Here is a 57,671-nt window from a genome sequence, read left to right as displayed (position 1 = left end):
CATCGGGCTCGGCTACCTGCCGGCGTCGATGGCCAAGGTGGGGACCGCGTTCCAGGTCGACTGCCGCGGGCGCACGGTCGAGGCCGTCGTGGTCAAGACCCCGTTCTACAAGCGGGCCTGACGCGCGGCGCGCGCGGCCCGCCCGAGCGGCCGCGAGACGAGCAGAGATCCAGGTTGGCAAAGGGAGAAGAAGTCCATGGCGAGCGATGATGTCCGAACGGACCGGCGGTACACGAAGGACCACGAGTGGGCCAAGCAGGAGAACGACCACGTCGTCGTCGGGATCACCGCCTTCGCGGTCGATCAGCTCGGCGACATCACGCTGGTCAACCTCGACGTGAGGCCGGGCGACACGATCACGGCGGGCAAGGCGTTCGGCACCATCGAGAGCGTGAAGACGCTGAGCGACCTGTTCGCGCCGCTCAGCGGCAAGGTCGTGCGCGTGAACGGCGACCTCGAGAGCCGCCCCGAGCTCGTCAACGACGACTGCTACGGCAAGGCGTGGATGATCGAGGTCGCGCCCTCGGACCAGGGCGAGCTCGCCGCGCTCATGGACCCCGCCGCCTACGCCGAGCTCTTGAAGACCGCGGCGCACTGAGCGCCGCGCCCCCCGCATCACCCTGCCCGCTGCACAACACCATGCGTTACCTGCCCCACACGCCCGAGGAAATCAGCGAGATGCTGCAGGCCGTCGGCCTGTCGTCGCTCGAGGAGCTCTACAGCGCGATCCCGAAGGAGGCGCGCCTCACGCGCCCGCTCTCGATGGATCCGCCCCTCGACGAGGCCTCGCTCATGCGGCACCTCGAGGAGCTCGCGCAGAAGAACCGCGCCGGGCGCATGCTCTCGTTCCTGGGCGCCGGCGCCTACGAGCACCACTTCCCGCCGGCCGCCGATCAGCTGCTGCTCCGCAGCGAGTTCTACACGGCCTACACGCCGTACCAGCCCGAGGTCTCCCAGGGCACGCTCCAGGTCATCTTCGAGTTCCAGACGATCGTGAGCGAGATCCTCGGGCTGCCGGTCGCCAACGCGTCGATGTACGACGGCGCGAGCGCGCTCGCCGAGGCCGTGCTGATGGCCCGCAGGCTCACCGGGCGCGAGCGCACGGTGCTGTCCGAGGGCGTGCACCCCGACTACGTGGGCACGGTCGAGACGTACGTGCACGGCATCGGCAGCGGCAAGGCGTCGCTCGCCCGCGTCGACGTCGGCCGCGACGGCACGGCGGACGTCGAGGCGCTGACGCGGGCGATCGACGAGACGACCGCGTGCGTGGTGGTCGGCTACCCGAACTTCTTCGGCGTCGTGGGCGACATCCGGAGGGTGGCCGAGGCGTGCCACCAGAAGGGCGCGCTGCTGATCACGGTCACGCTCGATCCGTACGCGCTCGCGCTGCTCGAGTCGCCGGGCGCGCTCGGCGCCGACATCGCGGTGGCGGAGGGCCAGCCGCTCGGGCTGCCGCCGCAGTACGGCGGGCCGAACGTCGGGCTGTTCGCGTGCAGGAACGACCGCAAGTACCTCCAGCAGGTGCCGGGCAGGCTGGTCGGCGAGACGGTCGACAAGCACGGGACCCGGGGGTACGTGCTGACGCTCGCCACGCGCGAGCAGCACATCCGGAGGGAGCGGGCGACGAGCAACATCTGCACGAACAGCGGCCTGTGCGCGACGGCGGTCACGATGCGGATGTGCATGCTCGGCAAGCGCGGCTTCGTCGAGGCGGCGCGGCAGTGCCTCGCGAAGGCGGAGCACCTCAAGCGGGAGATCGCGCGGCTCGACGGGTACGCGCTGCCGCTCTCGGCGCCGACGTTCCACGAGTTCGTCGTGAAGGTCCGCGGCGGCGACGCGGGGAAGCTCACGCGGGCGCTGGCCGAGCAGGGCATCATCCCGGGGCTCGATCTCGGCCGCATCGACGCCCGCCGGCGCGACGAGCTCCTCGTCGCGGTGACCGAGCGGCACAGCCGCGCGGACCTCGATCGGCTCGTGGAGGCGCTCGCGGGCTTCCCGGGCTGACGCCCCGGGCGGGGGCGAAGGGCGCGCGGGGGCGAAAGGTACGGGGCCGCGGCGGGTTGGCCCCCCCGGCGACCTCGTCGCCGCCTGGAGGCCGCGCCGGTCGAGCGCTCCCCGGTGCAAACACGCCTCGAACCGGGCGATACTTTGCCGCCATGCGCGGGGGAGAGGTGATCGCCGGGCGATTCGAGCTTGAGAAGCTCGGCGGCGCCGGCGGAATGGGCGAGGTTTACCAGGCGCGCGATCGAGCGTCCGGCGGGACCGTCGCCGTCAAGGTGCTCTACCAGCTCGACCCGCGGAACGCCGAGCGCCTGATGCGCGAGGCCGCGCTGCTCGCCGAGCTCGATCACCCGGGCATCTGTCGCTATGTGGCGCACGGGTGGACGGCGGAGGGCGCGCCCTACCTCGCCATGGAGTGGCTCGAGGGAGAGGACCTCGGCGCGAGGCTCTCGCGCCGCGATCTCAGCGTGGACGAGGCGATCACGCTCGTGACGCGCGCCGCCGAGGCGCTCGCGGTCGTGCACGCGCGCAGGATCGTCCATCGCGATCTCAAGCCCTCCAACCTGTTCCTCGTGGATCGCGACGTCGCGCGGGTGAAGCTGCTCGACTTCGGGATCGCCCGGTTCTCCGAGGTGACGCGGATGACCCAGTCGGGGATGATCGTGGGGACCCCCGCCTACATCGCTCCCGAGCAGGCCCGGAGCAGGACGGCGATCGACGCGCGCGCCGACGTGTTCGCGCTCGGCTGCGTGCTGTTCGAGTGCCTCACCGGCGTGCAGGCGTTCCGGGGCGACAGCTTCATGGCGACGCTGCTGAAGATCGTGCTGGAGGACGTCCCGCGGGCGAGCGAGCTGCGCGCGGAGGTGCCGCCGTACCTCGACGCGCTCTGCGCCCGGATGCTCGCCAAGAACCCGGCGGAGCGCCCGCGCGACGGCGCGGCGGTGGCCGCGGCGCTCGAGGCGGTCGGCCTGGGCGCGACGCTCTCCATGGCGGCGGCGCCGGCGAGCTTGGCGCCCTCGTCGCCGCTGTCGCTGACCCACAGGGAACGGCGGGTGCAGTGCGTGCTGCTGATGGCCCCCGAGCCGGGCGCGGCCAGCGGCCCGGGGACACCGGCCGCGGAGACCGAGATCGCCTCGGCCCCGGACGAGGTGACCCGCGAGGTCGCCGGGCTCGGGTGTCAGCTCGACCTCCTTTTGGACAGCTCGATCCTTGTCACGTTCACGGGGACGGGCCTGGCCACGGATCAGGCGGTGCGCGCGGCCCGCTGCGCGCTCTCGCTGCGCAAGCACGCCGGCGACCGGCCGATCGCCCTCGCGACGGGCACCGCCGAGCTCGCGGGGAGGCTGCCCGCCAGCAACCTCATGGACCGGGTGGCGCGGACGCTGGCGCAGCCCGCGCCCGCCGCCGCGCACGCCGCCGGGCAGGCGCGGCCGATCGCGATCGACGAGGTGACCGCGGGGCTGCTCGACGCCCGCTTCGATGTGGTCGAGACCGAGGCGGGCCTGTGGCTCCACGGCGAGCAGGCGCTCGCGAAGGGCGCGCGGACGCTGCTCGGCAGGCCGACCGCGTGCGTCGGGCGCGACTGGGTGATCGCGGCGCTCGAGGCGCTCCGCGCCCAGTGCATCGAGGAGTCGAGGGCGCGCGCGGTGCTCGTGACCGGGCCGGCGGGCATGGGCAAGTCGCGCATCGCCTACGAGCTGCTGCTCCGCGCCCGCCAGCGCGAGCCCTCGTTCGCGTTGTGGGTCGGCCGAGGAGACCCGCTGCGCACGGGCGCGGCGCTCGGCCTGCTCGGCCAGGCGCTGCGGCAGGCGTGCGGCGGCATCCAGGACGGGGAGCCGATCGAGGCGCGCCGGGACAAGCTCCGCGCCCACGTCGGCAGGTACTTCGACGGGGCCGACGCGCAGCGCGTGTCGGAGTTCCTCGGAGAGCTCCTGAGCACGCCGTTCCCCGACGAGGAGAGCCTCCAGCTGCGCGCCGCGCGCGGCGACGTCCGGCTCCTCGGCGACCAGATGCAGCGGGCCTGGGTGGATTTCCTCGCGGCGTCGTGCGACGAGCGCCCCTTGCTCCTCGTGCTCGAGGACCTGCACTGGAGCGACACGCCGACGGTCCAGTACATCGACGAGGCGCTGCGCCGCGTCCGCGACAAGCCGTGGATGCTGCTCGCGCTGGCGCGCCCGGACGTGCACGAGCTGTTCCCCCGGCTGTGGGCCGAGCGGGGGCTCCAGGAGATCCGCCTCGAGCCGCTGACCTCCAAGGCGAGCGCGCGGCTCGTGCGGCAGGTGCTCGGCGATCGGGTGAGCGACACGACGCTGCAGCGCATCGTGGCGCAGGCCGAAGGCAACGCGTTCTACCTGGAGGAGCTGATCCGCGCGACCGCCGAAGGCGACGTGCGCGACGCCCCGGAGACGGTGCTGGCGATGGTGCGGTCCAGGCTCGAAGGGCTGGACGACGTGGCGCGCCGGCTGCTGCGCGCGGGGAGCGTGTTCGGGGACGTCTTCTGGCGAGGCGCGCTCGACGCGCTGCTGGGCGGCGCGGGCGGGGCGGAGATCGATGGTCACCTCGCCCGCCTGGAGCGGCTGGAGTGGATCGTCACCCGGTCGGCGTCGAGGTTCCAGGGCGAGCGGGAGATCGCGTTCCGGCACGCGCTCGTGCGCGAGGCGGCCTACGGGATGCTGACCGAGGAGGATCGCGCGCTCGGGCACCGGCTGGCGGGGGCGTGGCTCGAGCGCGCCGCCGAGCCGTCGGCGGCGGTCATCGCCGAGCACCTCGATCGCGGCGGCGATCGCGCGCGCGCCGCGGAGCTCTACCAGAGAGCGGCGGCGCAGGCGTTCGCCGCGAACGACTTCGGCGCGGTGGTCCGGTGGGCCGAGCGAGCGCTCTCGCTCGGGGCGAGCGGCGAGGCCCAGGGGGAGCTGCTCTTGCTGCGGGCCGAGGCGCGGAGGTGGCGCGGGGATCTCGCCGAGTTCGGTCGCTGCGCGCAGGTCGCGCTGCGGGTGCTGCCGAAGGGCACCGGGGCCTGGTACGCCGCGCTGTCCGAGGCCGGGCGCGCGGCGAGGCACCTCGGGCAGCCCGAGGATCTCCTCCAGCTCGACGCGGCGCTCGCCGACGCGTGGCCCGAGGGGCAGCCGTCCGCTCCGGCGGTGACGGCGGCGGCGTCGATCGCGCTGGACCTCTTGCTCGCGGGCCTCCACGACCGGGCCGAGGCGCTCCATCGGCGCATCGAGGCGGTCGCCGAGCGCTTCCGCGACGACCCGAGCGTGAGCGGGCCGATCTACCGGCAGCGCGGGATGCGCGAGCTCTTCGCCGGGCACCTCGACGAGAGCTGCGCGATGGCCGCGCAGGCCCTCCGTTGCTACGAGCAGGTCGGCGATCTGCGGCGGGCGTGCATCGAGCGCTGCAACCTCGGGTTCCGGGAGTCGCTGCTCGGCGCCTATGCGGAGGCGCTGGCGCGGCTGCGCGCCGCGGTCGCGGAGGCCGAGCGGATGGGGCTCGATTACGTGCTCGGCTTCACGCTGCACGATCTGGGTCGTGTCCTCTGGCGCACCGGCGCCCTCGAGGAGGCGCGCGTGGTGCAGGCGCGGGCCGCGGCGCTGTGCGCGGCGCAGGGCAGCCGGCGCGGGGAGGGCTGGTCTCGGACGTACCTCGCGGGGATCCTGCGAGACGCGGGCCGGCTCGACGAGGCGGAGGTCGAGGCCCGCCGCGCGGCGGCGCTGCTGGAGACGGCGCAGCAGGCCCAGGTCGCGGCCCGGGCGACGCTGGCGTCCGTGCTGCTCGCGCGCGGCAGGTCGGCCGAGGCGCTCGCGGAGAGCCGCGAGGCCGTGGCGCAGCTGGCCGCGGTGCAGAGCGTCGAGGAGGGGGAAGCGATGACCCGCCTCGTGTACGCGGAGGCGCTCTTCGCGGCGGGGGATCGCGCTGGGGCGCGCGCGGCGATCGCCGAGGCGCGCGAGCGGCTGCTCGAGGTGGCGATGCGGATCGCGGACTCTGGGATGCGCGAGAGGTTCCTCCGCGACGTCGAGGAGAATGCCCGGACGCTGGAGCTCGCGCGGGCGTGGGTCGACGGCGGTGCGGATCGGGACCCAGCCGGCGAAGGAGGGTAGATCCGAGCGCTTCGGGCCTCTCCGCCGGCGATCGGGTCAGCGCGAGGCGACGTCCCGACCGCGCTGCTGCGCGGGGAACGGGTTCGGCCACACCGGCAGGAGCGCCTGTCGATACACGGTGAGCCGCAGCAGATCGATGCCCGCGATGGCGCCGAACGACACGGCGTCGTCGGTCCCGTAGCTCCCCTGGAGCGACAGGCTGATCCCGAGCGGCGCTCCGAGCGTGAGCGCGCCGGCCACGCCGGTGGAGCCCGCCCCCCAGAAGCGCTGGTAGCCGCCCACGTCGAGGGCGAGGCCGAGCTGGCCGGCCTGGAAGCCGCGCGTCGCGACCCGGGCGAGCAACGCGAGATCGATCCCGCTGTCGAGGAGCGGGGTCGCGCGCACGAGGCCGCCCACGATGACCGGCGCGTCCGGCGTGGTCCCGACGCCGACGTCGAGCGAGAGCGCGCCGTCGAGGACGAGATCGCTGTCCCCCTGCTTCCAGCCGACCGCGCCGGCGCCGACGAAGGTCCACGCGGAGGCGTCCGCGCGCGAGGGCGAGGACCAGGCGAGCGGGGCGAGCAGAGCCCCGAGGGCGAGGAGACAGGCGATCGGCGAGCGCACGCGAGCGAGCTACCACGAAGCGCCGAGCGGCGATAGGTCAGGGCGCGCCGCCCCGCCGCTCGACGATCCGCCGCGCCACGAGCGCGGCCACCTCGGGGTCGAAGAGGAGCGTGTTGTGCCCGCGCGCCTCCATCACGCGCACCTCGAAGCCCGGCAGCGCGTGCGCGATGGGCGAGCGGACCAGCGTGTCGGCCCCCGCGACGATCGACAGGTGCGGGACGCTCGACCGCGACGTCCCGAGGAGGACACGCCGGAGGAGCGGGCTCGAGGCGTCGAGATCGCGGGCGCCCCCGAAGCCGAGCAGCGCGGCGCGCGGGATGCCGCCGAACGGGCTCGCCATCGAGATGGTCTGCACGACCCGCGGGTCGCCGACCTCCTGCGCGAAGAAGCGGCACACGATGCCGCCCATGCTGTGGCCGACGAGGTGCAAGCGCGCCCCGCCCGGCAGCGCCGCGACGAGGGTCGCGAGGCGCGCCGACAGCTCCTCGACGCCGGGCCCCGGGGCGTACGACATCGTCGCGGTGTGCACAGCCCCCGCCGGAGGCTCGGCCGGGACCGGCCGGCCTCTCGCCCGCGACGCGGACGCGTGGCGCTCGATCGCCGTCCGGAGCGGCCGGAGGACGCCGGCCGACGCGAAGAGGCCGTGCAGGATGATCACCACGTCGTCGCCGTCGCGCGTCCCGGCAGGGATCACCGGCGCGAGGGTGTCGTACGGCAGGAGGACCGCCTGCCGCGCGAACGAGGCCACCTCCCTGCCAGCGGTCGCCGCGAAGGCCGACGCTCGGAACCACCTCACCACGTGGTGGCTCTTACCACGGATCCGTCGCGCGACGGCCTCGCGCCCTCCCGACGCGCTGCGTCCCGGCCGATCACGGCCGCAGCAGCCAGACGTGGAAGCTGCGGAAGGTCCCGAGGAGCGAGCGGATCCGGATCCGATCGCCCGGCATCACGTCGCGCAGCGGCACGCGGATCTCGGACCAGCGGCCCGACGGGCGCTCGGACACCTCGACGCGCGCCTCGCCGCCCGCGTCTCGCAGGGCCGCGACGCCGAGCGCGATCGGACCGCCCCCGTCGGTGCGCAGCGCGAGCACGGCAGGCCCCCGGTCGATCGCGGCGGCGGCGTCGATCGTGAACGACTGCTCGCGCCCCTCGGGGATGAGCCTGCCAGCGTCGAACCGCGGCGCGCCGTCGCCGCCCGCGCCGTCGCCGCCGCCCGGCAGCACCGCGCCGATGACCCAGCCGCCGCGCGGCGACGGGAAGGCATAGCCGTGGGCCCGCTCGTCGACGAGATCGGCGATGTCCACCTCGTCGAGGACCCCGGCGCGGCGCTCCCCCGGCGGGGCGAGCGCCGACCAGTCCGCCTCGTAGATCACCTTCTCGTCCGCGGCGCAGATGACGTTGTCGTCGATCTTCACCGCGTCGACGCGCCGGCCGAAGACGTCCGCGAGGCCGCCCCACCAGGAGGGGTACAGGGCGAAGACGTCCGGCCGCTCGGCGGGGTCGAGCCGCTCGATGAGCTCGACCACGGCGGGCACGCCGTGCACCGAGGCCCGCGCGAACGGCATCCCCCGGTACCCGCCGAGGCCGAGCCCGTCGATGGCGGGGATGCCCGACAGGTACGGGATCGCGCCCGCGTCGCCGAGGAGCACCCGCCGCGGCGCTCGGGGCCCACGCGCGCGCGCGGCGAGCCGCCGCGCGACCTCGACGTGCTGGCCGGCGATGTTCGCCGAGGCGCGGGCGAAGTGATCGATCTGCCGCGCGAAGCCCGCGGACGGCGCGGCGAGCGCCGCGACCGCGAGCGCCGCCGCGACCCCCGCCGCGAGCCGGCCCCGCCGCGCGAGCGCCTCGGCCCCGAGCGCGGCGGCGAGGAGCAGCATCGCGAGCGACGGGGCGGCGTAGCGGAGGTTCTGGTAACGCGCCGTCGCGTTGAGCGCGACGAGCAGCAGCGAGCCGTAAGCGCCGAGCAAGAGCGGCACGGCGACGCGCCGCGAGCGGCGATCGAGCGCCGCGACCGCGCCGAGCAGCGGCAGGACGAGGGAGAGCCACGGGCCGCCGAGGGCGCTCTCCAGCGCCTGCACCCGCAGCGCGGCGAGGTTCTTGATCACCTCCACCGCCTTCTCGAGCGGCGTGGGGTACGGGTTCGAGAGGAGGAGCTTGCGCACGGCCCCGGCGGCGCCCCACTCGCCCGTGAAGGCGCGGTTCGCGGCCGCGTGCGCGCCGAGGAGCAGCGCGGTGGGCAGCGACGCGCGCGCGAGCGACGCGGCCGCGCCGAGCGAGCCCGCGGCGTGGGCGACGGCGACGGCGAGCGGCGCCGCCAGGGTGATCGCCTCGGGCCGCGTCGCGACGAGCAGCGCGGCGAGGAGCCCCGCCCGGAGCTGCTCGGCCGGGCGCCGCGCCGGCGGGGCGAGCTCCGCGCGCCGCACCGCGACGAGCGCCCGGCCCAGCACGGCGCCGAGCAGCGCGACCTCCATGCCGGAGAACCAGCTCCAGTCGAGCAGCGGCACGGCGACGACGAAGAGCGGCGCGACCCAGCCGACCCAGCCGACCCAGCGGGACGAGGCGGCGCCGGGGCCGCCGCGCGGCTCGAGGAGCCGCCGGAGCGAGCGGCACAGGTCGAGCAGCGCGGCGCAGGCGAGGAGCGCGGCGAAGAGGCCGAGCCAGGCGCCGCGGAAGCCGAGCAGGTACCCGGGCGCGAGGGCGAGGGGGTACGTCAGGCTGGTCCCGCCCGAGGAGTAGCCGTTGCCGGGGATCCACGAGAACGGGTGGCCGAGGGCCGCGGCGCGGGCGAAGCCGAAGTGGATGTAGACGTCGTCGAGCGGCGCCGGCCAGGCGCCGCCCGTCCTCGCGAGCGCGGGCCCGTAGAACGCCGCGGCCGCGCCGAGGACCGGGATGGCGGCGCTCGCGTGCCACAGGAGCAGCCTGATCCAAGGCGCGCGCCTCACGGCCCGGCCGGTACCACGAAGGGGCCGGGACCGGGCGGCAATTCTGGCTAGACTGCGGGCCATGGTGCTCAGGGCTGTGGTGGATGAATCGGTGGACGCCGCCCACTGGGAGGCGGTCGAGGAGGCGGCCGAGCTCCTTCAGGAGGAGCAGGTCCAGGAGGCGCTCGTCGCGCTGCGCGACGTGATCAAGGCCTCGCCGTCGAACCCGTACGCGTACAACCTGCTCGGGCACGCGCTCTACGAGCTCGGCCAGCTCGAGCCGGCGCGCGACGCCTACCGCGCCGCCGTGCGGCTCGCGCCGAGCTTCCTCGGGGCGCGGGTGGCCCTGTCGCACGCGCTCCGGCGCCTCGGCGACACCGACGGGGCGATCGCGCAGGCGAAGGAGGCGCTCCGCCGGTTCCCGAAGGACGGCGAGGCGATGCACGCGATGGGGCTCGCCTACGCGGCGCGCGGGAACCGTGCGCTCGCTCGCAAGCACCTCCAGGGCTTCCTGGACGCGGGCCCGGAGGTCGAGGCCGCGATGGAGGTGCGCCAGATCCTCGAGATGCTCGGCGTCGGGGACGACGACGAGCCGCTCCAGTTCGAGTAGCCTCTCCCGGGGCGCGCGGCGCGCCTCGGAGGAACGCGATGGCGACCACCCCGCACTTCGATCTCATCATCATCGGAACGGGGCCGGGCGGCGAAGGCGCCGCCATGACGGCCGCGAAGCACGGCAAATCGGTCGCGGCGATCGAGCGCTACACGCGGGTGGGCGGGGGCTGCACCCACTGGGGGACGATCCCGAGCAAGGCGCTGCGCCGCGCGATCTACCACATGAACCTGGTCAACCAGAGCCCCATCTACAAGCGGATGGATGTGGTCCCGGAGTACCCGTTCGCCGAGCTCCTCGCGACGGCGAACCACGTGATCGACGAGCAGGTCGACCTGCGCGAGAGCTTCTACGATCGGAACCGCGTCCAGCTCATCCCGGGGCAAGCCCGCTTCGTCGATCCGCACACGGTCGAGGTCGAGGGCGACGGGGGCCAGCGCCGGCGCTTCACGGCCGACAGCTTCGTCGTCGCGACCGGCTCGCGGCCGTACCGGCCGGACGACATCGACTTCAGCCACCCGCGCATCTTCGACAGCGACACGCTGCTGCGCATGGATCAGACCCCCCGCAGCATCACGATCTTCGGGGCGGGCGTCATCGGCTGCGAGTACGCGTCGATGCTGCGCAACATGCAGATCGCCGTGAACCTGGTGAACACGCGCGCCCATCTCCTGGAGTTCCTCGACGACGAGATCACCGACGCGCTCGGGTACCACTTCTGCGACAAGGGGATCCGCGTCCTCAACGGCGAGGAGCACGAGAAGGTCGAGGCCACCAAGGAGGGCGTCGTGCTCTCCCTGAAGAGCGGGAAGAAGCTCCGGAGCGACGTCTTCCTGTGGGCGAACGGGAGGACGGGCAACACGGCCGATCTCGGCCTGGAGAACCTCGGGATCACGCCGAACAAGCGCGGTCAGCTCGAGGTCAACGAGACCTTCCAGACGAGCCAGCCGCACATCTACGCGGTCGGCGACGTCGTCGGCTTCCCGGCGCTCGCGAGCGCGAGCTACGACCAGGGCCGGTTCGCGGCCAGCCACATCTGCGGCGACGCCGACGAGAAGCTGGTCCGGGACATCCCCACGGGCATCTACACGACGCCGGAGATCTCGTCGCTCGGCAAGAGCGAGCGCGAGCTCACGGCGGCGAAGGTGCCCTACGAGGTGGGGAAATCGACGTTCAAGACGCTCGCCCGCGCGCAGATCACGGGCCAGCAGGTCGGGATGCTGAAGCTGATCTTCCACCGCGAGACGCTCGCGCTGCTCGGGATCCACTGCTTCGGCGAGAACGCCGCGGAGATCATCCACATCGGGCAGGCGATCATGTCGCAGCCGGCGCCCTGCAACACGATCCGGTATTTCGTGAACACGACGTTCAACTACCCCACCATGGCCGAGGCCTACCGGGTGGCGGCGCTCGACGGGCTCGGGCGGGTGTTCTGAGGGAGGCGCTCGGGGTCGGCGGTTGCAAGCGGGCGGCGCCGCGGGGATACTCCCGGTAGGAGCACGCTGTCATGGCCGCCGCTGCACCCCTCCTCGCTCCCCCTGCTGAACGCGCCGAAGCGGTCGCGGCAAGCGGCTCGGAAGACCAGCTCTTCGTCGTCCATGACGTCTCGTGGGAGGAGTACGAGGGCCTCCTCGCGGCCCTCGGCGACCGCGCAGGCGTGCGGGTGACGTACTGCGAGGGAGTGCTGGAGCTGATGAGCCCGGGAGGACCGCACGAAGGGCGGAAGAAGATCCTGGCCCGCCTCGTCGAGGCCTACGCGGAGGAGGCGGAGCTGCCGCTCAGCGGGTACGGCAGCATGACCGTCCGCGAGCGGCTCGTGAAGCGGGGGGTGGAGCCGGACGAGTGCTACGTGCTCGGGACGGTGGAGGACGGGGACATCCCGGAGCTCGCGATCGAGGTCATCGAGAAGAGCGGGACGATCGACAAGCTCTCCGTTTATGCGGGGCTCGGCGTGCCCGAGGTCTGGTTCCTGAAGAAAGGGAAGCTCTCGCTCCACCTCCTCGGCCCGGAGGGCTACGCCGAGGCGGAGCGGAGCCGGTTCTTGCCGGGGCTCGACATCACGGCGCTGACGGAGTTCATGGTGCGCCAGGGAGACCAGACGGCCGTGGTGCGCGCGTGGCGCGCGATGCTCCGGGAGCGCGGCAAGCGGTGAGCGCGGCCCGCTGAGCGGCGACGGGCCAGCTCCTTCGCTACGCCCCGCCCCGCCCCCGCGCCGCGCACGCCGCGGCGATCGCCTCCGCCCCGGCCTCCCGCGCCGCGATCTCGCACGCGCGCCACGCCGCGAGCCGCTCCGGCGCCGCCGCGCCGCGCGGCGCGGCCGCGACCCGCGCCTCGACCGAGCGCGCGAAGGCGCAGAGCGCCGCCTCGTCCCCGCGCTCCGACAGGAGCACGCCCAGCGTGAGCGCCGCGTGCGCGACCTGCCGCTCCGCGCCCGGGTACATCGCCTCCGCGAGCGCCTCGGCGAGCGCCGGCAGGTCGCGGCGCGTCGCGGCCTCGCGCGCCCGCACCTCGGGCGACGCGGCCTCGGCCCCCGCGACGCCGACGCGCCGCTCCAGGTAGCCCACGAGCGAGCGGGCAACGCGCTGGAACGAGGCGAGCCCGTCGGTCGGCACCTCCAGCACACCGCCCCCGGCGCGCGCGCCCGCCGCGTCGAGGTCGAGCACGATCACGAGATCCTCCCGCTCCCCGACGACCAAGAGGTCGCGCTCCCAGTCGAGCGAGCGCTCCTCCGTGAGCCACGCCGTCGCCCGCGCGAGCTCGCCGCGCGGCAGGATCCGCGTGCCGTCCGGGAGCGCGAGGCCGTCCGCCGCCGCGTAGAGCGCCGCGACGTCCGGCGGCTCGGCCAGATCGAGCGGCCACGCGCCCGCGGCCGCCTGGGGCCGCGCCTCCACGCCGGGGTGCGCGAGCAGCGCGGCGACGCGCGACGCGAGATCCGAGGCCGCGCTCACGGCGCCGGCACCCGCCCGCGCGGCGCGTCCGCGAGGCTCTGGAGGAAGCCGTGCGCCTGGGCGGCCGCCGCGGGCACGTCGAAGACCACGAAGTGACCGTCGCTCCCCTCGGGGACCGGCCACTGCGCGAGCACCCCCGAGGCGCGGCCGCCGGCGAGGTTCCCCGCGAGACCCTCGGGCGGCACCTCGACCGGCGCCGGGCCGCCGAAGCCGTACTCGCGGATCCAACGCTGCGCGGGCGACTGCAGCGGCAAGCCCATCGCCAGCGCGTGCATCTCGATGCCGCGCGGCGGCGCGTACGTGTCGCCGCTGCCGTCCGGGTTGATGCCTTCCGTCATGTAGATGCTCTTCGGCGCGAAGCCGTCGCGGGGCGCGACGAACAGCCGCGCAGCGTAGTGGATCGGATCGACCACGTCGACGATCGACTGCGCGAGCGAGATCGCGGGGTGGAGCTCGTTCACCTCCCCCTCCTCGTCGCCCATGAGCCCGAGGAAGACCGCCTTGACGAGCGCCGCGATGCTCGGCGGCGGGTTCGTCTTCTCGAGCAGGGTGATCGACATGACCGCCGACGCCCCGGAGAGCACCCCGCCCCGCGCCGAGTCGTCGGCCGCGAGGTAGAGCGGGCCGTTCAGCCCGCCCTGGGAGTGCCCGAAGAACAGGATCTTCGACGGGTCGAACCGGATCTCCTCCCCCGTGCTGGACACGCCGGCGGGCACGGTCATGCGCGACTCGGTGAAGAGGCGCGCCCGCTGCACCTCGTCGAGCGCCGACTGGCGCGCGTTCGTGCGCGCCGCGTACACGTTCTGCACGTTGTAGAACAGCGGCCCGGCCTGCGCCGCGTCCTGGGGCGCCTCCGGGCGCGCGCCGTGGAAGATCTGGTCGACGCCCATGACCGCGAGGCACCGCTCGGCGAGCGCGACGCCGGTGTGGCTGCGGACGTAGGAGCGGTAGTCGCCGCCCGTGCCGTGGGCGTAGAGCACGACGGGGTAGCCGGCCTCCGGCATCGGGCAGCGGCCCGCGGCGGGGACCGTGATCGAGAAGCGCAGGTCGAAATAGCCGGCGATCACCGGCTCGCCGGCCTTGCTCGCGAAGCCGCCGCCGTCGGCGTGGGTCGCGTACGGGGCCCGGCCGATCTGGTAGCTCGGGGACGGCCCGTACACGCCGGCGTACTCGTCCCACGACGGCGCGCGCTTCACGAGCCGCCACAGCGCGGGCCGCGCCTCCGGCGGCGGGACGCTCGCGAGCAGGTGATCGCGCAGCGCGAAGAGCTCCGCCGTCGGGTCGGCGGTGGTGAAGACCGCGAGGTGGGCGATCCGCGCGCGCTCGACGCCGGCCGCCTCGATCTCGTCGACCGCCGGCGCGAGGGCCGCCCGCGCGGCCTCGACGTCGGCGCCGGCCGGGTCGATCCCGAGCGCCTGCCGCAGCTCGGGGCTCGCCTCGACGCGGCCGCCGCCCTCGCCGCGCAGCGCGTCCGTCACGACGAGCGCGTACCGGGTCCGCGGCCGCAGCGGGAAGCCCATCACGGGCATGAAGGCGAGGGTGTTCTCCGGCCAGTAGACGCCGGCCTCGCGCCGGAAATGGACCGAGATCGGGCGCCGCTCTCCGCGCGCGGGCGAGCCCGGATCGACGTCGATGAGCTGCACCGACGCGACGGGGCTCAGGGCGAACGCGGGCGTCTCGGGGAGCGAGGAGACGTCGATCGGCCCGGCGAAGCGCAGGTACCCCGCCGCCGCCGGCGAGAACCCGTCGAGGACCGAGTCCATCTCGCCGACGTACTCGTCGAGGAGCCTGAGCCGCCGCGGGTTGGGGTAGCCGTCGAGCCGCACCGCGCCGCCCTCGCGGCGCAGATCGCTCGGCCACGGCGCGTCGAAGAACCGCGCCCCGCGGAGCTCGACGAGGTGCGCCGGCGAGACCCAGATCGACGAGACGCTCGGGCGCGCGTCGCCGCAGCCGAGCGCTGCGACGAGCGACGATGCCGCGATCGTCGCCGCGACGGAGGAGGCACGCATCCGGAGATAGTGGCGCACGCGCTCGTCGAGATCGACGGCCGGAACGCGGGCGGAGCAGCCGGACAGGCGGAGCGCGACGCGCTGATCGGCTCGCTTCGTCGCGGACGCGCTCGCCTGCGCCGCGGCCGCGCTCGCCTGCGTCTCGGACGCGATCGTCGCGGAGCGCACTGCACGCCCGCGACGTCCGCGTTTCAGGCGCGCCGCGGCGAGGGTGACTTCGGCCTGTGCTTCATATATATATGATTTAGGTGCTCCACATGTCCCTGGAAGGTAGGATCGCGCTCGTCACGGGTGGGGGTCGCGGCATCGGCCGCGCGATCGCCGAGCGGCTCGCGCGGGACGGCGCGCGCGTCGCCGTCGCGGGCCGCACGCAGGCCGAGATCGACGAGACGGCCGCGGCCGTCGGCGGCGTCGCCGTCCGGCTCGACGTGGGCGATCGCGAGGGCGCGCTCGCCGCGCTCGCCGCGCTCGAGGCCGAGGTCGGTCGCGTCGACGTGCTCGTCAACAACGCGGGCGCGGCCGAGAGCGCGCCGTTCGACAGGACCACCGACGCGCTCTGGGACCGCATGCTCGCGGTCAACGTGACCGGCGCCTTCGCGCTGTGCCGCGCCCTGATCCCGAAGATGATCGCGCGCGGGTTCGGGCGCGTCGTCAACGTCGCCTCCACCGCGGGGCTCGCCGGCTGCGCCTACTCGACCGCGTACTGCGCGTCGAAGCACGCCATGGTCGGGATGACCCGCGCCATCGCGCTGGAGATCGCCCGGACCCCGGTCACCATCAACTGCGTCTGCCCCGGGTGGGCGAACACGAGGATGGCGGACGAGGCGATCGCCCGCATCGCCGAGAAGACCGGGCGGGGCGAGGACGCGGCGCGACGGGCGCTCGAGGCGATGTCGCCCCAGGGCCGGATGGTCGAGCCCGAGGAGGTCGCGCTCGTCGTGGCGATGCTCTGCAGCGACGAGGCGCGCAGCATCCACGGCCAGGCGATCCCGGTCGACGGCGGGCAGGTGATGCGGTGAAGGGCGGCCTCGAGATCGTGCAGCCGGCCGGGTGGCCCGCGCCGCGCGGGTACGCGAACGGCGTCGTGACGCGCGGCCCGACGCTGCACGTCGCGGGGCAGATCGGGTGGGACGCCGCGTCCGGGCAGATCCCGAGCGACGACCTGGCCGAGCAGTTCGCGCTCGCGCTCGACAACGTGCTCGCCGTCGTCGCGGCCGCCGGCGGCGCGCCGGGCGACGTCGCGCGGATGACCGTCTACGTGACCGACCTCGAGGCGTACCGGCGCTCGCGCGCCGCGATCGGCGCCGCGTGGCGAGCGCGGTTCGGCAAGCACTTCCCGGCGATGGCCCTCGTCGGCGTCGCGGGGCTCGTCGAGCCGCGGGCGCTCGTCGAGATCGAGGCCGTCGCGGGCCTCGTCGAGCCGCGCGCGCGCGGCGAGGCCGCGGCCGCCCCCGCGCCCGGCGGGGGCGAGGGCGGCCCGTGAGGCGCGGGGCGCCGGCGAGGCGCCCGCTCGCCGCGGCGCCCCCGCCCGAGAGCGCGCGCGGCGATCAGGCCGCCGTGCGCGCCTGGGTGCGCATCCTCGCGGTCCACAAGCGCGCGCTCGCGGCCATCCGCGAGGACCTGGAGCACGAGATGACCCTCCCGCGCTTCGACCTCCTCGCGAACCTCGTGCGCAGCGACGGGCAGACGCTCGCGTCGCTCTCCCGCAGCATGCTGGTCACGGCGGGCAACCTCACCGGGCTCGTCGACCGCGCGGCGCGCGACGGCATGGTCGAGCGGCGGGCCGACCCGAGCGACCGCCGCGCCTGGCGGGTGCACCTCACCCCCAAGGGGCAGCGCGCGTTCCGCGACGCCGAGCGGCGCCACGCCGCGCGCGTCGCGAAGGTGTTCTCCGGGCTGAGCCCGGCCGAGCTCTCGACCTTGACGCGGCTGCTCGACAAGCTGCGCACCACGCTCCGCGAGCCGGACCTGCCCGTCCCGTCGCGCCCCGGCAGCGCCCGCGCGCACCCAGAGCGCAGCGCCCGCAGCCCGCCGCGGCGCACGCGGACCAAGCCCTGACCGCGAGACCTCGTCCCAGCGCAGCGCACCCGAACCCGAGAGGCCCCGATGACCCTCACCCCCCGCTCCTTCCAGCTCGAGATCGCCCACGGCGTCGCGGAGATCACGCTGAGCCGCCCCGACCGGCTGAACGCCCTCACCTTCGAGATCTACGGCGAGCTCACGGCCACGCTCCGCTCGCTCGAGCGGTCGGCCGCGCGCGCGGTCGTGCTCACCGGCGAGGGGCGCGGCTTCTGCTCGGGCGGCGACGTCGAGGGGATCATCGCCGAGCTGTTCGCGCGCGACGCGCGGGGGCTGCTCGAGTTCACCCGCGTCACCGGCGCGCTCATCCAGAGCATCTGCGAGCTCCGGCGCCCGGTCATCGCGGCGGTGAACGGCGTCGCCGTCGGCGCGGGCGCGGTGATCGCCGCCGCCTGCGACCTGCGCATCGCCGCGGCGAGCGCCCGCTTCGGGTTCATCTTCCCCAAGGTCGGCCTGTCCGGCGCCGACATGGGCGCCTCCTACCTCCTGCCGCGCATCGTCGGCCACGGGCGCGCCGCCGAGCTGCTCTTCTTCGGCGATCTCATCGGCGCCGACGAGGCGCTCCGCATCGGCCTCGTGAACCGCGTCGTCCCCGACGGCGACGCGCTCCCGCTCTCGCGCGAGTGGGCCGAGCGCCTCGCGCGCGGGCCGGCGTTCGCGCACGCGATCACCAAGCAGATGCTGGAGAGCGAGCGCACGATGCCCCTCGCCGCCGCGATCGAGGCCGAGGCGCAGGCGCAGGCGCTCTGCATGGCGCACCCCGATTTCCGCGAGGCGTACGAGGCGAACAAGGCGAAGCGCCCGCCGCGCTTCGAGGGCGCCGCCCTGGGCGACGCCGCGGCGGCGCCCGCCGAGGACGACGCGGCCCCCACCCCCCGGGCCACCGGCCCGTCGGCGCCCCGCCCATGACGAGGCTCGCGCTCTCCTCGGCCGATCTCCCGGTCTTCTTCGAGGAGCGCCACGCGGCCCTCGCCGCGCGGCTCACCCCCGAGGCGCTCGCCCCGCTCGCGGGCGCGCAGGGCCCCGCCGCCGTGGCGCGCTGCATGGGCGAGCCGCTCGGGCTCTACGCGCACCTCATCCCCGAGGCGCTCGGCGGCGCGCCCGCGGGCGGCGGCCCCGCCGCGGACCCCGCGGCCGTCGACGTGCGCTCGCTCGTGCTCATCCGCGAGGCGCTCGGCCAGGTCTCTCCGCTCGCCGACGCGATCTTCGCGGTGCAGGGGCTCGGCTCGTACCCGATCGTGCTGGCCGGCAGCGACGCGCAGCGCCGCGCGATCCTGCCCGACGTGCTCTCGGGGCGCCGCATCGGCGCCTTCGCCCTGACCGAGCCCGAGGCGGGCAGCGACGTCGCCTCGCTCCGGACCGAGGCCCGGCGCGAGGGCGACGGGTGGGTCCTCGACGGCGAGAAGGTGCTGATCTCGAACGTCCCGCTCGCGCACCACCTGGTCGTCTTCGCGCGCACGGGCGAGGGCCGCGCCGGGATCACGGCGTTCCTCGTCGACAGCGGCGCGCCGGGCGTCGCCGCGGAGCCGCTCCCGATGTCGGTCCCGCACCCGATCGGCCGGCTCCGCTTCGACGGCTGCCGCGTGCCGGACGGCGCGCGCCTCGGCGAGGTGGGCGGCGGCTACAAGCTCGCGATGCGGACGCTCGACGCCTTCCGCATCTCGGTCGGCGCGGCGGCGAACGGCATGGCGGCGCGCGCGCTCCGCGAGGCGATCGCGCACGTCACGCGCCGCAGGCAGTTCGGCGCGCCGCTGTCCGAGCAGCAGATGGTGCGCGCCTACCTCGCCGAGATGGCGACCGAGCTCGACGCGGCGCGCCTGCTCGTGGCCCGCGCCGCCCACAAGCGCGACACCGGCGGCGCGGCGGCGCGCGTCTCGACCGAGGCGGCCATGGCCAAGATGTTCGCCACCGAGGCGGCGCAGCGGATCATCGATCGCGCGGTCCAGCTCCACGGGGGCCTCGGGGTCGTCGAGGGGACCGAGGTCGAGCGGCTGTACCGCGAGATCCGGCCGCTGCGCATCTACGAGGGGACGACCGAGATCCAGAAGCTCATCATCGCGAAGGGGATCCTCGATCGCGCCGCCGCGGAGCTCGCGGCGGGCGAGTCCGCCCGCGGCGAGGCGCGGTAGCGATGTGGAAGCCGCCGGAGCGGATCCGCCACGCCCTGCCCCGCGACGAGCCCCCGACCGCGGGCGAGGCGGCGCGCGCGCGCCTCTTCTCGCCGCTCCGGCTCGCCTCGGGCCTCGAGCTCGCGGAGCGCTCGTGGGTGCCGGCGATGGTCCCCTGGCGGGCGACGGAGGACGGGCTCGTCACGCGGGACGTGCTCGACTGGTACGGCCGCTTCGCCGACGGCCAGCCCGGCGCCCTCGTGGTCGAGGCGACCGGCATCCGCGACGTGCCGAGCGGGCCGCTGCTCCGCGCCGGCCACGATCGGTTCATCCCGGGGCTCGCGGAGCTCGTCCGTACGGTGCGCGCCCGGAGCGCGGGCCGAACGCGCGTGCTCCTCCAGCTCATCGATTTTCTCCGCATCCGCAGGCGCCCGACCAGGGAGAGGTTCCTGCGGCAGTTCCTGGAGATCACCGGCGCGCACCGGCGCGCCCTCGCCGACGCGCTCGTCGAGCCGGGGCTCGAGGGCGCCCCGGAGCCGGAGGTGCGCGAGCGGCTGCTCGCGCTCGACGACGCGCGGCTCGAGGCCGTGCTCGCGCCGCGCGAGCTCGAGGCGCTGCGCTTCGGCGAGCGGGAGCGCGTGACCGACGTCGCGCTCCCCCACATCCGCGACCTGCCGCGCGCGCTGCCCGGCCTCTTCGCCGCGGCCGCGGCGCGGGCGCGCGAGGCGGGCTTCGACGGGGTGGAGCTCCACTACGCCCACGCCTACACGATGGCCTCGTTCCTCTCCGCGCTGAACACCCGGACGGACGGCTACGGCGGCGACCGCGAGCGCCGCGCGCGCCTCCCGCTCGAGGTCTACGCGGCCGTGCGCGCCGCCGTGTCCTCCCGCTTCGCGGTGGGCTGCCGCTTCCTCTGCGACGACGTCATCGCCGGCGGCAACCGGGTCGACGACGCGGCGTTCTTCGCGATCGCCTTCGCGCGCGCCGGCATGGACTTCCTCTCGCTCTCGACCGGCGGCAAGTTCGAGGACGCGAAGCAGCCCAAGGTCGGCGAGGCCGCGTATCCCTACACCGGCCCGAGCGGGTACGAGTGCATGCCGACGGCGCTCTCGGACGCGGCCGGCCCGTTCGGGCGGCAGGTGCCGAAGCAGGCGCGGGTCCGGCGGGCCGTGCGCGAGGCCGGCTTCGGCACGCCGGTCGTCGTCGCGGGCGGGATCTGCACGTTCGCGCAGGCCGAGGCGATCCTCGCGGCCGGCGACGCCGACCTCATCGGCGCCGCCCGGCAGACGCTGGCCGACCCCGACTGGTTCCTGAAGCTGCGCCTCGGCCGCGGCGGCGAGGTGCGCCGCTGCATCTACTCCAACTACTGCGAGGCGCTCGATCAGCGGCACCGGCCCGTCACGTGCCAGCTCTGGGATCGCGAGGGGCTCGACGAGCCCGGCGTCGCGACGACGGACGGGGGGAAGCGGCGGCTCACGGCGCCGCGGTGGAGGCGAGAGGAGGCGTGACCATGAGCGCACCGACATTTCCCGAAGAGTTCAACCTCGCCGACTACTATCTGTTCGACCGGCTGCGCGAGGGGCTCGGCGACAAAGTCGCCCTGCTCTTCGGCGATCAGCGGCACACCTACGCCGACGTCGCCGAGCAGGTCCGCCGGCTCCGCGGGCACCTCGCGGTCGAGGACGTGGCGCGCGAGCAGCGGGTGCTCATCGTCCTGCACGACTCGCCCGCGTTCGTCTGGGCCTTCTTCGCGGCGCTGCACCACGGCGCCGTCGTGGCGATGGGCAACCCCGAGGCGCCGGCCGCCGACCTCGCGTACCTCGTCGAGTACACGCGGGCCGCGGCGGTCGTCACGATCCCGCGCGTCGCCGAGGCGATCCAGGGCGCGCTCGCGGCGGCGGACCTCCGGACGCTCGTCCTCGTGCCGGAGGTCCCGACCGGCGGCGACCTCGAGGCCGACCTCGCCGTCTCGCCGGCCCTCGGTCAGCTGCGGGGCATCTCGCTCCGCGACGCCCTCGCGCAGGGGCGCGCCGCCCTCGTGCCGCGGAGCGCGCCGGTCGTCCCCCGCCCCACGCGGCGCGACGACGTCGCCATCTGGCTGTTCACGTCCGGCTCGACCGGCAGGAGCAAGGCGGCGATCCACACGCACCGCGATTTCGCCTTCAACACCGAGCGCTACGCCAAGGCGACCGTGGGCTACCGCAGCGACGACGTCACCGTCTCGGTGCCGCGCCTCTTCTTCGGCTACGCCACGGGCACCAACCTGATGTTCCCGTTCGCGGTCGGCGCGACCGCCGGCCTCTTCGTCGAGCGCCCGACGCCCGATTCGCTCGCCCGGTACATCGAGCGCTACCGCCCCACCGTGGTGACGAACGTGCCGACGATGATGGGCAAGCTGCTCGACGACGACGACGCCCGCGCCGCGCGCGGCGAGCCGCGCCTCGACCTCTCCAGCGTCCGCTTCCACCTCTCCGCGGGCGAGGCGCTGCCGCCCGCGCTCCTCGAGCGCTTCCGCGCGCGGTTCCAGGCCGACGTCTACGACGGCATCGGCTCCGCGGAGATGTTCCACATCTACTGCACGAACCGCCCCGGCGACGTGCGCCCCGGGTCGCTCGGCCGCGCCGTGGAGGGGTACACGATCAAGATCCTCGCCTCGGACGCGGTCGGCCCGGGCGCGCCGGAGCTCCCGCCGGGCGAGACCGGCGTCATGTGGGTGAAGGGCGACTCGGTCGCGCTCGGCTACTTCCAGGATCGCGACAAGAGCTGGAGCACCTTCCACGGCCACTGGTGCCGCACCGGGGATCTCTTCCGCATGGACGCCGAGGGCTACCTCTGGTTCAGCGGCCGCGCCGACGAGCTGCTCAAGGTGGGCGGCGTCTGGGTCGCGCCGACCGAGGTGGAAGAGTGCCTGACCGAGCACCCCGCCGTCAGCCTCGCCGCCGTGATCGGCGCCGAGGAGGCGGGCCTCGTGAAGCCGAAGGCGTTCATCGTGGTCCGCGACGACGCGCGCGGCCGCGTCGCCACCGAGCGGGGGCGGGCCGAGCTCGCCGCGGAGCTCAAGGCGTTCGTGAAGGACCGGCTGAGCAAGCACAAGTACCCGCGGTGGGTCGTCTTCATCGACGACGTCCCCAGGAACGACCGCGGCAAGGTCGATCGCAAGGCGCTCCGGCAGCGCGAGGCCGCCGGCGAGAACCCGGCGGGCCTGTAGGCGTGCAGGCCGCGCCGCGCCTCGCCGAGCTCACGACGTCCGAGCTCGCCGCGCTCCTGTCGGGCGGCGCGCCGTGCGTCGCGCTCGTGCCGGTCGGGTCGGTGGAGCCGCACGGCCCGCACCTGCCGCTCGGGACGGACACGCTCATCGGCGAGGCCGCGGCCGAGCGTGCCGGCCTGCGGCTCTGGGAGCGGGGCGTCGCCGCGCTCCTCGCGCCGCCCGTCGGCTACGGCGTCACCGATTTCGCGGCGGGCTTCGCGGGCGCGATCTCGATCCCGGCGCCCGCGCTCACCGCCTTCCTGCGCGCGGTCGCGGAGGCCTACCTGTCGGCCGGCCTGGCCCACGTCTGCTTCATCAACAACCACCTTGAGCCGGAGCACGACCGCGCCGTGCGCGCCGCCGTGGGCGACTTGCCCCCGGGCCGCGGCTCGGTGGCCTGCCCGCTCGCGCGCCGCTGGGCGCGGACGCTCTCCGCCGAGTTCCGGAGCGGCGCCTGTCACGCCGGCCGTTACGAGACCTCGCTCGTCCTCGCCGCGGCCCCCACGCTCGTCCGGAGGGACATCGCCCTGGCCCTGCCCGATCTCGAGGTGAGCCTGTCGGAGGGCATCAAGGCAGGGGTGAAGCGGTTCAGCGACCTGGGTATGGACGCCGCCTACACCGGCGCTCCGCGCGAGGCCTCGGAGGACGAGGGCCTCGCGCTGCTCGATCTCCTCGCGGCGATGATCGTCACCGAGGTCGAAGAGGGCCTTTCCAGGGCCGCCGGCCCCGACTCCGCGCCTGGACAGGGCAGCAGCGCGTGATTTAGCGGCCTGAACAGGTAAGTGGCCAGACAGGCACGCGGGTAGGCAGAGGCAATCAGGCCTGCCTCCTCACCCCCGCGCACACGCGCCTTGCCGGTAAAATTCCACCAGTGCGCCACGCGCCCCGGCAAGTCGTGGCAGCCCGGGTAGCCCGAGGACGCGCCCGTGAGCGGCATCACCAAAATGAGCAGGCGGGGGCTCGACAAGCGCTAGCGATTGGCGCAATAATGTCTCTTTTTGTCTCAACACGACTCGTGCTCTCACAAGGTTTCTCATCACAAATCTCGATTCGCGATTGACGTATTCCTTTTAAAGACGTACAACGGTATCGTTTTCCTCGCGCGCTGATCGAACCCAGAACGATCCGACCGTTGGCCTGACATAGGTGATCACTCACGGCGCGCAGGCAGAGAATGAGTTTGGCGGGGGCGCTCTCTGGCGCTCCAGCGCGACGGCGTCATTGTTGGCCTCGCTGGCGGGCTCGCCCGGCGATGCGGATCGGAGAGCATCATGAGGAATCGCACGTTCGTGAGCGGGAATCGGCATCTTCTCCTGGCCTACCTCGCCGCGGCATCCGGCGCGGCGGCCGCCGGGTGCGTCGGCGGGCCGGGCGCGGGCGACGAGCTCGTCGACGAAGCGCAGCAGGCGGTGACGACCTGCGTGACGCTCCAGCGCGCCGGGACGACGGGCACGGTCAAGGATGTGACCATCCATGAGTCGTCTCGCAGCTATGCGGACAATGGTCCCAACATGAATGTTGGCATGACCTCCGCGGCGACCCCGACGCGTATGTTCGGGCTGATGGCGTTCGACCTCTCGTCCATTCCCTCTGACGCCAGCATCAACTCGGCCAACCTCGCCGTGAACCTCGGCGGTGCGACGGCCGAGGTGGTCCGCGTACACCGGGTCACGCTGCCCTGGGAGGAGACCACCGCGAAGTGGAGCACGCACGCGGAGGCATGGGATCCTGGGGTCCTCGGGACCATCACGACGAGCGGGGGATTCGCCTACGGCTACCAGACGGTCAGCATCACGGCGCTCGTGCAGAGCTGGGTGAACGGCACCGTCGCGAACAACGGCGTTCTCTTCGAGCAGACCGCGAATACCACCGATATCCGGACCAGCGAGAACACGAACGCCATCGGGGATGAGCGACGTCCGAAGCTCACGGTCTGTTATGACAGCGCGACGGGTTCCGGATCGAGCACCACGGCCTCCAGCACGTCCAGCACCGCCGCTTCCAGCTCGTCGGCCTCCAGCACCGCCGCTTCCAGCTCGTCGGCGTCCAGCACCTCCGCTTCCAGCACGTCGGCCTCCAGCACCTCCGCTTCCAGCTCGGGCTCCGGCGGCACAGGCGGCGCCGGGGGTGCCGGCGGCGCGGGCGGCGCGGGCGGCGCCGGGGGTGCCGGCGGCGCGGGCGGTGCCGGGGGTGCCGGCGGCGCGGGCGGTGCCGGCGGCGGAGGCGGGGGCGGCGTGCCCGGCCTGCCGATCAGCTGCAGCAGCAACACGCCGGGCGCCGGCGCGAACTGCGGCCTCGCGGGCAGCGACAACTGCTGCTCGACCCTGCCGGTCCCGGGTGGGACGTTCAACCGGCTCAACCACCCGAGCTACCCCGCGACGGTCAGCGACTTCTACCTCGACAAGTACATGGTCACGGTCGGGCGCTTCCGGCAGTACATCGAGCGGACCGGCGGCCCGACGCAGGCCAACCCGCCGCCCGCCGGCGCGGGCGCCCACCCGAAGATCCCGAACAGCGGCTGGGATCCGACGTGGAACTCGAAGCTCACGGCCAGCACGGACGCGCTCCGGACGGCGCTCATCTGCGAGCAGTGGGACTGGCCGTCGTGGAGCAACACCCCAGGAGCCGAGGAGAAGAAGCCGATCGTCTGCGCGACGTGGTACGAGCTGTTCGCGTTCTGCGCGTGGGACGGCGGACGGCTGCCGACGCAAGCGGAGATCAACTACGTGTCTGCAGGCGGCAACGAGCAGCGCATCTATCCCTGGGGCGGCACGAGCGTCGAGGACATCGAGATCGACGACGCCTCGTGGTGCTGCCAGGGCGACGGAAGCGTCGCGGGCGCCTGCAAGACGTCGTATCCCTCGCTCTACCCGTGCAGCGAGAGGGACCTCACCGAGGTCGGCAAATTCCCGAACGGCACCGGGCGCTGGGGCCACATGGACCTGGCCGGCAACGCGTACAAGGCCACCCGCGACGGCTCGGATATCTATCAGCTGCTGGTGCCCTGCAACGACTGCTCGCGGCTCGACAACAACTCTGCCACGCGCTTCATGCACGGCGGCAGCTTCCTGGCCGCCGGGTTCAAGCAAACGACGGATTATCAGGTCTCCTACCGGAACGACGATCGCCGCTACTACGTCACCGCGATGTGCGCGCGCGACCTGTGAGCTGAAGTCCGGCGGGCGCGGGCCCGCCGCGCCGGTCTCCGCGCCTCTGCTGGTATCCCCGCCTCCGCCGGTGTCCCCGCCTCCGGCCGTCCCCGAGCTCCAGGCGAGCGCCTCGGCCAGCGAGGCGCCCGCTCCCGAGCCCGCGCACTCCTGAATCCCTCGAACTTGGCCCTCCCCCGCGCCTCTTGATACGCGCGCTCCATGCGCGTGCGAGGCTTTCTCCTGCTGCCAGCGATGGCGTTCTCGACGCTCAGCGTGAGCTGCCCGCGCCCTGCCTCCGAGCCGACGGCGGCGTCCCCGGCGCCTGCGCCGGCGTCCGCGGTCACCGCGCCGCTCGCCGGGGCGGCGCCCCCGGTCGCTGCCCCGGCGCCCCCGGCCGCCGCGGAGGACCCGGCGCCGGCCGGCGCGGGCGTCACGGCGGCGCCCGGCGCTGACGCCGCGGCGCCGAGCGGCGACCCGCTCGCCTTGCCGACGCTGCCGCCGGAGCTCGTCGATGACGGCTCCGACAGGCTGCCCGAGCTGGATCCGCCTCCGGTCACCTCGCCGACGGCGGCCGAGGAGGTCCACGAGCTCGCGAGCATCGCCCGGGAGACCTGGATCTTCGCCGAGCCGCGCTGGACCAGCCGGCGCATCGGATACCTGCGCGCCGGCGCCATCGTCGCGCGCCGGCCGGAGCCGTCCGGCAGGGAGTCGTGCGGCGGAGGCTGGTACCGCATCGAGCCGAACGGCTATGTCTGCATCGGCGCCAGCGCGACGCTGAACATCCACGATCTCGCGGTCGAGGCCTCGTCGCGCCGCCCGGTCCGCCGGTTCGCTCTGCCCGCTTTGCCGGTCGTCCGCGGCGAGGCCGCGCCGGCCGCGCCGAGCGCCGGCGAGAGCGCGCCGGCCGCCATGCAGGCGGGCGAGGCCGCGCCGAATGCCGTGCAGCCGGGCGACGCCGCCCCGAATGCCATGCAGCCGGGCGACGTCGCCCCGAATGCTATGCAGCCGGGCGAGGTCGCGCTGGCCGCCATGCAGCCGGGCGACGCCGCTCCGAATGCCATGCAGCCGGGCGACGCCGCTCCGAATGCCGTGCATGCGGTCGATACCGCGCCCGCCGCGCCGGAGGCGCTCGACGCTGCGGCCCTCCTCGGCGGGCTGCCCTACACGTACGTGATGTCGCGCTCCCCCACCCCGCCGCTGTACGCGCGCCTGCCGAGCGAGGACGAGCAGCGCAGCGCCGAGCCCGACCTCGGCGGGCACCTGCTCCGCGCCGCGGCCGCCGCGCGCGCGCCGGACTTCGTCGCCCCGCCGCCCCCCGACGCGACCCCTTCCGTCCTGCTCTACGGCCGTCCCGCGCCCGGCCTCGCCGGCGACCGCCGTTCGCCCGACGCGCTCGTCCTCGGCCGCGCCCGCACGCGCTCCGGCTTCGCGCTGCTCTCGACCTTCGATCACGACGGGCGCCGCTTCGGCCTGACCACCGACCTCACCGTCCTGCCGCTCGACCGCACCCGCGTCATCCGGCCGAGCGCCTTCTCCGGGCTCCTGCTCCCCGAGGGCGTCGCCCTGCCCGTCGCCTTCGCCCGGCGCCACCACGCCGCGCGCCTCGTCCCGGGCGAGCGCGGCGGCCTCGCCCGCGCCCCGCTCCGCTTCCGCGAGGCGATCCCGCTGTCCGGCGCCTCCCGGCGCGTCGCCGGCGTCGACTACCTCGAGGCGCGGGACGGCTCGCTCGTCCGCGCCGACGACGTCGTGCGCGTCGATCCGCTCCCGAGGACCCCGGCGTGGGCGGTGCGCGGGCGCAAGTGGATCGACGTCTCGATCAACCAGCAGAGCCTGGTCGCCTACGAGGGCGCTCGACCTGTCTACGTGACCCTGGTCTCGACCGGAGCGGACGGCCTCGGCGACCCCGAGACGACGCGCTCGACCATCCAGGGGCTGTTCCGCATCCACACGAAGCACGTCACGGTCACGATGGATGGCGACGAGGAGGAAGAGGATCCCTTCGATTTCCGCGACGTGCCGTTCGTCCAGTACTTCACCGGGGGCTTCGCGTTCCACGCCGCCTACTGGCACGACGATTTCGGCACCGCGCGCAGCCACGGCTGCGTGAACCTCTCGCCGCTCGACGCCGCCTGGCTGTTCGAGTGGACGACCCCCGAGGTGCCGGCCGACTGGCACGGCGCGCTCTCGCTGCGGAAGGGCACGCTCGTCTCCATCCGCCCCTGATCCGGCGGCGCGCGCCGGCGCTCTGCCCTTCCGTCTTCCGCGCCGTCCGAAGGCACGCTACACGCTGGCGTCATGGCCACGCAGGAGCCCGTCTCGCTCGATCAGCTCATGGCGATCGATCCGCTGCTCTCCGACGAGGAGCGCATGGTCCGCGACTCCGTCCGCCGCTTCGTGCGCGAGCGGTACCTCCCGCGCGCCGCGGACCTGTTCGCGCGGGAGGAGTTCGCGACCGACCTGATCCCCGAGATCGCCGCGCTCGGCCTGCTCGGGGGCTCGCTGACCGGCTATGGCTGCGCCGGCATGAACTCGGTCGCTTACGGGCTCGCGCTGCAGGAGCTGGAGTACGGCGACAGCGGCCTGCGCAGCTTCGTCAGCGTCCAGGGCTCGCTGGCGATGTATCCGATCTGGAAATACGGCTCCGAGGAGCAGAAGCAGCGCTGGCTGCCGAGGATGGCCTCGGCCGAGCTGATCGGCTGCTTCGGCCTGACGGAGCCCGACAGCGGCTCGGACCCGAGCTCGATGAAGACGCGCGCCCGGAACGACGGGAGCTCGTATGTGCTCACGGGCACGAAGATGTGGATCACGAGCGCGCCGATCGCGGACCTCTGCGTGGTGTGGGCCAAGGTGGATGACGGAGGCCCCGAGTCGATCCGCGGCTTCGTGGTGGAGCGGGGGATGAAGGGGCTGGAGACGCCGCTCATCCACGGCAAGATGAGCCTGCGCGCGAGCCCGACCGGGGAGATCGTCCTGAACGAGGTGCGCGTCCCGGAGGAGAACGTGCTGCCGGGCGTGGTCGGCCTGAGGGGCCCGCTCGGCTGCCTGACGCAGGCGCGCTTCGGGATCGCGTGGGGCGCGCTCGGCGCCGCGCGCGCCTGCTACGAGACGGCCGTGTCGTACGCGCGCGAGCGCGTCCAGTTCGGCCAGCCGATCGCGTCGCGGCAGCTCATCCAGGCGGAGCTCGTGGAGATGGCGACGGAGATCGCGAAGGGGCAGATCATGGCGCTGCACTTCGCGCGGCTGAAGGACGCGGGCGGGATCAGCCCGGTGCAGGTGTCGCTGTGCAAGCGGAACAACGTGGGCTGGGCGCTCAAGATCGCGCGGACCGCGCGGAGCGTGCTCGGCGCGAACGGGATCCTGCTCGATTATCCGGTGGTCCGGCACATGCTCAACCTGGAGAGCGTGTACACGTACGAGGGCACCGACGAGGTGCATTGCCTGATCCTCGGGAACGCGATCACGGGGCACAACGCGTTCTGAGGGGGCCTTCGGGCGGTCCGAGAGGGCTGAGCCGACGAGGCGCCGAGGACGCCGGGGGAAGAACAAGGGGAAGAAGGGCGCTGACGAGCGCTTCTCGCATCTTCTTCTCTCCTTCTCTCCCTTTCGTCGCGGCGGTCACCCCATGTCTCTTTCGAGCTCCGCCGAGCGCCGCGCCGGCGCGTGGATCGCGCGTGCGAGCGCGAGGAACGCGCCGAGCGCCGCGGACACGAGCGCGTCGCGCCGACGGATGAACACGGTCGCCGTACGCCCCTTGTTCGCCGGAAGGGGGTGAATCGAGAGATCGGCGCCGAGCGCGCTGCGCGCGACCACCGCGCGCGGGAGCATCGTGATCCCGATACCGGCCGCCACGCAACCGAGGATTCCGTCCAGCGTCCCGAACTCGAGCAGGCGCGTCGCCACGAGCCCCTTTCCCGCGAGGAGCGCCTCGAGCCGCTGGCGGTACGAGCACCCCGCCCGGAACACGACGATCCTCGCCCCCCCTTCGCGCGGCACCCACGTGGGCCACGCGGCGGGCGCCACGACAACGAGCTCCTCCTCGATCAGCTTCTCCTCGACGAGCTCCTCGTGGCGTACGGGGCCGACGACGAGCGCCCCTTCCAGCCGGCGCCCGAGCACGTCCGCGGTCAGGCTGGCCGTCGTGCCCGTGCGCAGCGCGATGTCGACCCGCGGATGCGCGCGGTGGTACGCGGAGAGGACGGGCGCGAGGCGCAGCGCCGCCGTCGTCTCCAGCGAGCCGAGCGCGAGCGTCCCCACGGGCTCGTCGCCGCGCCGGACGATCTCCTCCGCCTCGGTGAGCAGCCGCCCGACCTGCAGCGCATACGGCAGGAGCTGCTTCCCCGCGCCCGTCAGCATCACGCCGCGCCGGTGCCGCTCGAAGAGCCGGACGCCGAGCTCCTCCTCGAGGTGACGCACCCGCGCCGTCACGTTGGACTGCACGGTGCGCAGCTCGAGCGCAGCCTTGCCGATGCCGCCCGTGCGGGCGACCGCCTCGAAGACGCGTAGATCGGAGGAGTTCATGGCATCGCCTCTGGCATCACCATGAACGATGGCTCGCATCAAATCAAATCACTGCAAGCGATACATGGAAGGCGCTACCCCTGTGCCAGTCAACCCACGGGAGCGTAGTCATGAGCAAACTTGCGAGCCTCCTCGGCATACGTCATCCGATCGTGCAGGCGCCGATGGCGGGCGGGATCACGACCCCCGAGCTCGTCGCCGAAGTGTCGCGCGCCGGCGCGCTCGGCTCCGTCGGCGCGGCGTACATGACGCCGCAGGCGATCGAGGCGATCTGCGCCGATATCCGGGCGCGGACCACCGCGCCCTTCGCGGTGAACCTGTTCGCGCCCCAGGCCCCGAAGCCGTCTGCGCCCGAGATTGCCGCCGAGAACGCGCCGGTGCTCGACGCGCTCCGCGCGGAGCTCGGGCTGCCGAGCGAGACGGCGCCGCCCCACGTCCAGGGGCTCTTCGAGGCGCAGCTCGACGCGGTGCTCCGGTGCCGCCCGGCGGTGTTCAGCTTCACCTTTGGCCTGCTCGCGCCGGAGCACCTGCGCGCGCTCCGCGCGGCGTCCATCGTCGTCATCGGGACGGCGACCACGGTCGACGAGGCCGTGCTGCTCGAGGAGGCGGGGGTCGACGCGATCTCGGCGCAGGGGGCCGAGGCGGGGGCGCATCGCGGCACCTTCCACGGCTCGTTCGAGGACGGCCTGGTCGGCACGATGGCGCTCGTGCCGCAGGTGGCGGCGCACGTCCGCGTCCCGGTGCTCGCCGCGGGCGGCATCATGGACGGGCGCGGCATCGCGGCGGCGCGCGCCCTCGGCGCCGCGGGGGCGCAGCTCGGGACCGCGTTCCTCGGCTGTCCCGAGGCGGGGATCTCGCCCGCCTACCGCGCCGCGCTCCGCTCGGACGCCGCGCTGCGCACGGTGGTCACGCGCGCCTTCACGGGGCGGCCGGGGCGCGCGATCCGGAACCGCTTCACCGAGGCGCTCGAGGGCCGGCGAACGCCGCCCTTCCCGGAGCAGCACCGGAGGACGCTCGACCTCCGCGCGGCGGCCGCCAAGCAGGGACGCGCGGACCTGATGCTGCTGTGGGCGGGCCAGGGGGCGCCGCTCGTGCGCCCGATGCCGGCGCGGGAGCTCGTCGAGACTCTGGTGCGGGAGATGTGGGGGAGCGGGTCGGCCGGGGTCTGGTAAAGCGGGGACGCGGTGGAGGGAATGCTGTGATCCGGGCGAAGCCGTGGGTCACGAGGGAACCGTGGTAGCCTCGACCTGCTGGAGGCTACACGAGCGTGGTCACGCAAAAGCCCATCACCCTGCTCCACCTGTCCGACCTGCAGTTCGGCCCGCACCATCGGTTCGAATGGCCGAGCTCGTCCGGCAGCCTCCTCCAGCGCCTCCGCGATGACCTCGAGCGGCTGCGCGAGGAGGAGGGCATCCGTCCGGACCTCGTCCTGCTGACCGGCGACCTCACCGAATACGGAATGAAGTCGCAGTTCGATCAGCTGCTCTCGTTCGCGCACGGCCTCACCGAGGTCACGGAGCTGGCGCCGCGCCGGGTGGTCGTCGTGCCCGGAAACCACGACGTCAACTGGAAGCTCTGTCAGGCGTACTTTGCGGAGCGAGAGGGTAACGAGGAGCGGCGGTTGCTGCCGTACTGGCCGAAGCTGCGGCCCTACGCGGAGTTCTTCGCCCGCTTTTACGAAGGGCAGACAGGGATCCAGTTCACCGAGGCGGAGCCGTGGACCCTGTTCGAGTACCCCGATCTCCGGGTCGTGATCGCCGGCCTGAACTCGGCGATCGCCGAGAGCCACCGGCCCGAGGATCACTACGGCTTCGTCGGCGAGCAGCAGCTCCGGTTCTTCGCGGGCAAGCTGCGGCCTTACAAGGAGCAGGGGTTCCTCCGGATTGCGGCCATCCATCACGATCCGCTTCACCCTGGCGAGAGCGACGCGGCCAGGCAGGATGCGAAGGACCTGAGGGGGATGCTCCAGCCGTACCTGAACCTCGTAGTGCACGGGCACCTTCACGAGGAGCAGCTCGGATGGCTCGACAACAACGTGCCGGTCCTCGGGATCGGGAGCGCGGGCGTGAAGGTGCCTGAGCGGCCGCCGGAGGTGCCAAACCAATACCAGATCGTGCAAGTCTACCCAGATCGGCTGGCGTATGGCACGCGGGCCTATGTACCCGACCAGAAGCGGTGGATCGGGTGCCTGAGGTCCGATCCAGAGGGGCGCAGATGGCGCGTCGAGAAGAGGGCAGGGTTCGAGCGGGTCGAGGGAACGTTCTCGGGTCGTGCTGAATCCGTTGTGGCGCCGCTCGCCGATCTCGCCCAGATGGTCGACGCGTACCGCCGCCACTGGGCGAACGCATACCGGCGGGAGGCGCTGTTCAATCTCGCGACGATGGGGGAAGACGCGGACATCCCGGCGGGGCTCGATCTGCTCCACGTCTTTCTGCCCCAGACCGCGCGCCGTGAGCCGCCGCGGCTGGACCTGCCGCGCGATCTCGGTGGCGAGTTGGAGGAGGATGTCCTCGCCGGCGTCCCGCGACCGGGCCGCGCAGAATATGCGATGTCTCACGTGGCCCTCACCGGCGCGCCGAAGCCGATCGATCAGATCGTGACCTCGCCGGGGGAGCCCTGGGTCCTGATCCTCGGCGCGCCGGGGGCAGGCAAGAGCGCGCTCACCCGCTGGCTCGTCCTCAAGCTCTCGACTCCCGGCGAGTCGCTCGGCGACATGCCCGCCGACCTCGTGCCAGTGCGCATCGAGCTCCGCCGCTTCGATCTTCACTACCGTTCGTGCCGGCAGGTGGGCCGCTCGTGCGACTTCTTCGATCACCTCGACGAGGTCCACCGAGAGCGCAACCTCTCGCTCCGCGGAGAGCCGTTGCGCCGCCTCGCCGAGGCGGGACGGCTCCTCTGGCTGTTCGACGGGCTCGACGAGGTGGCGGACCCGCACGCCCGGCGAGACTACGCCGCCATGATCGTGGGCGCGCGCGATCGCTATGCGGGGCGAGGGATCGTGACGAGCCGGATCGTCGGCGCTCGCCCGGTACAGCCGCTCTTCCAGCAAGCCGGGCTCGCGACCTACACGCTGCAGGAGTTCGATGACCGGCAGATCGACGCCTTCCTGGAGCGCTGGCACCGCCTCGCCTTCCCCGGCGCACCGGAGGCCGCGGCGCGGCGGCTGGAGCGACTTCGCCAGACGCTCAAGGAGAGCAGGCCCGTGCGCGAGCTGTGCAGCAACCCTCTGCTGCTCACGCTCATCGCGCTGCTCAACCGCGGCGCGGAGCTGCCCCGGCAGCGGCACCGGCTCTACGAGCGCGCAGTGGACCTCATGGCGGAGCAGTGGGAAGCGAACAAGCACCTGGCCGCGGCCGGTGCGGTCCAGTTCGATCTACCCAGAAAGAAGCGGTTTTTGCGGAAGCTCGCGTTCCTGATGATTACCGAGCTCACGGGCGGCAGCGGCAATGCTGTACGGCAGCAGGACCTGAGCGCCTTCGCGGCGTCCTTCTGCGCCGAGGAGCTCGTGCTCAGGGCCGAGGAGGCGCAGGCGACGGCCGAGCAGCTCATCCAGCAATTGCGGGAAAGGAACTATATCCTCGCCTTGATCGGCGGGCAGACCTTCGGGTTCGTGCACAAGACGTTTCTGGAGTATCTCGCCGCGGCGGAGATACATGCGCGGTTCCGTACCCATGACTGGGGGCTCGACGAGATAAAGGCGGTCTTCAGGAGGAGCTGGCAGGACCAGGCGTGGGAGGAGACGCTGACGCTCATCTGCGGGATGATCGAGGAGGAGCGCCCGCAGCAGGTGGTCGAGCTGCTTCAGTCTGTGCTAGAGGACGTGGATCCCTTCGAGGACTATCCAGTATTCCACTTCGTATCGTTCGCGATCCGATGCGTGGCCGAGATCCGGCTGCTCGATCAGGAACCGGTCCGTTCGTTCGCGCACAAGCTCACGGACTGCATCCTCGGATATCACTTTACCCCGTGGTTCTTTATGAACAAGCTCCCTTCAGCGCTCCGACTGCGCGGACCGGAATGGCCGGACGCCGGTCGTATCGTCGCCGCTGCCGTCGAAGCAAAATCGCGAGATGGTCATCATCGCAAGTTATTCGTGCTAGACGAATGCGCGTTCGCGGTCAGCACAAAACAAGAGCGCCTCACCCGGTTAGCAGAGCTCGCCTTCAATCAACCTGACGAATTTCAGCTCATCAATGGGATTATGGAGGCAGGGCGTCTGGGAGAGTGGACAGCCGCCGAGGCGTTATCGCTTCATCACGACGTGGAGAAACTCAGTGAGCCGGCGAGGAGTACGGCGTGGATCGCGCTCCTCGGCAGCGGCATGGCCTCGGCGTCGAGGCCCGTCGCCGCGGTTATGCGGGATCACGAGGATCCAGGCAGGCGCTGCTCTGCGGCGCTCGCGCTGCTACGAATCCCCGAGTGGCGAAGCGATGCGGTGCGCACCTTGGTCGACGTGCTCCGGTCCGGGTATGAGCAAGCATTTAGCGGTGAGGAGTATGTGCAATCATTCAGCAGCGAGGACCTCCCACGCTTGCTGGAAGCTGCGGATGAGCCTCCTCTTCGCGCGCAGATACGCTCTTTACTCCATGTGGATAACGTTCGCTTGAGGGAGCGCGTCGCCGCGGAGATGGCTTTGCTTTGGCATGATGAGGAGGCCATCTCGATCTGGACGGAAGCACTCTTCCATGAGGGAGACGGATGGATATTCTACGGCGTTGACGTTGCCACGCTGGAGAGATTGGCCAACGAGCACGCCGGGGCGCGCCAAGCCCTGTGGCGCGCGCTAGACGACATCACCACGGTCAAAAGGCTGGACGCAAGAGTGGTCATCGCGCAGTGGATGGTCGCCCGCAATGACCCTCGTGGCGTGGACGCGCTGCGCGAGATGGCGTGCTCGAGCTCGTTCGCCGCACCGATCCGCCAGTTCGCAGCGAAAGCCCTGCTCGACGTCCCGCAGGGACGCCGCCTCGGTGTCGACGCACTGATCCTGCTCGTCCACGAGAAGCCAGATCTCCATGCACTGGATCCGATCCATGAGCTGCTGCAGCACGCGAGCAGTCTGCCGGAGGCACGTACTGGACTCTCGCAGCTCATCGAGGGCGGGCTCCGAGAGGACCTCCAGCTAATGGTGTGTCAACGGCTGGCTTCACTCGACGGAGAAAATCGGACCGAAGCCCTCCGTCAACTTCGCCAGCTCGCTGACGCTGCGGACGACGAGGCTGTCCGTGTTCGCGCCGCTGTGTACCTTCGTGACAAAGGCCTCCCGGAGCCGGCGTGGCGCCCTGTCCTCGCTCATCTGTCCCGCTCCGCCAGGCGCGGCTCCACCCGCCTCCTCGCCGCGAAGGCGCTCCGCGACGAGGCGCGCATCGCTCGCCTCGCTGCGCGCTCGAAGAGCGCGAAGGTCCGCAAGGCCGCCGCCGCCGCCCTGGAGGATCTGCGCCTCTACCGCGCCCTCCTCGAGGTCGGCCGCCCCCGTCGCGGCGTCGTCTCCGTGGACGGCACACGCGCCGGCATCATTGAGGAGACTCCCGGCGGCAGCCGCTTCACCTACGACCGCGCTTATCTCGCCCGCCCCGACGCCATCCCCCTCTCCTCGACGCTCCCTCTCCGCCCCGAGCCCTACGAGAGCCGCGGCCTTCACCCGTTCTTCGAGAACCTCCTCCCCGAAGGCTGGCTCCTCGATCAGACCTGCCGCAAGCTCGGCCTCGATCGCACCGACGCCTTCGGCCTGATGCTCGCCACCTGCGCCGACTGTGCCGGCGCGGTGGAGATCGTTCCCGAGAAGCTCTCGGTGGCGGCGTAGCCGCATGGGCGCGTGCCTGATCTGCCTGGGCGAGAGCCCGCCCGACGACTCCGGAGGAGTCTACCACCGCGCCTGCCTGCGCCAGCTCTTCGGCGTCGAGGACGCCCCTCGCATCGACCTGGATCTCCTGCACCTGCCAGCCCGGATCGAGCCCGAGATCGGCAAGATGTCGATCTCCGGCATGCAGCGCAAGGCGCTGATGCGGCTCTCGAAGGACAAGACCTGCCTCGAGGTCGCCACGAAGAGCAGCCGCTACATCCTCAAGCCGCAGCTCGAGAGGTACTCCCACGTGCCCGAGAACGAGCACGCCAGCATGCGCATCGCCGCCCTCGCCGGCATGCAGGTGCCGCGGCTCGGCCTCTTCTACCTCGCGGACGGGAGCCTCGCCTACGTCATCCAGCGCTACGATCGCACCGCGCGCAAGAGGCGATCAAAGCTCCACCAGGAAGACTTCTGCCAGCTCGCTGGCCGGCCGGCTCACGAGCGCGGCCAGGGAACCGCGGCCGAGTGCGCGACGCTCGTCGCGCGGTACTGCGGCGAGCCCGGGGTCGAGCTGCGCCGGCTCTATCAGCACCTGCTCGTCGCCTACTGGATCGGCAACGGCGACCTGCACCTGAAGAACCTCTCGCTCCTGCGCGGCGAGGACGGCATCTACCGCCTGGCCCCCGCGTACGACCTGATCTGCACCTGGATCTACGGCGACAAGACGCTCGCGCTGCCCCTCGGCATCCGCAACCGAGATCTGCGCCGTCACCACTGGCTCGACTTCGCCGAGCAGCACGCACGTCTTTCGCGCGCCGAAGCTGCGGCGATCCTCGACGCGATGCTCGATCGCACGAGCGAAGCGCTGGCCGTGCTGCGACGCTCGCCCATTCCCGAGGAATTGCGAAAGAGCTACGCGCGCCTGCTGAAAAAGCGGAGCCGCGCGCTGGAGTAACGCCGCCACCCCTCGCTCCGACCAGCGCGGCAGCCCCCGCTCCGCCCCCTACCCCGCCTTCCCCGCTGCCTTCCTTCGCAGCCCCACCAGGAAGATCTCCACGCTGTTCGCCCGCGTCCCCTCGGGCCGGATGCTCCGGACCTCCTCGCACAGGTTCCGCAGCGCGTCGCGGGCCTTCACGAAATCCTCGCTCATGAAGATCTTCCCGACGAACGCGCCGCCCGGCGCGAGCAGCGCCTCGGCCACGGCCACGGCGCGCATGAACAGCTCGTAGCTCCGCGCCTGGTCGGCGATCTTGCTGCCGCTCGTCGCGGGCGCCATGTCCGACAGCACCACGTCGTACGGCGCGAACTGCGCGAGCGCCTCGTTCGTCAGCGACAGCGCGTCCCCCTGCACCACCGTCGCCTGCGGGCCGAACGCCGCCGTGATCGGCGACAGATCCACCGCGAGCAGCTTCCCCGCCGCGCCGATCCGCTGCGCCGCGTACATCGACCACGAGCCGGGCGCCGCGCCCAGGTCGAGCACGCGCTGGCCAGGGCGGAGCAGCCGCACCCGGCGATCGATCTCCTCGAGCTTGAAGACGCTGCGCGCAGGGTAGCCCTGCGCCTTCGCCGCCTTCGTGAAGGCGTCCGGGCGCTTGTACGGGTTCTTGGGCTTCTGCGGCACGGTGCGACCGGAGGGCGCCGCCGGCGGGGCGCGCGCGCTTCCTCAGAGGCGCGCGTTCTCCACCAGCGGCGCGTGGATCAGCCGATCAGCCGCCCTTCTTCTTGGTCGGCTGCTGCGCCGGCACGGGGAGCCCCTTGCCGCCGCGCTTCTTCACGGCGCCACGGATCGTGACCACCTGGTTCTTCGGGCCGGGGACCGGGCCCTCGATGAGGATGAGGTTGTCCTCGGGGAGGAGCTTCGCGATCTTCAGGTTGAGCGCGCTCACCGTCTCGTCGCCGTAGTGGCCGGGCATCTTCAGGCCGGGCAGCGTGCGGCCGGGGGTCATGTTCGTACCGATCGAGCCGCCGTGGCGGAAGTACTCGTGGGTGCCGTGCGAGCTCACCGCGCCGGCGAAGCTCCACCGACGGATGACGCCGCTGAAGCCGCGGCCGCGCGAGCGGCCCTGCGCGTCCACGCGCTGGCCGACCTCGAAGATCTCGTCGACCTTGAGCGCCTGCCCGAGCTCGAACTTCGCCGCGTGCTCGGGGGAGCAGCGCAGCTCGCGCACGACGCGCTTCGGCGTCTGCCCCGCCTTCTTGAACGCGCCCGCGAGCGGCTTCGTCGTGTGCTTCTCCGCCCGCTCGCCGAGGCCGAGGACGAGCGCGCTGTAGCCGTCCTTCTCGAGCGTGCGCTTGCCGACGACGACGCAGCCCGCCTGCACGACCGTGCAGCGCAGGACCTCGCCCGTCTCGCTGAAGATCTGCGTCATGCCGATCTTCTTGCCGATGATGCCGGGATGCTGATTCATGATGCGGTTGCCTCTTCGCTCCGTCTGGGGTGGCTCGGACTGCCTCCGCGCGCGCGGCACGCCGCGGGCGCGATCCCCTCGGCACGCCTCGGTCACGAGCCGGTTCGGAGCGAAGAACCGGGGCGGTCGCCCGCCGGGTGCGTTGGGGGGCGCAGAGCTTACTCACGGCAAGCCCAAAAGGAAGCGAAAGTTTCCGCTTCAGACGTGGTCTGTCTCGCTTTTTCACTTTTTGAGCCGCCGCGCGCGCGGCAGCCGCCCACGAGCGCGGCGCGCCGTCCCTGAGGGTGCCGCCGCGCGGTGAGCGCGGGGCGAGGCGCGGTGAGCGCAGGGCGAGGCGCGCGCCGCCGCAGCCGAGGCCGCACGGACATTGTCCGTCTCTCCGGACATTTCCTGACCCTCCCCGGCGTCGCCGCTCCGAGGCGCGGGCCTCAAATTCTGACGTCGGAGGTCATGGATGACAGACATCATCGCTCACGGTGAGCCGCGCGGCGTCGAGCGCCTCATGGATCGTTACTGGTTCCTGCTGAGGGGCGGGGCTCCCGGCGCCGGCGAGGGCGGCGCCGGGGTGGGCGGCACGCAGGTGGTCCGTGACGGCGCGTTCGTCGTGGTGAGCATCGAGGCGACGGCGCTCGGGTGGCCCGAGGGGACGCTGCTCTTCAGGTTCAGGTCGGAGTCGGCGCCCTGCGCCGCGTGCGTCGAGCGCGCGGCCGCGTTCGCGCGCCACCGGACGAACGGCATGCTCGCCGCGCGCGACGTGCGCGAGATGCTCCGCTTCGCCGTGGCCCGCTGCGCCGCCGCGGGCGCCGACCTGGCGCACGCCGCCGCGCCGGCGGCGCGCGTCGACCTGGCGCACGCCGCCGCGCCGGCGGTGCGCGACGCCGGCTCCCCCGCCGAGCCGGGCCGCGCCGAGGCGCCCGCCTCGGGGACGCGCCGCGCGGCGCGGGACGCCGGCGGCGCGCGGCGCTACGACGCCGAGCTCTGGCTCATCCTCTGACCGGTCCGCTCGGCGCCGCGCCCCGACGAGGGCGCGGCCGCGTCACGAGCCGACCACGTTGATGGTCGCCTTGACCATCGCCATCCAGCACTGAAGCACCATCTTCCCTTCCTTCTCCGGGGTGATGGCCACCTCGACCGGCGTGTTGAGCGGCAGGTCCTTCTCGACCTTGAGATCGGGAATCGCGATCGCCTTCAGACACTCGCTCTTCGTCGTCCGCGTGAAGCGCAGCACCACCGGCTCTCCCTTCTTGAGCTCGATCGTCGACGGGGAGAAGCCGCTGTCGTTGACGGCGATGTCGATGCGCTTCACGCCCGCCGGCGCGGCGAGCTCGGCGGCCGCCACCGCCTTCGTCTCCTCGACGGGCTTGCTGCAAGCAGCGCCGGCGAGCGGCGACGACAGGAGGAGGGCGAGCGCGGCGGCGAAGAGCGGGCGACGCATGGTCCGCGCGTTCTTACCCGGCGCCCAGGGAACGTCAAGCCGCGCCCCCCGGGCATCCGCCCCGGGCGCGCACGCGGCCGCGGAGCGGCGGAACGCAGGACGGCGGAGCGTAGATCGCATCGCGCGCCGGCGCGCGCCGCGAGGGCGGCCGTCAGAAGTGGCGGCCCGAGAGGATCTGCAGAATGGACGAGAAGAGGTTGATGAAGTTGAGGTAGAGGTCGAGCGCGCCGCCCACGGGATCCTGCTCGTCCGAGTGGAGCAGGCGCGACGTGTTGTAGAGGACGTATCCCCCGAACACGAGCACCGACACGCTGGCGATCGCGAGCCCGAGGAGCGTGCTCCCGAGCAGGGCGTTGAGGAGCATGGCGCCGAGGACGACCATGGCGCCCATCACGAGCCCGCTGGCCAGGAACGACAGGTCCTCCTTCGAGAGGAGGACACCGAGCGTGAGGCTGCCGAACGTGAGGACCGTCAGGATGAACGTGTCCCGCACCGGGGCCGACGACAGGGTGCCGCCGAGGCCCGCGGCCACCTGGGCCATGTAGAGCGCAGGCGCCGTGGTTACCCCGAGGATCGCCGCCATCCCGAAGAGCGCGAGGACGTTGACGCCGGGGACGCGGCGCACCGCGCGGGCGCCGAACATCACGGCGAACACGATGAGCATCGAGAGGATCGGGTGGCTCGCGAAGAGCTCCACCAGCGGCGGCATCGGGCCCCCCGCGGCCGCCTCCTCCGCGTCCGGCGCCCCGATGTAGAGCGCGCACATGGCGCCCAGGGACGACACGACAAGGCTCGCCGTGAAGAGCCCATAGACCTTCTTCAGAAAGTCGATCCGCAGCGCCGCCTTCGCGTTGGGCGGTGCCCCCGCCACGTACGAACCCGCCTGGCGTGAACTCATCTGCTGCGCTCCTCCTTCAAGCCGATCGAAGCGGCTGCGCGAGCGTCTAGTCGTGCACCATTCGCCACGGACGTGCAACACCGCTGCGACGAGGCCCACCAACGCCCGGCAATCCGCGCGCGATTTACGCGCGTTTTACGCGCGATTTACGCGCACACCACGCCCACAGTACGCCCACAACCATCCGCCATCCGCGAAAAATCACATGCCCACGGCATCGCCCGCGCGCCGTCGCCACGCGCCGCGCGCCACTCACCTGGGCGGGCGCCGGCGGCGCCGGCAGCGCCGCGCCGGCCCGAGGCGGCCCACGTCCCCCCGCCCGAGGCGCGCCCTGGCCGGTGCGCTCGTCCTCATCGCGAGGCGAGCCGCCGTCGCGCAGCGAGCCTCCGTGACCGCTCCGTTTCATCCCGCGGAGGCGGCGGTTTCATGCCGCGAGGCCGGCGTGGGCCGCGCGAGCCGGCAGGTTGTCGCGCGCGGCACGCTCGTGTACGAAAGAAACGCGCCAGATCACGACGGCGTCGCGCCGGGCCAGGAGGACGAGGGGTCATGAACGTTACGACGATCGCCGTCGCGGAGGTCGAGCCAGCGACGGCGCCCTTGCCGGGGTTCGACAGCGAGGCCGCCGTCCAAAGCCTGCTGGTCGCGCCGATCGAGGCGTCCTACCGGCACCGGCTGCCGCTCGTCGGGCGCACCGACCTGCACCCGCTCGTCCAGGCGGCCTATACCGCCTTCACCCAGCGCTATCCCCTCGTGATCTCGCCCGACGTTGTCTGGTTCTGCCTGGCGCGCGGCTTCACGCTCCACCTCGCCGCGAGCGACGAGCAGCGGCGCCGCTTCCTCGCGGAAGACCGCGATTTCGCGCTCGTCGTCGAGCGGCCCGACTTCAACCTCGGCCAGGTGAACCCGTGGCCCGCGTTGTTTCCGGATTTCTCCAGGCAGGTTTCAGCGCGGGTCGGGACGCTGCGGGATCTCGTGACAGCCAACTTCTCCACCACGGGTCCTGTCGAGCGGGTGTCGTCGGAGCTCACGGTGGCGACCCCGCTCGCGCCGCACTTCGACTGGGAGCCGCCGTTCCCGGGCGATCTCGTGTACCCGCAGCGCGGCATCCCGCGCGTGTACCTGCTCGGCACCTCCGACGACTGGCGCTGGGTGCGCCAGCGCGTGGCGATGCTCGGCGCCGTCGGACAGGAGCGCTGGACGCGCGCCCTCCTGCCCGTGCTCGACCAGATCGCCGCCTCGTCGGAGGGGCGCGCCGACAGGTCGTTCTGGCGCGCGTTCTTCCGCTACGAGAACCCGGCGGACGAGCTCACGGGGTGGATCCACGTGCTGTTTCCTTACCTGCGCGCCTGGCCCAACGACTACTTCGCCCCGAACCCCTATATCGAGAGCTGGCACGAGCGGTGGCTGACGGCGGAGTCCCGCAGCGACGCGCTCGGGGGGCTCGGCAACCCGCAAGGGCCCGGGCTCTCCGAGATACCGCCCGGCCTGACGAGCGCCCAGCTGCGCTTCGTCGACGGGGGCCGCCGGCCGCACCCCATGGAGTTCATCAGCGGCCTGATCGGCGTCACGCAGGACCCGCACTCGCTCGCGCTCATCCCCGAGTTCGTGTGGGCCGTGGTGCACCAAGCAGCCGAGTCGGCCGCAGAGCGCCCCGCCGAGGCCTCCTGAGCCGCGCATGCGCGCATGCCGATCGACCGCGCGGGGCTCGAGGCGGGAACGCTCCGGGCGGTTCTGCATGGACGGCCGGCTCACCGTGACCTAGGATAGGGAGCCCGCCACGGGGCGACGCCCTGCGTCGTCCATCACGCTCGACACGGAGGCTCCAGTGCCCGGAGGCAAGTTCGCGCTACTCGAAGTCCCCGACCTGAACGGCGGGGAGCCGTCGTACCTGCGCCTCGGGGCCGCCGCGCCGCTCGGCGAGAGCGCGGGCGACGACCTCGCGGAGCGGATTCAGACCTTCACCGACGATACGCGCAAGCGCGACGGCTCGCCCGACTTCGTGCCCGAGGGCGAGCGCCAGGCCGAGACGGCGAAGCTGCACACGAAGGGCGGCTGGCGCGATCACTCGGACGGCAACCGGATCTCGACGACCAAGGGCGACAAGGTCGAGGTGATCGGGGGCAATTACCGCCTGCTCATCCTCGGCCGCGGCGAGCACCAGGCCGGCTGGGACATCTCGGGGGGGCACCTCACCGAGGTCAGCGAGACCTTCGGCGGCGGCACCACCATCGAGTGGGTGCAGAACTACGGCGGCACGTGGAAGGTGGTCGAGACGACCGTCAAGGGCGAGGTGCGCACCACCTACCACGGCGACGTCTACGACTATTATTACGGCAAGATCAAGCAGAGCCAGACGGGCACCGACACGTTCCCCACGCTGCAGGTCACCGACGACTACATCGACGACACGAACCCGCCCTCCCCCCAGTCGATCCCCACGGAGAACCCGACGATCATCGATGAGACGTGGGCGAAGAGCATCTCGTCCTACACCGGCTCGGAGAAGCTGCCGGTCCCCACGATCACGAACGAGACCTGGGCGGAGGTGATGGTCTCGAAGACGAACGCCAAGTCGATGACCGACGAGACGACCGTCAAGGAAGCGTCGGTGTCCACGATGAAGGCCGAGTCGATCACGTCCTCCACCACGGTCGACGGGACCATGGAGGACACGACCACGGCGAAGACGATCCGGAACAAGACCACCGCGGACAAGATCATCTCGGAGACGCGCGCCGACACGAAGGACGAGATGTACGGAGACGCGGACTCGTACACGCAGGGCAACAGCAAGACCGTGGTCGACGGGATCGAGACCACGATCAACCTCGGCGTCGTGAACGAGGTCGTCCTCGGGGCGATGATCGAGACGACGCTCGGCGGCGAGGTGACGTTCACGGCCGGGGGCTCCCTCGACGTGACCGTCGGCGCCAAGGTGGAGCTCAGCATGACCGCGAGCGTCGACTTCTCGGTCGGCCCCAAGCTCGAGGTGGGGACGGCCGGCGTGGAGCTCCACGCCAGCAAGACCGAGATCGCGCTCACGCACAAGGTCCTCTCGGCGTTCAACCTCTTCTTCTGAGGGCGGCGAGCGCCCCGCTCGACGCGCCCACCGGATACGGAGCTCCCATGGCCGGCGATGGCAAATACGCGATCCTCCACGTCCCCGACTTCAGCGAGGGGATGTCGTCGTACCTGCGCATCGGCGCGACGCCCGAAGACCCTTACACGTGGCGGGACGAGACCGACGGCAACCGGATCACGACGACCCGGGGCGACAAGATCGAGATCATCGGGGGCACCTACTCGATGACGGTCCTCGGTCGAAGGCAGTTCAAGGCCAGCTCGGAGGTGGAGGACGGGCGCATCAAGCAGGGCGGCATCACCTTCCAGGGGCGGAGCGATATCGAGATCGTGAAGGGCCCCCGCGGCCAGCGGCGGATCCGCGAGACGACCGTCAAGGGCGAGGTGCACTCGACCTACCACGGCGACTCGTACGAGTACCATTACGGCGGCAAGCTGGTGAGCCGCACCGGCGACCCGGACACGCCGACGCCGATCGAGGACTACCCGTCGGTGATGACCGAGAACCCCACGATCGTCTCCAGGACGTGGGCGAAGAGCATCTCGTCCTATACCGGCTCGGCGAAGCTGCCGGTGCCCTCGATCCACGAGGAGACCTGGGCGGAGGCGATGGTGTCGAAGACCCACGTCACGACGATGACCGACGAGACGACCGTCGAGGGGCCGTCGAAAGACACCATGAAGGCCGGGTCGATCTCGTCCACCACCACGGTCGAAGAGACCATCTCGGACACCACCAAGGCCGGGACCATCAAGAACAAGACCACCGCCGACAAGATCATCTCGGAGACCCGCGCCGACACCGAGGATGAGATGTACGGAGACGCCGACTCCTACACGCAGGGCAACAGCAAGACCGTGGTCGACGGGATCGAGACCACGATCAACCTCGGCGTGGTGAACGAGGTCGTCCTCGGGGCGATGGTCGAGGCGACGCTCGGCGGGGAGGCGACCCTCTCGGTGGGGGCGACGGTCGACGCGACGGTCGGCCTGGAGGCGTCCGTCAGCGTGACCGCGACCCTCGAGGCCAGCATCGGCCCCTCGCTCTCGATGGGGCCCTCGCGCGAGAAGATCTCCCTGGACCGGAGCAAGGCCGCGCCCGTCCGCACGAACATCGCGGCCGTCCACCTCATGGTGTGACGCAGGAGCGCGGCGAACCCACGGATGGCGAACAAGAACCTCACCCCGTTCCTCTTCGGCAGCAAGGTCACCTCGCGCCGGCCGCCCCAGCCGGAGATGACCCTGATCGTCCGAGCGAAGTTCAACCTGAGGCCCGGAGCGCCGCTCTCCCTGCCCGAGGGCCACCCGGCGCTCGCGCAGGAGACGCTGCGCGGCGACGTGTTCCGCGACGACGACCACGACATGACCGGCGAGTGCCTGTATCCGAGCGATCTCGCCGACTTCAAGCCGCACGCCGACGTCCTCTTGCTCGGCACCTGCCACACGCCGGGCAAGGCGCGCATGACCGAGTGTCCGGTGCGGTTCGGCGTCGGATCGTGGTCCAAGATCCTGCGCGTGGTCGGCGATCGGGTGTGGATGGATGGCCTGCTCGGGCCGGCCATGAGCGATCCGGTCTCCTTCGACCGGATGCCCCTCGGCGATCGGTACAGCTTCGGCGGGCCCGGACACCCGCTGAACCCGGTGGGCAAAGGCCACGGGACACGCGAGCTCCCCAACGTCGAGAACGCGGACGATCTCCTGCTGTCGCGCTCGGACCGGCCGGCCCCCGCGGGCTTCGGGCCGCTGTCGCCCAACTGGCCCGACCGGCGCGCCAGGGTCGGCAAGCAGTACGGCAAGTCGTACCGCGAGAAGCGGGCGCCCTACTACGCCGAGGACTTCGACTGGACGTTCTTCAACGCCGCTCGGCCCGATCAGTGGCTCCCCTACCTGCGCGGGGACGAGGAGCTCCTGTTCCAGAACCTCCACCCGGACGCCGAGGTGTTCCGGTCGCGGCTCCCGGGGCTCAGGATCCGCGTCTTCGTCAAGGACGCGGAGCGCGGCTTCCGCGAGGTGCCGATGCACCTCGACACGCTGCTCGCCGACCTGGACAAGGAGGCCCTGTACCTCACCTGGCGAGGGCTCACCGAGGTCACCGACGACGATCTCTCGCTCACCACCACGCTCGTCGCCTCCGAGCCGCTCGACGGGCCGTCGCCGCCGCCGGAGCACTACCGGGAGATCCTCGAGCGGTTCGAGGCCGATCCGCTCGAGATCGAGCAGCAGATCGCGCCGGAGCTCAAGGAGGAGTGGAAGGCCCTCCAGGCGCTGGCGAAGAAGGGCGACGAGGCGGCGCCGCCGGACGCGTCCGGGCTCGACCCGCTGTCGGCGCTGCTCAAGGCGCGGCTCGGCGACGCCGCCAAGCCGCAGCAGGACAAGATCCGCCGGGCGATGGCGGGGCTCGCGGGCATCGCGGTGCCGGGGGGGAAGGCCCTCGGCGGCCTGATCGCCGACGCGCTGCGCAACCTGCCGCGGTCGTCGCCGGCCCTCCCGCCGCCGAGCGCGGACGCGCCGCCCGTGGTGACCGACGCGCAGCTCCGGACCGCCTTCCGGCGGGTCGCGCGGGCGGTGGAGGAGGCGAAGTCGCTGGCGGCCGCGCGCGGGGCGCAGGTCCCGGCGCTCGCGGCGTGGGACAAGCTCGCGAGCGACCCGAAGCTCGCGTCGATGGGCCTGTCCGCGGCCCCGCCGCGGCCGCCGGGGCAGCCCGGGCCGGGGAGCGACCTCTCCGACCAGGACCTGAGCGAGCAGGACCTGAGCGGCCTCGACCTGACCGGCGCGAACCTCACCGGCGCCATCCTCACGGGCGCGAACCTCCGCGGCGCGAAGCTCGCCCGCGCGACGCTGAAGCAGGCGGTGCTGTTCGACGCCGACGTGCGGGACGCGGACTTCACGGGCGCGGACCTGAGCCACGCGACGCTCCAGAGCGCGTGGGCAGAGCGCGCCGTCTTCCGCGGCGCCACGCTGGAGGGCGCCTCGTTCGACGGCGCGCGGCTCATGGGGGCCGATCTCTCGGAGAGCCAGGGCGCGCAGATCGTCTTCTCGCGGGCGGACATGACCGGGGCCGTCGCGCGGGGGGCCAGGTGGACCACGGCGTACCTGGAGGGCACCGTGCTGGAGCGCGCGGACCTGTCCCAGGCCTCGCTCACGCGGTGCTTCGTGTCGAAGGTGAGCGCGGCCTCCGCCACGTTCGCGGGCGCGAGCCTCGCCGGCTCGAGCTTCTCCGGCTCCGATCTGCGAAAGGCCGTGTTCGCAGGCGCGCGCGGCGAGGGCAGCGTGTGGCTAGGCGCGACCGTCACCGGCGCGGACTTCAGCCTCGCCGTGCTGACGAGCGCCCACTTCACCGAGGCCGTGGCCGACGGGGCGAGCTTCTTCGGCGCCAACGCGCGCGGAGCCCGGTTCGACCGGGCGAACCTCACGCGGGCCGATTTCACGCGCGCCAACCTGTTCGACGCGGACCTGCACAAGTCGCTCGTCCCGGAGGCGAAGTTCGTCGATGCGAACCTCTATGATGCCAAGTTCTACGAGACATCCGGCTCCGGCTGTGATTTCCGGGGGGCGAACCTGAAGCGCTCGACGCTGGAGCGGGATCGATGACGCCGGACGAGCTGAAGGCGCGGGTCCAGGCGGGCGAGGCGCTCGAGGGCCAGGCGCTCGGGGACATGGATCTGCGGGGCGCCGACCTCCGCAAGGCGCGGCTGCGCGGCGCGAAGCTCGGCCGGCTGCAGCTGGACGGCGCGGACCTGTCGGGGGCCGACCTCCGCGGGGCGCAGATCGCCTGGTGCGGGCTCCGCGGCGCGGATCTGTCGGGCGCCGATCTCGAGGGCGCCGCCGTGGCCCAGAGCGATCTCTCGGGCGCGAACCTCTCCGGCGCGAACCTCGCGGGGGCCCACCTGGTCCGCGGCCAGCTGGCCGGCGCCAACCTGAGCGGCGCGCGGATCCAGGGGGCCAACCTGGCCGAGTCGCGGCTCGCGGGGGCGGAGCTCTCGGGGGCGACCCTGTCGAACGCGCGGCTCGATCTCGCCGACCTCACGGACGCCTCGCTCGACGGCGCGACGCTCGCGCACGCCTCGTTCGCGCGGGCGGACCTCTCGGGCGCCTCGCTGGTGCAGGCGCGGATCGAGGGCTCGTCGTTCGCCGAGGCGAGCCTCCGGCGGGTGGATCTCTCGGGCGCCCAGCTCGACACGGTGGTGTTCCTGAAGGCCGATCTCCGGGAGGCCGTGCTCCCGAAGAAGCTCACGAAGACCGTGTTCGACGGCGCGCGCCTCGGCCGGCTCGACCTCTCCGGCGCGGACCTCGCGGGCGCGGCGCTGGAGGAGATGGACTTCGCCGGGGTGAGCTTCGAGAACGCGAACCTCACGCTGTCGTCGCTCCAGGGCACGAACCTCCGCGGCGCGAGCTTCCGGGGCGCGACGCTCGACCAGACGACGCTCGCGAACTGCGACCTCACCGGCGCGGACTTCCGGGGCGCGACGCTGAGGTCGTGCATGCTGTACCGGGCGCGGCTGCCGGGCGCGGATCTCTCGGGCAAGGACCTCGAGATGGTCGTCTTCACCGAGGCCGACCTCACCGGGGCGAACCTGTCCGCGTCGCGGCTCGTGCGCTGCGTCCTGGAGCGGGCGGACCTCTCGGGCGCGGACCTGACCCGCGCGCTCGTCTCGCAGACCACGCTGCGGCTCGCCCGCGTGGAGGGCATCCGCTTCGAGAAGGCGATCTTCGATTGCGTGGACTTCTCCGGCGTGGACCTGACCCGCACGTCGCTCGCCGGGCTGACCATCTCGCGGTGCTTCTTCGCGCTCGGCAACCTCTCGGGGATGGACCTGTCGGGGTGCGACCTGTCGAACTGCGATTTCACCGCGTGCAACCTGGAGCGCACCCGCCTGGAGGGCGCCATCCTGGCCAACGCGAACTTCAAGGAGGCGAACCTGCGGCACGCCACCCTGTCGGGCGCCATGGCGAAGGCCGCCTTCTTCGGCGAGGGCACCCTCGCCGGGGCCGTGTTGACGCAGGCGATGCTCCGCAACGCGATCTTCGTGAAAGCCGATCTCGCGGGGGCGAACCTCGCGGGGTCCGATCTCCGGGAGTCGCTGCTAACCGAGGCCCGCGCGGCCGGGGCGCTGTTCGTGGGCGTCAGGGCGAACTACGCGGATTTCTCGCACGCGGACGTCACCGGCGCCGACTTCACCGGCGCGGACCTGACGTGGGCGAACCTGCACCATATCCGCGACGAGAAGGCGCGTTATCTCGACGCGAACCTCGCCACGGCGAGGCGCACGGACGTGGACCGGCTGGAGGCCGAGGCCTGGATGCCGCCCGAGCGGCGCTCGTAGAGGAGGAGCCATGTCGATGGGAGCCATGAAGGAGAGCGATCGCGCGGCGGCCGTGCGGGTGGACGCGCCGGCGGGCGAGGAGCACGCCGCGCGCGGCCGGGGCGCCGAGCTGCCCAGGATCGGCCTGGCGCGGGCCGGCGCCGCGGCGGAGGGCGAGGCGGGCCCGGCCGCGGCGCTCCCGCGGGAGTACCTGGGCCCGGCGCGGGTCACCTCGGCGGAGGCGGGGGCGATCGCGGTGGAGCTGCCGGGCGGCCAGCCGGTCGCGGTCCAGATGGCGCTCGCGCTGCCGTACGAGCCCGCGCTGGACGACACGCTGCTCGTCATCGGGCGGGACGACGCGTATTACGCGATCGGCGTGCTCCACGGGCGGGGGCGGTCGGTCCTGTCGCTCCAGGGCGACGTGGCGGTGCACGCGCGGGAGGGCGCGCTCTCGCTGTGCGGCGACAAGGGCGTCGAGATCCGGGGGCCGGAGCTCGAGGTGCAGGCCGGCAAGATCCGGATGGTGGCCGACGCCGTGGTCCAGAAGTTCACGTCGGTCTACCAGCGGGTGAGCGCGCTCCTGAGCGTCCAGGCCAGCGAGTCGCACACGGTGGTGGAGAAGACCTCGTTCACGAAGGCGAAGAACGCCACGATCCTGACCGAGGAGACGGTCACGGTGAACGGCAAGCAGATCCTCTTGGGCTAGGAGGCCGCGCGATGCTCCCTGCGAACAACAAGGCGGTCGGCCTGAGCGCCGGTTTTCCGGACGTGTGCCTGTCGCCGGTGCTCGGCCTGTTCCCCTTCCCCAACTTCAGCCCGAACGCGATGAAGTTCCCGTTCTCGTTCAACGTGTGGCTCTCGATGGCGGCCGCCGTGCACCAGGGGTCGTTCAGCCCCATGACGGCGGGCGATCAGGCGGGCACGCTGCACCCGACGTTCATGGGGCAAGCGCGGTACACGCTCGGCTATTTCAAGATCCTCATCAACTTCCTTCCGGGGACGATGCTGCTGTGCATGAGGATCGGCAACAACTTCAACTGCATCCTCGGCATCCAGGTGTTGCCGAGCAGGGTGAACGTGTTCTTCGCCTACAAGTCGGAGAGCGCGGGCGGCGCCCGTCCCGCCGACGCCCCGCTCCTTTCGGACGTCGACGCGACGGTCGCGTCGCTCCACCCCTGCGGGAGCGCGTCGCCCGTGGAGACCGCTTGGCTCGCGCCGGGGGTCGGCTACCTGCGCATCCGCCGGCTCTCGCTGGACGTGCCGGCCCGGGTCCACACGGAGATCGGCGCGCTCGAGGCGGAGGGACTGGAGACGCTCGTGCTCGATCTGCGCGACAACCCCGGCGGGGAGCTCACGGCGTTCCGCGAGCTCGCGGGCGACTTCTTGGAGCCGGGGAGCGTCCTCGCGCGGGCGATCGACGCGGACGGCGACGAGGTCGTGTACCGGTCGAGCCACCGGAACCCGTGCCGCGCGCCGCTGTGGATCCTGGTGAATCGCGGCACGGCGTCCGCGGCGGAGCTCTTCGCCGGCAGCCTGCAGTGGCACGGGCGGGCGATCGTCGCGGGGGAGCGGACGTACGGCAAGGGGACGGCGCTGAAGGTCGCGGTCGATCCGGCGGAGCGCGCGCCGGTGCTCGCGCCGGCGGCGATGATGGTCCTGCCGGGCGGGGAGGCGATCCACGCGGTCGGCGTCCGGCCGGACGTCGAGCTGGGGAGCGAGGCGACTGCGCCGGACGGGGTGCCGCCGTCAGTGGCCCAGCTCTTCGCCAGGGCCACCTCGAATCCGTGAGCCGTCCGAGGCTTTACCCGTTCAAGTCGTAGCTGGCTCCGGCGCAGGTCCGGCCATGAGAGCGATACCGCAGCTCGCCGGTGTCGGTCGTCATGGCCTCTTCGGCGTCCCGCCGGCCAGGCGCCGCTCGAAGAGCCGCTGCAGCAGGCAGGAGAACAGCAGGAGGAGCCCGACGACGATCTTGGTCCACCAGGAGCTGAGCGTGCCCTCGAACATGATGAGGGTCTGGATGGTGCCGTAGATGAGCACGCCGAACAGCGTCCCGACCACCGTGCCGAAGCCGCCGGTCAGCAGGGTGCCGCCGATGACGACGGCGGCGATGGCGTCCATCTCCATCCCGCCGGCGTGCAGCGCGTAGCCGGACACCATGTAGAACGTGAAGGCGACGCCCGCGAGCGCCGAGCAGAACCCGCTCAAGGTGTAGATGAGCACCTTGGTCCTCCCCACCGGGAGGCCCATGAGCATGGCGGATTGCTCGTTGCCGCCGATCGCGTAGACGGTGCGGCCGAAGCGCGTGTAGTGCGCGAGGTAGATCGCCGCGGCGAACAGCACGAGCGCGATGATCACGTTCCAGGTGATCGACGTGTCGAACAGGAACGGGATGCGGTGCGACGAGGCGGCGACGTAGAAGCCGTCGTGGATGGTGATCGAGTCGATGCTGATGAGGTAACAGAGCCCGCGGGTCAGGAACATGCCCGCCAGCGTGACGATGAAGGGCTGGACCTCGAAGTAGTGGATGATCACCCCCATCGCGAGGCCGATGCCCGCGCCCATGGCCAGGACGAGCGGGATGACCGCCGCCGGGCTGACGCCGTGCTTCTCGACGAGCGACGCCGAGACCATCGTGGTCAGCGCGATGACCGAGCCGACCGAGAGGTCGATCCCGCCAGAGAGGATGACGAACGTCATCCCGACGGCCGCGATCGCCAGGAACGCGTTGTCGATGAAGAAGTTGAGGAACACCTGCAGCGAGAAGAACCCGTCGAACAGGCAAGATCCGGCGCCGAACATGAGCACGAACAGGCCGATGGTGACGGCGAGGGGCAGGTGCCTCGGGCTCAACCGGAGCGACGGCCTGGTCACGGTTGCGGTGTTGCCCGTCACGGCTGCGGTGTCCATCATGGAACGGCCACTCTCCCGGCCCGCTGCCTCCCAAGGAGGCCCCTGACCTTCTGCGATTGCAGGATGCTGACCACGAAGACGACGAGCGCCTTCACCACGAGGTTGACCTCGGGCGGGACGCCGACGGCGTAGATCGTGGTCGTGAGCGTCTGGATGATGAGGGCGCCGACGACGCTCCCCGCCAGCGTGAACTTGCCCCCGGCGAGCGACGTCCCGCCCAGGACCACCGCCAGGATGGCGTCGAGCTCGAAGAGCAGGCCCGCGTTGTTGCCGTCGGCGCTCTTGACGTTCGAGCTCACGATCAGCCCCGCGATGCCGGCACACAGGCCGCACACCGCATAACAGGCGAAGGTGATCGAGCGCGCCCGGATCCCGGCGAGCCGCGAGGCGACCGGGCTCATGCCGATCGCCTCGACGAACATGCCGAGCGCGGTCTTGCGGGCCAGGAGCCCGAGGACGGCGCCCACGCCCGCCACGATGAACAGCGACGCCGGGACGCCCAGCAAGAAGCCGTTCCCGATGGCGTGGTAAGGGCTGTAGTAGATCGTGATGATCTGGCCGCCCGTGATGAGCTGGGCGATGCCCCGGCCCGTGACGAGCAGGATCAGGGTCGCGATGATCGGCTGCATGCCGACCATCGACACCAGCGCGCCGTTCCACATGCCGCAGGCCACCGCCGCGCCAAGCGCGCCGGCGAGCACGAGCGGCAGCGGGACCTGGGTCACGTCCGCCATGCCGGCCCCGCCGCTCATCGAGAGCTCGCCGCCGATCAGCGCGGCCGCGACCGCGCCCGAGATGGCGACGACCGCGCCGACGGAGATGTCGATCCCGTGGGTGGCGATCACCAGGGTGAGCCCCATGGCGATGATCATGAGCGGCGACGCGCGGTTCAGGATGTCGATGACGCTGCCGTACAGGTGGCCATCCTTGACCGTGACCGCGAAGAACTGCGGGTTGTTGATGAGGTTGAACAGGAGGAGCAGGCCGAGCATCGCCAGCGGGAAGGAGATGCTCCTCCCGGCGAGCCGGCGCAGGGAAGCCGCCGCCGCGCTCACGCGTGCCCTCCCGCGATGATCTGGTACACCCCCTGCTCGTCGGTCTGGCCCGCGTCGAGCTCCGCCACCTGGCGCCGGTCCCGCAGGACGACGACCCGGTCCGCGTAGCGCAGCGCCTCGGCCATCTCCGAGGAGACGAGCACCACCGCCATGCCCCGATCGCAGAGCTCCATGACCCGGCCCATGATCTCACCCTTGGCCGCCACGTCGATGCCGCGGGTCGGCTCGTCGAGGATGAGCATGCGCGGATCGGTCGCCAGCCATCGGGCGAGGAGCGCCTTCTGCTGGTTCCCGCCGCTCAGCTTGCAGATGGGCACCTCCGCGTCGGCCGCCGCGATGCCGAGCCGCTCGATGTAGCCGCGGGCGATGCTGTCCTGTCGAGCCCGGGAGAGGTTGCGGAACATGCCGCGCTTCGCCTGGAGGGCGAGGACGATGTTCTCGCGCACCGAGAGGTCGCCGATGATGCCCTCGGCCTTCCGGTCCTCGGGGCAGAACGCGATCCCGTGCGCGATCGCGTCGAGCGGCGAGCGGATGTGCGCCTCGGCGCCGTCGATCTCGATGGTGCCCTGATCCGCCTGGTCGACCCCGAACAGGAGCCGCGCCGTCTCCGTCTTCCCGGCGCCCAGGAGGCCCGCGAGGGCGAGCTCCTCCCCCGCCCTCACCTCGATGTCGATGTCCTGGACCGAGCCCTTCTTGCCCAGCCCGCGCGTCCGCAAGAGCGGCGCGTCTCCGCCCGCCGGCCGCTCCGCCCGGGGGCGCGCGGACCGGCTAGGACCTTCGTCTTGGACCTCGCGCCCCACCATCCGCGTGATGAGCTGCATCCGCGACAGCTCGGCGATCGGGTACTCGCCGACCAGCTGCCCGTTCCTCAGCACCGTGACCCGGTCGGAGATCTCGAACAGCTGATCGAGGAAGTGCGAGATGAACAGGATCGCCATCCCCTGCGCCTTGAGGCGCCGGATGATCGAGAACAGCACCCGGACCTCGTCCTCGGCCAGGCTCGACGTCGGCTCGTCGAGGATGAGGATCTTGGCCCGGGCGGTCAGCGAGCGGGCGATCGCGACGATCTGCTGGACGGCGAGCGAGAAGTCGGAGAGCGGCGCGGTGACGTCGATGTGAACGTTCAGATCCTCGAGCGCGGCGGCGGCCCTCCGGTGCATCTCCCCCCACCGGAGGGCGTAAGGGCTCGAGCCCTCCCGGCCGAGGCAGATGTTCTCGGCGACCGACAGGTTGGTGCAGAGGTTCACCTCCTGGAACACCGCGCTGATGCCGAGCTTCTGCGCCTCGAGCGGGCTCGTCGGCCTGATCTCCCGGCCTTCGAGGAGGATGTGCCCGCTGTCCGCGGTGTGGACGCCGGTGAGGACCTTGACCAGGGTCGACTTGCCGGCGCCGTTCTGCCCCATGAGGGAGTGCACCTCTCCCGGCAGCAGGCGGAAGTCGACCGACTGGAGCGCCTGCACTCCGGAGAACCGCTTGGAGATCGCCTTCATCTCGAGCATGGGCAGGGCGTCGCTCATCATCGCACTCCTCCGTCCGGTCTCCGCGCCGAGCTCTCCGTCGCGCTCAGTACTTGCGCTTCGGGAACTCCGCGGCGGCGGTCTCCATCGGGAACACGCCCTCCTCGGTCACGATGCGCTTGGGCAACGTCTTGCCGGCCACGAGGTCGTTCACCGCGCTCATGAGCTGCGGCCCGAGCAGGGGGCTGCACTCGACCGTCACGTTGAGCTTGCCGGCCATCATCGCCTCGAACGCGCCCTTCACCGCGTCGATCGAGATGATCAGGATGTCCTTGCCGGGCTTCAGGCCGGCCTCCTCGATGGCCTGGATCGCGCCGATCGCCATGTCGTCGTTGTGGGCGTAGAGGACGTTGATGTTCTTCCCCTCCGCCTTGAGGAACGCCTCCATGACCTCCTTGCCCTTGGCGCGGGTGAAGTCCCCCGTCTGCGAGCGGAGGATCTTGAAGTTCGGCTTGTCCTTGATGATCTCCTCGAACCCCTTCTTGCGATCGATGGCGGGGGCGGAGCCGACCGTGCCCTGCAGCTCGACGATGTTGACGGTGCCCTGCTGGTCCTTCGTCTTCTCGACCAGCCACTTCGCCGCGCGGCGGCCCTCCTCGACGAAGTCCGACCCCATGAAGGTGACCCAGAGGCTGTCGTCCTTCGTGTCCACGGCGCGATCGGTCAAGATGACCGGGATCTTGGCCGCCTTGGCCTCGCGCAGGACGGGCTCCCAGCCGGTCTCGACCACGGGCGAGAACGCGATGACGTCCACCTTCTGGGCGATGAACGACCGGATGGCCTTGATCTGGTTCTCCTGCTTCTGCTGCGCGTCGGAGAACTTGAGCTCGATCCCCGCGGCCTTGGCGGCCTCCTCGATCGACTTCGTGTTCGCCGTCCGCCACTCGCTCTCGGCGCCGATCTGCGAGAACCCCAGCGTGATCTTCTTCTTCTCCGACTGACAACCCAACCCACCCAGGATCACCGATAGTCCAGTCAGGACCATCATCGCGACGGCGACAACACGGCTCCTCTTCATGGCGCAGCTCCTTTCCGCTCCATCCTATGCACATCTCGTCCGCGGGACGCGCGCTCTTCGTCGCCCCCGCGGTGTCCGGCCTTACTTCTGGCCGTAATACGCGCCCTTGCCGTGCTTCCGCTCGAAGTGCTTGCGCACGAGCGCGTCCGGGAGGCGCGCGGCGCCCGGGTGGATCGTGCGGGTGATGAACGCCATCCGCGCGATCTCCTCGAGCACCGCCGCGTTGTACACCGCCTTGTCGGCGTCCTCTCCCCACGCGAAGGGGGCGTGTCCCGCCACCAGCACCATCGGCGTGTGGAGCGGGTTCCGCTCCGCGAAGCACTCGAGGATCTGCCTGCCGGTCTCGGTCTCGTAGTCGCCCTGCACGGCGTCCGGCCGCATCACCGCGGTGCACGGCACGTCCTCTGCCAGGTGATCGGCGTGGGTCGTCCCGTAGATCGGGATCGGCATGCCCGTCTGCGCCCAGCCGGTCGCGTAGGTCGAGTGGGTGTGGACGATGCCGCCCACCCCGCGGAAGTTCGCGTAGAGGACGATGTGCGTCCGGGTATCCGAGGAAGGTCGGAGTTGGCCCTCGACCACCTTCCCCTCGAGATCGACGACCACCATGTCGTCGATCGACAGCCGGTCGTACGGCACGCCGCTCGGCTTGATGGCCAGGACGCCCCGGTCGCGGTCGAACGCCGAGACGTTGCCGAACGTGTAGATCGCGAGCCCTCGGCGCGGGATCTCCAGGTTCGCCGCCCAGGCGCGCTCTCGCAGCTCTCGGTAGGTCGCGCTCACGTCACATCCCTCAGCGCGACAGCCGGTAGGCGAGGTCGTTCCAGCGCAGCTCGTTCCTCAGCGCGTGGATCTCGGTCCCGACCCCGATGCGGATCAGCTCCACGCCGGCGATCGACGCGAAGTCCTCCAGGTGCTCCATCGTCACGGCGCGGCTGTGCGCGCAATGATGAGCGCCCCCCGCGAGGATCCAGGCCTCGCACGCGCGCTTGAAGTCCGGCTTCGGGATCCACACCGCGCGCGCCACGGGCAGGTTCGGCATCTCCTCCTCGGGCGGCACCGCCTCGAGCTCGTTCGCGACCATCCGCATGCGGCCGCCCAGATCGATCATGGACACGTTCACGGCGGGCCCGGTCCCGGAGTCGAAGACCAGCCGGCACGGGTCCGCCTTGCCGCCGATGGAGAGCGGGTGGATCTCCAGCGACGGCCTCCCCGCGGCGATCGTCGGGCAGATCTCGAGCATGTGGGCGCCGAGGACCCGCTCCTTCCCGTCGACGAGGTGATAGGTGTAGTCCTCCATGAACGAGACGCCGCCGCGCAGCCCGGTCGCCATGACCTTCAGCGCGCGGACGAGGCCGCACGACTTCCAGTCGCCCTCGGCGCCGAAGCCGTAGCCGTCGGCCATGAGCCGCTGCACCGCGAGGCCGGGGAGCTGCTTGAGCCCGTGCAGGTCCTCGAAGGTCGTCGTGAACCCGCCGAAGCCGCCCTCCTTCAGGAAGGAGCGCAGCGCCGCCTCCTGCCTCGCCGCGTAGCGCAGATCGTTGCGGCGCGCGCCGCCCTTCCTCAGGGCGGGAGCGACCGAGTACGCCTCGTCGTACTCCGCCACCAGGCGCTCGACCTCGGCCTCGTCCACGTCCGCGATCCGCCCGACGAGGTCGCCCACGCCGTAGCCGTTCACCGACCACCCCAGCTTGACCTGCGCCTCGACGCGGTCCCCGCCGGTGACGGCCACCTCGCGCATGTTCATGCCGCCGAAGCGCGCGATCTTGAGCCGCCGCGCGTCCAGCATCGCGCAGGCCGCGCGCGCCCAGACGTCGAGCTTGGCGAGCACGTCGTCGTCCTGCCAGTGCCCGACCACGACCTTCCGCTCGATGCGCAGGCGCGCGCCGATGTACCCGAACTCGCGATCTCCGTGGGCGGACTGGTGCAGGTTCATGAAGTCCATGTCGATGCTCCCCCAGGGGAGCTCGCGCC

Annotated in this window: 45 protein-coding genes (2 of these 45 only partly in view); 29 read left to right on the top strand and 16 right to left on the bottom strand. The window is 72.2% G+C overall.

The features are described from left to right. From gcvT to WMF26_RS12165, 4 genes are all read left to right on the top strand, one after another. Nucleotides 1-121, top strand: partial view of a glycine cleavage system aminomethyltransferase GcvT gene (gene gcvT / locus WMF26_RS12180; protein WP_438000454.1) — the 3' end only. 1,001 nt of this gene lie to the left of the window's left edge; only the last 121 of its 1,122 coding nucleotides appear in the window; its start codon lies off the left edge, out of view; its stop codon occupies nucleotides 119-121. Between the two features lie 75 nt (nucleotides 122-196). Continuing rightward, nucleotides 197-598 carry a glycine cleavage system protein GcvH gene (gene gcvH, locus WMF26_RS12175; RefSeq protein ID WP_438000453.1) on the top strand — a complete coding sequence of 134 codons (402 nt, stop codon included), beginning with the start codon at nucleotides 197-199 and terminating at the stop codon, nucleotides 596-598. A gap of 41 nt (nucleotides 599-639) precedes the next feature. Further along, a complete protein-coding gene (gene gcvPA, locus WMF26_RS12170) occupies nucleotides 640-2,004 on the top strand; it encodes an aminomethyl-transferring glycine dehydrogenase subunit GcvPA (RefSeq protein ID WP_438000452.1) in 1,365 nt (454 codons plus the stop codon). Between the two features lie 152 nt (nucleotides 2,005-2,156). Beyond that, entirely contained in the window at nucleotides 2,157-6,098 is a 3,942-nt protein-coding gene (locus tag WMF26_RS12165; protein ID WP_438000451.1) for a serine/threonine-protein kinase, read from the top strand. Between the two features lie 36 nt (nucleotides 6,099-6,134). Here the strand turns inward: WMF26_RS12165 and WMF26_RS12160 are convergent, their stop codons facing one another. The 3 genes from WMF26_RS12160 to WMF26_RS12150 form a co-directional block, all read right to left on the bottom strand. Then, nucleotides 6,135-6,701, bottom strand: coding sequence for a hypothetical protein (locus WMF26_RS12160; RefSeq protein WP_438000450.1), 567 nt, complete (start codon nucleotides 6,699-6,701; stop codon nucleotides 6,135-6,137). A gap of 37 nt (nucleotides 6,702-6,738) precedes the next feature. Continuing rightward, the gene (locus WMF26_RS12155) at nucleotides 6,739-7,497 is read right to left on the bottom strand and encodes an esterase/lipase family protein (RefSeq protein ID WP_438000449.1); all 759 of its coding nucleotides are present in this window, start codon (nucleotides 7,495-7,497) and stop codon (nucleotides 6,739-6,741) included. Between the two features lie 73 nt (nucleotides 7,498-7,570). Further along, entirely contained in the window at nucleotides 7,571-9,643 is a 2,073-nt protein-coding gene (locus WMF26_RS12150; protein ID WP_438000448.1) for a hypothetical protein, read from the bottom strand. A gap of 61 nt (nucleotides 9,644-9,704) precedes the next feature. On the opposite strand from WMF26_RS12150, the gene WMF26_RS12145 reads away from it, so the two are divergent. The 3 genes from WMF26_RS12145 to WMF26_RS12135 all read left to right on the top strand — a co-directional run bounded on the left by WMF26_RS12145 (nucleotide 9,705) and on the right by WMF26_RS12135 (nucleotide 12,384). Continuing rightward, complete coding sequence (locus WMF26_RS12145) at nucleotides 9,705-10,232, top strand: tetratricopeptide repeat protein (protein ID WP_437337263.1); 528 nt, start codon at nucleotides 9,705-9,707, stop codon at nucleotides 10,230-10,232. Between the two features lie 38 nt (nucleotides 10,233-10,270). Next, a complete protein-coding gene (gene sthA / locus WMF26_RS12140; protein ID WP_438000447.1) occupies nucleotides 10,271-11,668 on the top strand; it encodes a Si-specific NAD(P)(+) transhydrogenase in 1,398 nt (465 codons plus the stop codon). A gap of 71 nt (nucleotides 11,669-11,739) precedes the next feature. Then, the gene (locus WMF26_RS12135; protein ID WP_437946259.1) at nucleotides 11,740-12,384 is read left to right on the top strand and encodes a Uma2 family endonuclease; all 645 of its coding nucleotides are present in this window, start codon (nucleotides 11,740-11,742) and stop codon (nucleotides 12,382-12,384) included. Between the two features lie 37 nt (nucleotides 12,385-12,421). Here WMF26_RS12135 and WMF26_RS12130 read toward each other — a convergent pair whose 3' ends face one another. Together WMF26_RS12130 and WMF26_RS12125 are read right to left on the bottom strand one after the other, a co-directional pair. After that, on the bottom strand, nucleotides 12,422-13,180 hold the full coding sequence (locus tag WMF26_RS12130) for a hypothetical protein (RefSeq protein ID WP_438000446.1): 759 nt from the start codon (nucleotides 13,178-13,180) through the stop codon (nucleotides 12,422-12,424). Then, nucleotides 13,177-15,357 carry a hypothetical protein gene (locus WMF26_RS12125; RefSeq protein ID WP_438000445.1) on the bottom strand — a complete coding sequence of 727 codons (2,181 nt, stop codon included), beginning with the start codon at nucleotides 15,355-15,357 and terminating at the stop codon, nucleotides 13,177-13,179. The genes WMF26_RS12130 and WMF26_RS12125 overlap by 4 nt, the downstream gene beginning before the upstream one ends. 89 nt (nucleotides 15,358-15,446) lie before the next feature. Between WMF26_RS12125 and WMF26_RS12120 the strand changes: the two genes are divergently transcribed. From WMF26_RS12120 to WMF26_RS12070, 11 genes are all read left to right on the top strand, one after another. Then, the gene (locus tag WMF26_RS12120; protein ID WP_437337258.1) at nucleotides 15,447-16,208 is read left to right on the top strand and encodes an SDR family NAD(P)-dependent oxidoreductase; all 762 of its coding nucleotides are present in this window, start codon (nucleotides 15,447-15,449) and stop codon (nucleotides 16,206-16,208) included. Further along, nucleotides 16,205-16,672, top strand: coding sequence for a RidA family protein (locus WMF26_RS12115; RefSeq protein ID WP_437337257.1), 468 nt, complete (start codon nucleotides 16,205-16,207; stop codon nucleotides 16,670-16,672). Before WMF26_RS12120 ends, WMF26_RS12115 begins: the two co-directional genes overlap by 4 nt. Beyond that, nucleotides 16,669-17,247, top strand: a complete 579-nt coding sequence (locus tag WMF26_RS12110; RefSeq protein WP_437337256.1) for a MarR family winged helix-turn-helix transcriptional regulator — start codon at nucleotides 16,669-16,671, stop codon at nucleotides 17,245-17,247. The genes WMF26_RS12115 and WMF26_RS12110 overlap by 4 nt, the downstream gene beginning before the upstream one ends. 48 nt (nucleotides 17,248-17,295) lie before the next feature. Further along, nucleotides 17,296-18,177 carry an enoyl-CoA hydratase family protein gene (locus WMF26_RS12105; protein ID WP_438000444.1) on the top strand — a complete coding sequence of 294 codons (882 nt, stop codon included), beginning with the start codon at nucleotides 17,296-17,298 and terminating at the stop codon, nucleotides 18,175-18,177. Next, on the top strand, nucleotides 18,174-19,397 hold the full coding sequence (locus WMF26_RS12100; RefSeq protein WP_438000443.1) for an acyl-CoA dehydrogenase family protein: 1,224 nt from the start codon (nucleotides 18,174-18,176) through the stop codon (nucleotides 19,395-19,397). Before WMF26_RS12105 ends, WMF26_RS12100 begins: the two co-directional genes overlap by 4 nt. A gap of 2 nt (nucleotides 19,398-19,399) precedes the next feature. Continuing rightward, nucleotides 19,400-20,884: an NADH:flavin oxidoreductase gene (locus WMF26_RS12095; protein ID WP_438000442.1), complete on the top strand. Its 1,485-nt coding sequence runs from the start codon at nucleotides 19,400-19,402 to the stop codon at nucleotides 20,882-20,884. A gap of 2 nt (nucleotides 20,885-20,886) precedes the next feature. Beyond that, complete coding sequence (locus WMF26_RS12090) at nucleotides 20,887-22,584, top strand: benzoate-CoA ligase family protein (RefSeq protein ID WP_438000441.1); 1,698 nt, start codon at nucleotides 20,887-20,889, stop codon at nucleotides 22,582-22,584. Nucleotides 22,585-22,586: 2 nt separating this feature from the next. Continuing rightward, nucleotides 22,587-23,384 (top strand): creatininase family protein, encoded by a 798-nt coding sequence (locus tag WMF26_RS12085; RefSeq protein ID WP_438000440.1) that lies wholly within the window; start codon nucleotides 22,587-22,589, stop codon nucleotides 23,382-23,384. 510 nt (nucleotides 23,385-23,894) lie between these two features. After that, the gene (locus tag WMF26_RS12080; protein ID WP_438000439.1) at nucleotides 23,895-25,790 is read left to right on the top strand and encodes an SUMF1/EgtB/PvdO family nonheme iron enzyme; all 1,896 of its coding nucleotides are present in this window, start codon (nucleotides 23,895-23,897) and stop codon (nucleotides 25,788-25,790) included. Nucleotides 25,791-25,991: 201 nt separating this feature from the next. Then, nucleotides 25,992-27,995 carry a L,D-transpeptidase family protein gene (locus WMF26_RS12075; protein WP_438000438.1) on the top strand — a complete coding sequence of 668 codons (2,004 nt, stop codon included), beginning with the start codon at nucleotides 25,992-25,994 and terminating at the stop codon, nucleotides 27,993-27,995. A 72-nt stretch (nucleotides 27,996-28,067) separates the two neighbouring features. Beyond that, nucleotides 28,068-29,252 (top strand): acyl-CoA dehydrogenase family protein, encoded by a 1,185-nt coding sequence (locus WMF26_RS12070; RefSeq protein WP_438000437.1) that lies wholly within the window; start codon nucleotides 28,068-28,070, stop codon nucleotides 29,250-29,252. 135 nt (nucleotides 29,253-29,387) lie between these two features. Here the strand turns inward: WMF26_RS12070 and WMF26_RS12065 are convergent, their stop codons facing one another. Then, complete coding sequence (locus WMF26_RS12065) at nucleotides 29,388-30,290, bottom strand: LysR substrate-binding domain-containing protein (RefSeq protein ID WP_437946240.1); 903 nt, start codon at nucleotides 30,288-30,290, stop codon at nucleotides 29,388-29,390. Between the two features lie 110 nt (nucleotides 30,291-30,400). On the opposite strand from WMF26_RS12065, the gene WMF26_RS12060 reads away from it, so the two are divergent. From WMF26_RS12060 to WMF26_RS12050, 3 genes are all read left to right on the top strand, one after another. After that, complete coding sequence (locus WMF26_RS12060) at nucleotides 30,401-31,462, top strand: NAD(P)H-dependent flavin oxidoreductase (protein WP_438000436.1); 1,062 nt, start codon at nucleotides 30,401-30,403, stop codon at nucleotides 31,460-31,462. Between the two features lie 95 nt (nucleotides 31,463-31,557). Further along, a complete protein-coding gene (locus WMF26_RS12055) occupies nucleotides 31,558-36,093 on the top strand; it encodes a HipA N-terminal domain-containing protein (RefSeq protein ID WP_438000435.1) in 4,536 nt (1,511 codons plus the stop codon). A 4-nt stretch (nucleotides 36,094-36,097) separates the two neighbouring features. After that, nucleotides 36,098-37,030 (top strand): type II toxin-antitoxin system HipA family toxin, encoded by a 933-nt coding sequence (locus WMF26_RS12050; RefSeq protein WP_438000434.1) that lies wholly within the window; start codon nucleotides 36,098-36,100, stop codon nucleotides 37,028-37,030. Between the two features lie 48 nt (nucleotides 37,031-37,078). Here WMF26_RS12050 and WMF26_RS12045 read toward each other — a convergent pair whose 3' ends face one another. Further along, nucleotides 37,079-37,696: an SAM-dependent methyltransferase gene (locus WMF26_RS12045; protein ID WP_020734394.1), complete on the bottom strand. Its 618-nt coding sequence runs from the start codon at nucleotides 37,694-37,696 to the stop codon at nucleotides 37,079-37,081. Nucleotides 37,697-37,781: 85 nt separating this feature from the next. After that, nucleotides 37,782-38,483, bottom strand: coding sequence for a 50S ribosomal protein L3 (gene rplC / locus WMF26_RS12040; RefSeq protein WP_061622921.1), 702 nt, complete (start codon nucleotides 38,481-38,483; stop codon nucleotides 37,782-37,784). Between the two features lie 454 nt (nucleotides 38,484-38,937). Between rplC and WMF26_RS12035 the strand changes: the two genes are divergently transcribed. Beyond that, nucleotides 38,938-39,477, top strand: a complete 540-nt coding sequence (locus WMF26_RS12035) for a hypothetical protein (protein WP_438000433.1) — start codon at nucleotides 38,938-38,940, stop codon at nucleotides 39,475-39,477. Between the two features lie 42 nt (nucleotides 39,478-39,519). Here WMF26_RS12035 and WMF26_RS12030 read toward each other — a convergent pair whose 3' ends face one another. Then, nucleotides 39,520-39,918 carry a cupredoxin domain-containing protein gene (locus WMF26_RS12030; protein ID WP_061621763.1) on the bottom strand — a complete coding sequence of 133 codons (399 nt, stop codon included), beginning with the start codon at nucleotides 39,916-39,918 and terminating at the stop codon, nucleotides 39,520-39,522. Nucleotides 39,919-40,069: 151 nt separating this feature from the next. Continuing rightward, entirely contained in the window at nucleotides 40,070-40,816 is a 747-nt protein-coding gene (locus WMF26_RS12025) for a Bax inhibitor-1/YccA family protein (RefSeq protein ID WP_437946234.1), read from the bottom strand. A gap of 546 nt (nucleotides 40,817-41,362) precedes the next feature. Here WMF26_RS12025 and WMF26_RS12020 point away from each other — a divergent pair. From WMF26_RS12020 to WMF26_RS11990, 7 genes are all read left to right on the top strand, one after another. Next, nucleotides 41,363-42,484 (top strand): DUF4419 domain-containing protein, encoded by a 1,122-nt coding sequence (locus WMF26_RS12020; protein WP_061621761.1) that lies wholly within the window; start codon nucleotides 41,363-41,365, stop codon nucleotides 42,482-42,484. 157 nt (nucleotides 42,485-42,641) lie between these two features. Then, entirely contained in the window at nucleotides 42,642-43,895 is a 1,254-nt protein-coding gene (locus WMF26_RS12015) for a hypothetical protein (protein WP_438000432.1), read from the top strand. A 47-nt stretch (nucleotides 43,896-43,942) separates the two neighbouring features. After that, the gene (locus WMF26_RS12010; RefSeq protein ID WP_438000431.1) at nucleotides 43,943-45,037 is read left to right on the top strand and encodes a hypothetical protein; all 1,095 of its coding nucleotides are present in this window, start codon (nucleotides 43,943-43,945) and stop codon (nucleotides 45,035-45,037) included. Between the two features lie 24 nt (nucleotides 45,038-45,061). After that, nucleotides 45,062-47,488 (top strand): DUF2169 family type VI secretion system accessory protein, encoded by a 2,427-nt coding sequence (locus WMF26_RS12005; protein WP_438000430.1) that lies wholly within the window; start codon nucleotides 45,062-45,064, stop codon nucleotides 47,486-47,488. After that, nucleotides 47,485-49,221: a pentapeptide repeat-containing protein gene (locus WMF26_RS12000; protein WP_438000429.1), complete on the top strand. Its 1,737-nt coding sequence runs from the start codon at nucleotides 47,485-47,487 to the stop codon at nucleotides 49,219-49,221. Before WMF26_RS12005 ends, WMF26_RS12000 begins: the two co-directional genes overlap by 4 nt. A 10-nt stretch (nucleotides 49,222-49,231) precedes the next feature. Further along, complete coding sequence (locus WMF26_RS11995) at nucleotides 49,232-49,906, top strand: DUF3540 domain-containing protein (RefSeq protein ID WP_438000428.1); 675 nt, start codon at nucleotides 49,232-49,234, stop codon at nucleotides 49,904-49,906. A gap of 11 nt (nucleotides 49,907-49,917) precedes the next feature. Next, entirely contained in the window at nucleotides 49,918-50,988 is a 1,071-nt protein-coding gene (locus WMF26_RS11990) for a S41 family peptidase (RefSeq protein WP_438000427.1), read from the top strand. Between the two features lie 90 nt (nucleotides 50,989-51,078). Here the strand turns inward: WMF26_RS11990 and yjfF are convergent, their stop codons facing one another. The 6 genes from yjfF to araA all read right to left on the bottom strand — a co-directional run. Next, on the bottom strand, nucleotides 51,079-52,107 hold the full coding sequence (gene yjfF / locus WMF26_RS11985) for a galactofuranose ABC transporter, permease protein YjfF (RefSeq protein WP_437954058.1): 1,029 nt from the start codon (nucleotides 52,105-52,107) through the stop codon (nucleotides 51,079-51,081). After that, nucleotides 52,107-53,165 (bottom strand): ABC transporter permease, encoded by a 1,059-nt coding sequence (locus WMF26_RS11980; protein WP_437337236.1) that lies wholly within the window; start codon nucleotides 53,163-53,165, stop codon nucleotides 52,107-52,109. The genes yjfF and WMF26_RS11980 overlap by 1 nt, the downstream gene beginning before the upstream one ends. After that, nucleotides 53,162-54,685, bottom strand: a complete 1,524-nt coding sequence (locus tag WMF26_RS11975) for a sugar ABC transporter ATP-binding protein (RefSeq protein ID WP_437946223.1) — start codon at nucleotides 54,683-54,685, stop codon at nucleotides 53,162-53,164. The genes WMF26_RS11980 and WMF26_RS11975 overlap by 4 nt, the downstream gene beginning before the upstream one ends. A gap of 43 nt (nucleotides 54,686-54,728) precedes the next feature. Next, a complete protein-coding gene (locus WMF26_RS11970) occupies nucleotides 54,729-55,670 on the bottom strand; it encodes an ABC transporter substrate-binding protein (RefSeq protein WP_437339471.1) in 942 nt (313 codons plus the stop codon). Between the two features lie 111 nt (nucleotides 55,671-55,781). Continuing rightward, complete coding sequence (locus WMF26_RS11965) at nucleotides 55,782-56,480, bottom strand: L-ribulose-5-phosphate 4-epimerase (protein ID WP_438000426.1); 699 nt, start codon at nucleotides 56,478-56,480, stop codon at nucleotides 55,782-55,784. Nucleotides 56,481-56,490: 10 nt separating this feature from the next. Beyond that, on the bottom strand, nucleotides 56,491-57,671 hold the 3' portion of the coding sequence (gene araA, locus WMF26_RS11960; RefSeq protein WP_061628535.1) for an L-arabinose isomerase. 325 nt of this gene lie beyond the right edge of the window; the window shows 1,181 of its 1,506 coding nt (coding positions 326-1,506); its start codon lies off the right edge, out of view — the gene reads right to left on this strand; the stop codon is at nucleotides 56,491-56,493.

It is taken from the genome of Sorangium sp. So ce185 (assembly GCF_051526825.1).
In the GTDB taxonomy this organism is placed as follows: domain Bacteria; phylum Myxococcota_A; class Polyangia; order Polyangiales; family Polyangiaceae; genus Sorangium; species Sorangium cellulosum_D.
Note: the sequence above shows the minus strand (reverse complement) of the source record. Positions and strands in the feature narration are given on the sequence as shown.

Coding starts and splice junctions, on each gene's coding strand:
- gcvPA (WP_438000452.1), top strand. CDS start 640: ATGCGTTACCTGCCCCACACGCCCGAGGAAATCAGCGAGATGCTGCAG.
- WMF26_RS12080 (WP_438000439.1), top strand. CDS start 23,895: ATGAGGAATCGCACGTTCGTGAGCGGGAATCGGCATCTTCTCCTGGCC.
- WMF26_RS11970 (WP_437339471.1), bottom strand. CDS start 55,670: ATGATGGTCCTGACTGGACTATCGGTGATCCTGGGTGGGTTGGGTTGT.
- WMF26_RS12065 (WP_437946240.1), bottom strand. CDS start 30,290: ATGAACTCCTCCGATCTACGCGTCTTCGAGGCGGTCGCCCGCACGGGC.
- WMF26_RS12120 (WP_437337258.1), top strand. CDS start 15,447: ATGTCCCTGGAAGGTAGGATCGCGCTCGTCACGGGTGGGGGTCGCGGC.
- WMF26_RS12165 (WP_438000451.1), top strand. CDS start 2,157: ATGCGCGGGGGAGAGGTGATCGCCGGGCGATTCGAGCTTGAGAAGCTC.
- WMF26_RS12030 (WP_061621763.1), bottom strand. CDS start 39,918: ATGCGTCGCCCGCTCTTCGCCGCCGCGCTCGCCCTCCTCCTGTCGTCG.
- WMF26_RS12090 (WP_438000441.1), top strand. CDS start 20,887: ATGAGCGCACCGACATTTCCCGAAGAGTTCAACCTCGCCGACTACTAT.
- WMF26_RS12025 (WP_437946234.1), bottom strand. CDS start 40,816: ATGAGTTCACGCCAGGCGGGTTCGTACGTGGCGGGGGCACCGCCCAAC.
- WMF26_RS12050 (WP_438000434.1), top strand. CDS start 36,098: ATGGGCGCGTGCCTGATCTGCCTGGGCGAGAGCCCGCCCGACGACTCC.
- rplC (WP_061622921.1), bottom strand. CDS start 38,483: ATGAATCAGCATCCCGGCATCATCGGCAAGAAGATCGGCATGACGCAG.
- WMF26_RS11975 (WP_437946223.1), bottom strand. CDS start 54,685: ATGATGAGCGACGCCCTGCCCATGCTCGAGATGAAGGCGATCTCCAAG.
- WMF26_RS12105 (WP_438000444.1), top strand. CDS start 17,296: ATGACCCTCACCCCCCGCTCCTTCCAGCTCGAGATCGCCCACGGCGTC.
- WMF26_RS12020 (WP_061621761.1), top strand. CDS start 41,363: ATGAACGTTACGACGATCGCCGTCGCGGAGGTCGAGCCAGCGACGGCG.
- WMF26_RS12010 (WP_438000431.1), top strand. CDS start 43,943: ATGGCCGGCGATGGCAAATACGCGATCCTCCACGTCCCCGACTTCAGC.
- WMF26_RS12095 (WP_438000442.1), top strand. CDS start 19,400: ATGTGGAAGCCGCCGGAGCGGATCCGCCACGCCCTGCCCCGCGACGAG.
- WMF26_RS12005 (WP_438000430.1), top strand. CDS start 45,062: ATGGCGAACAAGAACCTCACCCCGTTCCTCTTCGGCAGCAAGGTCACC.
- WMF26_RS12145 (WP_437337263.1), top strand. CDS start 9,705: ATGGTGCTCAGGGCTGTGGTGGATGAATCGGTGGACGCCGCCCACTGG.
- sthA (WP_438000447.1), top strand. CDS start 10,271: ATGGCGACCACCCCGCACTTCGATCTCATCATCATCGGAACGGGGCCG.
- WMF26_RS12070 (WP_438000437.1), top strand. CDS start 28,068: ATGGCCACGCAGGAGCCCGTCTCGCTCGATCAGCTCATGGCGATCGAT.
- WMF26_RS12075 (WP_438000438.1), top strand. CDS start 25,992: ATGCGCGTGCGAGGCTTTCTCCTGCTGCCAGCGATGGCGTTCTCGACG.
- WMF26_RS12100 (WP_438000443.1), top strand. CDS start 18,174: ATGACGAGGCTCGCGCTCTCCTCGGCCGATCTCCCGGTCTTCTTCGAG.
- WMF26_RS12135 (WP_437946259.1), top strand. CDS start 11,740: ATGGCCGCCGCTGCACCCCTCCTCGCTCCCCCTGCTGAACGCGCCGAA.
- gcvH (WP_438000453.1), top strand. CDS start 197: ATGGCGAGCGATGATGTCCGAACGGACCGGCGGTACACGAAGGACCAC.
- WMF26_RS12035 (WP_438000433.1), top strand. CDS start 38,938: ATGACAGACATCATCGCTCACGGTGAGCCGCGCGGCGTCGAGCGCCTC.
- WMF26_RS11990 (WP_438000427.1), top strand. CDS start 49,918: ATGCTCCCTGCGAACAACAAGGCGGTCGGCCTGAGCGCCGGTTTTCCG.
- WMF26_RS12000 (WP_438000429.1), top strand. CDS start 47,485: ATGACGCCGGACGAGCTGAAGGCGCGGGTCCAGGCGGGCGAGGCGCTC.
- yjfF (WP_437954058.1), bottom strand. CDS start 52,107: ATGGACACCGCAGCCGTGACGGGCAACACCGCAACCGTGACCAGGCCG.
- WMF26_RS11995 (WP_438000428.1), top strand. CDS start 49,232: ATGTCGATGGGAGCCATGAAGGAGAGCGATCGCGCGGCGGCCGTGCGG.
- WMF26_RS12060 (WP_438000436.1), top strand. CDS start 30,401: ATGAGCAAACTTGCGAGCCTCCTCGGCATACGTCATCCGATCGTGCAG.